Origin of the sequence: Erythrobacter sp. SG61-1L (genome assembly GCF_001305965.1) — a bacterium.
Lineage (GTDB): Bacteria > Pseudomonadota > Alphaproteobacteria > Sphingomonadales > Sphingomonadaceae > Andeanibacterium.
In genome coordinates, this window is record NZ_JXQC01000003.1 from 3,267,850 (window position 1) to 3,314,360 (window position 46,511).

Annotated in this window: 44 protein-coding genes, 1 tRNA gene and 1 pseudogene (2 of these 46 only partly in view); 23 read left to right on the forward strand and 23 right to left on the reverse strand. The window is 63.8% G+C overall.

Annotation, left to right across the window (positions count from 1 at the left end):
- Positions 1-125, reverse strand: the beginning of a protein-coding gene (locus SZ64_RS15995; RefSeq protein ID WP_054531740.1) for a nuclear transport factor 2 family protein. 370 nt of this gene lie to the left of the window's left edge; the window shows 125 of its 495 coding nt (coding positions 1-125); its start codon is at positions 123-125; its stop codon lies beyond the left edge, outside the window.
- 111 nt (positions 126-236) lie between these two features.
- Between SZ64_RS15995 and SZ64_RS16000 the strand changes: the two genes are divergently transcribed.
- The 4 genes from SZ64_RS16000 (at position 237) to SZ64_RS16015 (ending at position 5,313) form a co-directional block, all read left to right on the forward strand.
- Positions 237-1,151 (forward strand): SDR family oxidoreductase, encoded by a 915-nt coding sequence (locus SZ64_RS16000; protein WP_054531741.1) that lies wholly within the window; start codon positions 237-239, stop codon positions 1,149-1,151.
- Between the two features lies 1 nt (position 1,152).
- Positions 1,153-3,360 (forward strand): PQQ-dependent dehydrogenase, methanol/ethanol family, encoded by a 2,208-nt coding sequence (locus SZ64_RS16005; RefSeq protein WP_082384640.1) that lies wholly within the window; start codon positions 1,153-1,155, stop codon positions 3,358-3,360.
- Positions 3,361-3,400: 40 nt separating this feature from the next.
- A complete protein-coding gene (locus SZ64_RS16010; protein ID WP_054531742.1) occupies positions 3,401-4,870 on the forward strand; it encodes an aldehyde dehydrogenase in 1,470 nt (489 codons plus the stop codon).
- A gap of 77 nt (positions 4,871-4,947) precedes the next feature.
- On the forward strand, positions 4,948-5,313 hold the full coding sequence (locus tag SZ64_RS16015) for a hypothetical protein (RefSeq protein WP_054531743.1): 366 nt from the start codon (positions 4,948-4,950) through the stop codon (positions 5,311-5,313).
- Between the two features lie 106 nt (positions 5,314-5,419).
- Here the strand turns inward: SZ64_RS16015 and SZ64_RS16020 are convergent, their stop codons facing one another.
- Entirely contained in the window at positions 5,420-5,875 is a 456-nt protein-coding gene (locus SZ64_RS16020) for a nuclear transport factor 2 family protein (protein WP_054531744.1), read from the reverse strand.
- A 205-nt stretch (positions 5,876-6,080) separates the two neighbouring features.
- Between SZ64_RS16020 and SZ64_RS16025 the strand changes: the two genes are divergently transcribed.
- Positions 6,081-8,132, forward strand: coding sequence for a TonB-dependent receptor (locus SZ64_RS16025; RefSeq protein ID WP_241773064.1), 2,052 nt, complete (start codon positions 6,081-6,083; stop codon positions 8,130-8,132).
- Positions 8,133-8,291: 159 nt separating this feature from the next.
- On the opposite strand, the gene SZ64_RS16030 is transcribed toward SZ64_RS16025, so the two are convergent.
- The 4 genes from SZ64_RS16030 to SZ64_RS16045 all read right to left on the reverse strand — a co-directional run bounded on the left by SZ64_RS16030 (position 8,292) and on the right by SZ64_RS16045 (position 13,645).
- Complete coding sequence (locus SZ64_RS16030; protein ID WP_054531745.1) at positions 8,292-9,965, reverse strand: thiamine pyrophosphate-requiring protein; 1,674 nt, start codon at positions 9,963-9,965, stop codon at positions 8,292-8,294.
- Between the two features lie 76 nt (positions 9,966-10,041).
- On the reverse strand, positions 10,042-10,566 hold the full coding sequence (locus tag SZ64_RS19045; protein ID WP_054531746.1) for a MarR family transcriptional regulator: 525 nt from the start codon (positions 10,564-10,566) through the stop codon (positions 10,042-10,044).
- 154 nt (positions 10,567-10,720) lie between these two features.
- Positions 10,721-12,316, reverse strand: coding sequence for an FAD-dependent oxidoreductase (locus tag SZ64_RS16040; RefSeq protein ID WP_241773065.1), 1,596 nt, complete (start codon positions 12,314-12,316; stop codon positions 10,721-10,723).
- 123 nt (positions 12,317-12,439) lie between these two features.
- A complete protein-coding gene (locus tag SZ64_RS16045; protein ID WP_054531748.1) occupies positions 12,440-13,645 on the reverse strand; it encodes an alpha/beta hydrolase-fold protein in 1,206 nt (401 codons plus the stop codon).
- A gap of 170 nt (positions 13,646-13,815) precedes the next feature.
- On the opposite strand from SZ64_RS16045, the gene SZ64_RS16050 reads away from it, so the two are divergent.
- Positions 13,816-16,056: a glycoside hydrolase family 3 C-terminal domain-containing protein gene (locus tag SZ64_RS16050; RefSeq protein WP_193391535.1), complete on the forward strand. Its 2,241-nt coding sequence runs from the start codon at positions 13,816-13,818 to the stop codon at positions 16,054-16,056.
- Here the strand turns inward: SZ64_RS16050 and SZ64_RS16055 are convergent.
- Both SZ64_RS16055 and SZ64_RS16060 read right to left on the reverse strand, forming a co-directional pair.
- Positions 16,053-17,429, reverse strand: coding sequence for a HAMP domain-containing sensor histidine kinase (locus SZ64_RS16055; protein ID WP_054531749.1), 1,377 nt, complete (start codon positions 17,427-17,429; stop codon positions 16,053-16,055). The two genes, SZ64_RS16050 and SZ64_RS16055, sit on opposite strands and share 4 nt — an antisense overlap.
- Entirely contained in the window at positions 17,426-18,082 is a 657-nt protein-coding gene (locus SZ64_RS16060; protein WP_054531750.1) for a response regulator transcription factor, read from the reverse strand. The genes SZ64_RS16055 and SZ64_RS16060 overlap by 4 nt, the downstream gene beginning before the upstream one ends.
- A 101-nt stretch (positions 18,083-18,183) precedes the next feature.
- Here SZ64_RS16060 and SZ64_RS16065 point away from each other — a divergent pair, with 101 nt between their 5' ends.
- From SZ64_RS16065 to SZ64_RS18355, 4 genes and pseudogenes are all read left to right on the forward strand, one after another.
- Positions 18,184-19,287, forward strand: coding sequence for an efflux RND transporter periplasmic adaptor subunit (locus SZ64_RS16065; RefSeq protein WP_054531751.1), 1,104 nt, complete (start codon positions 18,184-18,186; stop codon positions 19,285-19,287).
- A 7-nt stretch (positions 19,288-19,294) separates the two neighbouring features.
- Positions 19,295-22,414: a CusA/CzcA family heavy metal efflux RND transporter gene (locus SZ64_RS16070; protein ID WP_054531752.1), complete on the forward strand. Its 3,120-nt coding sequence runs from the start codon at positions 19,295-19,297 to the stop codon at positions 22,412-22,414.
- A 4-nt stretch (positions 22,415-22,418) separates the two neighbouring features.
- Positions 22,419-23,645 carry a TolC family protein gene (locus SZ64_RS16075; RefSeq protein ID WP_054531753.1) on the forward strand — a complete coding sequence of 409 codons (1,227 nt, stop codon included), beginning with the start codon at positions 22,419-22,421 and terminating at the stop codon, positions 23,643-23,645.
- A 268-nt stretch (positions 23,646-23,913) separates the two neighbouring features.
- A pseudogene (locus SZ64_RS18355) lies at positions 23,914-24,126 on the forward strand (GDP-mannose 4,6-dehydratase); the annotation flags it as partial.
- Here the strand turns inward: SZ64_RS18355 and SZ64_RS16085 are convergent.
- Positions 24,099-24,818, reverse strand: a complete 720-nt coding sequence (locus SZ64_RS16085; RefSeq protein WP_156313666.1) for a hypothetical protein — start codon at positions 24,816-24,818, stop codon at positions 24,099-24,101. The pseudogene SZ64_RS18355 and the gene SZ64_RS16085 overlap by 28 nt on opposite strands.
- 206 nt (positions 24,819-25,024) lie before the next feature.
- Positions 25,025-25,117 (reverse strand) — tRNA-Ser (locus tag SZ64_RS16090).
- 249 nt (positions 25,118-25,366) lie between these two features.
- On the opposite strand from SZ64_RS16090, the gene SZ64_RS16095 reads away from it, so the two are divergent.
- Positions 25,367-26,146 carry a DUF1134 domain-containing protein gene (locus SZ64_RS16095; RefSeq protein ID WP_054532317.1) on the forward strand — a complete coding sequence of 260 codons (780 nt, stop codon included), beginning with the start codon at positions 25,367-25,369 and terminating at the stop codon, positions 26,144-26,146.
- Between the two features lie 40 nt (positions 26,147-26,186).
- On the opposite strand, the gene SZ64_RS16100 is transcribed toward SZ64_RS16095, so the two are convergent.
- Positions 26,187-26,432, reverse strand: a complete 246-nt coding sequence (locus SZ64_RS16100) for a hypothetical protein (RefSeq protein ID WP_054531756.1) — start codon at positions 26,430-26,432, stop codon at positions 26,187-26,189.
- 120 nt (positions 26,433-26,552) lie between these two features.
- Between SZ64_RS16100 and SZ64_RS16105 the strand changes: the two genes are divergently transcribed.
- Positions 26,553-27,728 (forward strand): amino acid aminotransferase, encoded by a 1,176-nt coding sequence (locus tag SZ64_RS16105; protein ID WP_054531757.1) that lies wholly within the window; start codon positions 26,553-26,555, stop codon positions 27,726-27,728.
- 118 nt (positions 27,729-27,846) lie between these two features.
- Here the strand turns inward: SZ64_RS16105 and SZ64_RS16110 are convergent, their stop codons facing one another.
- The 6 genes from SZ64_RS16110 to SZ64_RS16135 are packed head-to-tail and all read right to left on the reverse strand — an operon-like array spanning position 27,847 to position 31,811.
- Positions 27,847-28,464, reverse strand: coding sequence for a riboflavin synthase (locus SZ64_RS16110; RefSeq protein ID WP_054531758.1), 618 nt, complete (start codon positions 28,462-28,464; stop codon positions 27,847-27,849).
- Positions 28,465-28,478: 14 nt separating this feature from the next.
- Positions 28,479-29,441, reverse strand: a complete 963-nt coding sequence (gene ribD / locus SZ64_RS16115) for a bifunctional diaminohydroxyphosphoribosylaminopyrimidine deaminase/5-amino-6-(5-phosphoribosylamino)uracil reductase RibD (RefSeq protein WP_241773066.1) — start codon at positions 29,439-29,441, stop codon at positions 28,479-28,481.
- Positions 29,428-29,934 (reverse strand): hypothetical protein, encoded by a 507-nt coding sequence (locus tag SZ64_RS18975; protein ID WP_054531759.1) that lies wholly within the window; start codon positions 29,932-29,934, stop codon positions 29,428-29,430. Before SZ64_RS18975 ends, ribD begins: the two co-directional genes overlap by 14 nt.
- A gap of 54 nt (positions 29,935-29,988) precedes the next feature.
- Positions 29,989-30,711, reverse strand: a complete 723-nt coding sequence (locus SZ64_RS16125; protein ID WP_054531760.1) for a SprT family zinc-dependent metalloprotease — start codon at positions 30,709-30,711, stop codon at positions 29,989-29,991.
- Positions 30,708-31,193 carry a YcgN family cysteine cluster protein gene (locus tag SZ64_RS16130; protein WP_054531761.1) on the reverse strand — a complete coding sequence of 162 codons (486 nt, stop codon included), beginning with the start codon at positions 31,191-31,193 and terminating at the stop codon, positions 30,708-30,710. The genes SZ64_RS16125 and SZ64_RS16130 overlap by 4 nt, the downstream gene beginning before the upstream one ends.
- 6 nt (positions 31,194-31,199) lie before the next feature.
- Positions 31,200-31,811, reverse strand: coding sequence for an SCO family protein (locus SZ64_RS16135; protein ID WP_241773067.1), 612 nt, complete (start codon positions 31,809-31,811; stop codon positions 31,200-31,202).
- A 100-nt stretch (positions 31,812-31,911) separates the two neighbouring features.
- Between SZ64_RS16135 and SZ64_RS16140 the strand changes: the two genes are divergently transcribed.
- The 6 genes from SZ64_RS16140 (at position 31,912) to ssb (ending at position 36,754) form a co-directional block, all read left to right on the forward strand.
- Positions 31,912-32,532, forward strand: a complete 621-nt coding sequence (locus SZ64_RS16140) for an ankyrin repeat domain-containing protein (RefSeq protein ID WP_054531763.1) — start codon at positions 31,912-31,914, stop codon at positions 32,530-32,532.
- Positions 32,516-33,190 carry a COQ9 family protein gene (locus tag SZ64_RS16145; protein ID WP_054531764.1) on the forward strand — a complete coding sequence of 225 codons (675 nt, stop codon included), beginning with the start codon at positions 32,516-32,518 and terminating at the stop codon, positions 33,188-33,190. Before SZ64_RS16140 ends, SZ64_RS16145 begins: the two co-directional genes overlap by 17 nt.
- Before the next feature lie 17 nt (positions 33,191-33,207).
- Positions 33,208-33,933, forward strand: coding sequence for a hypothetical protein (locus SZ64_RS16150; RefSeq protein WP_156313668.1), 726 nt, complete (start codon positions 33,208-33,210; stop codon positions 33,931-33,933).
- A 46-nt stretch (positions 33,934-33,979) separates the two neighbouring features.
- Positions 33,980-34,234 (forward strand): FeoA family protein, encoded by a 255-nt coding sequence (locus SZ64_RS16155; RefSeq protein WP_054531766.1) that lies wholly within the window; start codon positions 33,980-33,982, stop codon positions 34,232-34,234.
- Positions 34,231-36,084, forward strand: a complete 1,854-nt coding sequence (locus SZ64_RS16160; protein ID WP_054531767.1) for a ferrous iron transporter B — start codon at positions 34,231-34,233, stop codon at positions 36,082-36,084. Before SZ64_RS16155 ends, SZ64_RS16160 begins: the two co-directional genes overlap by 4 nt.
- Before the next feature lie 121 nt (positions 36,085-36,205).
- Complete coding sequence (gene ssb, locus SZ64_RS16165; protein WP_054531768.1) at positions 36,206-36,754, forward strand: single-stranded DNA-binding protein; 549 nt, start codon at positions 36,206-36,208, stop codon at positions 36,752-36,754.
- Positions 36,755-36,780: 26 nt separating this feature from the next.
- Here ssb and SZ64_RS16170 read toward each other — a convergent pair whose 3' ends face one another.
- Positions 36,781-37,305, reverse strand: coding sequence for a DUF177 domain-containing protein (locus SZ64_RS16170; RefSeq protein ID WP_054531769.1), 525 nt, complete (start codon positions 37,303-37,305; stop codon positions 36,781-36,783).
- 2 nt (positions 37,306-37,307) lie between these two features.
- On the reverse strand, positions 37,308-37,820 hold the full coding sequence (locus SZ64_RS16175) for a ubiquinol-cytochrome C chaperone family protein (RefSeq protein WP_054531770.1): 513 nt from the start codon (positions 37,818-37,820) through the stop codon (positions 37,308-37,310).
- Between the two features lie 185 nt (positions 37,821-38,005).
- Between SZ64_RS16175 and bamE the strand changes: the two genes are divergently transcribed.
- From bamE to hslU, 3 genes are read left to right on the forward strand one after another with little or no spacing between them, the layout of a single operon-like run.
- Positions 38,006-38,479, forward strand: coding sequence for an outer membrane protein assembly factor BamE (gene bamE, locus SZ64_RS16180; RefSeq protein WP_054532319.1), 474 nt, complete (start codon positions 38,006-38,008; stop codon positions 38,477-38,479).
- Between the two features lie 55 nt (positions 38,480-38,534).
- On the forward strand, positions 38,535-39,107 hold the full coding sequence (gene hslV / locus SZ64_RS16185) for an ATP-dependent protease subunit HslV (protein ID WP_054531771.1): 573 nt from the start codon (positions 38,535-38,537) through the stop codon (positions 39,105-39,107).
- Positions 39,108-39,115: 8 nt separating this feature from the next.
- Complete coding sequence (gene hslU / locus SZ64_RS16190; protein ID WP_054531772.1) at positions 39,116-40,417, forward strand: ATP-dependent protease ATPase subunit HslU; 1,302 nt, start codon at positions 39,116-39,118, stop codon at positions 40,415-40,417.
- Positions 40,418-40,481: 64 nt separating this feature from the next.
- On the opposite strand, the gene SZ64_RS16195 is transcribed toward hslU, so the two are convergent.
- The 4 genes from SZ64_RS16195 to SZ64_RS16210 form a co-directional block, all read right to left on the reverse strand.
- Positions 40,482-41,075, reverse strand: coding sequence for a cytochrome c (locus tag SZ64_RS16195; RefSeq protein WP_054531773.1), 594 nt, complete (start codon positions 41,073-41,075; stop codon positions 40,482-40,484).
- A gap of 181 nt (positions 41,076-41,256) precedes the next feature.
- On the reverse strand, positions 41,257-41,787 hold the full coding sequence (locus SZ64_RS16200; RefSeq protein ID WP_082384644.1) for a cytochrome c: 531 nt from the start codon (positions 41,785-41,787) through the stop codon (positions 41,257-41,259).
- 17 nt (positions 41,788-41,804) lie between these two features.
- Complete coding sequence (locus tag SZ64_RS16205; RefSeq protein WP_054531775.1) at positions 41,805-43,625, reverse strand: ABC transporter ATP-binding protein/permease; 1,821 nt, start codon at positions 43,623-43,625, stop codon at positions 41,805-41,807.
- A 95-nt stretch (positions 43,626-43,720) separates the two neighbouring features.
- Positions 43,721-44,671 carry an aspartyl protease family protein gene (locus SZ64_RS16210; protein WP_054531776.1) on the reverse strand — a complete coding sequence of 317 codons (951 nt, stop codon included), beginning with the start codon at positions 44,669-44,671 and terminating at the stop codon, positions 43,721-43,723.
- Positions 44,672-44,805: 134 nt separating this feature from the next.
- On the opposite strand from SZ64_RS16210, the gene SZ64_RS16215 reads away from it, so the two are divergent.
- Complete coding sequence (locus tag SZ64_RS16215) at positions 44,806-45,648, forward strand: glycosyltransferase family A protein (protein WP_054532320.1); 843 nt, start codon at positions 44,806-44,808, stop codon at positions 45,646-45,648.
- Between the two features lie 12 nt (positions 45,649-45,660).
- Positions 45,661-46,511 carry the 5' portion of a hypothetical protein gene (locus tag SZ64_RS16220; RefSeq protein WP_162225127.1) on the forward strand. The gene runs 94 nt beyond the window's last position, so 851 of the gene's 945 nt are visible here — the first part of the coding sequence; its start codon is at positions 45,661-45,663; its stop codon lies off the right edge, out of view.

The following is a 46,511-nucleotide window of genomic DNA, read 5'->3' on the forward strand; positions in this document are numbered from 1 at the left end:
TCGCTCATCAGGCAGTCTTCGGTGAAGCAGGCGACAAGCCCGTCTTCATCGCCGGTGTCGAGCGCCCAGCTGTAATCCGCGATGAGGTCCATCAGCGCCAGGCGATCTTCGGTTGCGAGTTTCATGTTCGGTCCTTCTCCCAAATGTTGCCTCAACCGTAACACTCGTTATTATTGCCTTCAAGCGGAGCGACGCCCACTGGCGTATGCGAACATCCGGCAAGAGCGAGAGGATCCATGGGCAAGATTATCGTAACCGGTGCATCCGGCCAGTTCGGCAATGCGGCAGCCAGGCAGTTGCTGGAAAAGGTCCCGGCGGAAGATTTGATTTTCCTTTCCCGCACCACGGACAAGCTGGCGGAATTTGCGGAACTGGGCGCGCATGTGCGCAGCGCGGATTTCGACGATCCGGCAACCTTGCGCGCGGCGATGCAGGGCGGCGAGCGGATGCTGCTGATCTCCACCACGCGGGTCGGCACTCGGGTGGAACAGCACACCAATGCAGTGGAAGCGGCGAAGGCTGAAGGGGTGAAGCACGTTGTCTACACCTCGATTCTCGGCTGCGGCCAGCCGGACAATCCCTCTGTGGAACAGTTCGACCATCTCGCGACCGAGCAGATGATCGAGAAATCGGGCCTTGCCTGGACGCATCTGCGTGACAGCCTCTATGCCGAAGCCGTTGCCACCGCGATGGCGATTCCCGCCCTGCAGGCTGGGCACAAGCCCGAGAATGCGGGCAACGGCCTTGTGCCCATCGTCAGCCGCGACGATTGCGTGGCGATCGCCGTGGGCGTGCTGACGCAGGAAGGCCATGCCAACAAGGCCTATGATGTTACCGGGCCGGAACTGTGGACCCTTCCCGATGCAATGGCGCTCGTTTCGCAAATGGCGGGCAAGCCGATCGAGATCGAAGCGGTCGACGATGAGGGCATGTATCGGTATTTTGATTCGCTGGGTGTGTCGCGCAAGGCATCCGACGTCGTGCCTGACGGCCCGATTCCATGGGCCAGCGAAGGCATGGTCACATTCGGCCAGTCTATACGGGAGGGCTTCATGAACGTCGTTTCGGATGACGTCGAACGCATCACCGGCCGCCCGCCGCGCACCCTGCGCTCCGTCCTTGAACAGTTCCAGCATTTGTGGCCCGCCTGACATGAACCTCCGTACCCTTCTCGCCGCCGGCGCCTTTGCGCTTCTCGCCGCCTGTTCGGGCGGCTTCGATCCGTCCGACATCGATACCTCCGTCTATGGCGCGGGCGACGATTGGGACAATCCGGGCGGCGACTGGGCGGAAAGCCACTTCTCGCGCCTGGGTGACATCACCAAGGAAAACGCCGGTCAGCTCGGCCTGGCCTGGGAATATGATCTGGGCACGGCGCGAGTGCAGGAAGCGACGCCCGTGGTGATTGACGGGGTGATGTACACTTCCGGCAATCTCGGCCGGGTCTATGCGCTCAATGCCGCGACCGGCGAGGAACTGTGGACCTTCGATCCGGGCGCGGACATGCAGGCCAACCGCTATGCCTGCTGCGATCAGGCCAATCGCGGCGTGGCCGTGGCCGATGGCAAGGTGTTCGTCGGCTCGCTCGACGGGCATCTCTTCGCGCTGGATGCCAAGACCGGCAAGGTCGCCTGGCGCAAGGATACGATTGCCGACCGTTCGCGCGGCTATACCATCACCGGCGCACCCGAAGTGGCGGGCGACATCGTGGTGATCGGCAATGCCGGCGCGGAATACGATACGCGCGGCTATGTCACTGCCTATGATGTGAAGACCGGCAAGGAAGCCTGGCGCTTCTACACCATTCCGCACGATCCGGCCGACGGCCCGCAGGAAAGCAAGGCGCTGGACGCCGCGCTGAAGACCTGGGACGCCAAGAGCCGTTGGGACATCGGCGGCGGCGGCACGGTGTGGGATGCCATCACCTATGACCCGGCCTATGATCAGGTAATCATCGGCGTGGGCAATGGCGGGCCCTATCCGCTCAAGACCCGGTCGCCCAGCGGCGGGGACAATCTCTATCTCGATTCGCTCGTCGCGCTGGATCGCAAGACCGGCGAGATGAAGTGGCATTATCAGGAAACCCCGCAGGACAGCTGGGATCTGACCGCCACGCAGCCGATGATGCTGGCCGAAATGGAAGTGGGCGGGGCAAAGCGCCCGGTGGTGCTGCATACGCCCAAGAACGGCTTTTTCTATGTGATCGACCGCGAGACGGGTAAGGCGCTGGCCGCCAATGCCCTCGTGCGGACCAGCTGGGCCGACAAGGTCGATCTGAAGACGGGCAAGGCCCATCTGACGCCTGAATTCAGCGATTACAGCACCGGGCCGAAGATCGTGTTCCCGGCCTCCACCGGTGCGCGCAACTGGCACCCGGCGGCTTTCGATCCCACGCGTAACCTCTATTTCGCCTCGGTGGTGGATATGGGGAATTTGATGTTCATTCCGCCGGGCCAGGAAAACCCGGTGCGCAAGAAGCAGAACCTCAATGCCTCCGCCGCGCTGATCTTCACCCCCGATCTACAGGCCGCGCTGCCCACTCTGCCGCCGCCGATCCGGCAGGCAGTGGAGAAGCTGCCGCAATGGCAATGGGTGAAGGACAAGCCCTATTCGTCCGAAATCCGCGCCATCGATCCGCTGACCGGCAAGACCAAGTGGAAGGCTGACCGTGAAGGCTGGCAGGACCGTTCGGGCGTGCTCGCCACGCAATCCGGCCTCGTGGTCTACGGCACGCTGTCGGGCAAGCTGGTGGTGCGCGATGCCGATAATGGCAAGCTGCTCGCATCTGTCGAAACGGGCAGCTCGATCCTTGCCGCGCCGATGACCTACCGGGTGGACGGCGTGCAATATATCGCGGTGCAGACCGGCTGGGGCGGCGGTGGCTGGGGCTTCGTGCCCGGCTATTCGGCGGCCTATACCAAGGGCAATGCCAACCGCCTGCTGGTGTTCAGGCTGGGCGGGGCCAAGGTGCCTATCCCGGCCGACCTGCCGCCGCTGGAACCGGCGGTGGCCCCGCCCGCGCAATTGCCCGGCGTGACGCCGGAAATGATCGCGCTGGGTTCGGCCCTGTTCACCGAAAACTGCTCGATCTGCCACTCGAACCAGCCGCGCGCGCCGCTGCCGGACCTGCGCCGGATGGCGCCGGGCACGCATGACGTGTTCGAGGACATCGTGCTCAAGGGCCTGTTGCAGCCCAATGGCATGCCGCGCTGGGACGATGTCCTTTCGGCCGATCAGGCCCGCGCGATCCATGCCTTCCTGATCGATGAACAGGGCAAGCTGCGGGATCGCGAGTTGAAGCTGCAGGCAGCGGGCAAGCCGCTGGATTCCCGCAGCCTCACGATCCTGTCCAATTTCTAGTATTATCCGTTTCAACGAATACCGTGACTGGAGAGAACCAATGACCCCCCAAGGTGTGAATGTCCGCCATCCCGACAAGCTGTTCATCGGTGGCGAATGGGTCGCCGCGACGTCCGGCCGGATGATCGAGATCGTCAATCCGAACAGCGAGGAAGTGGTCGCCCGCGTTGCCGAAGCCGGTAATGAGGACATGGACCGCGCCGTCGCCGCCGCGCGCGACGCGTTCGATAACGGCCCCTGGCCCAATACCTCGCCCGCAGAACGCGGTGCGATGCTCAATCGCATGCTCGACCTGCTCGAACCGCGCGTGCCCGAACTGGCCGCCGCATGGACGGCGCAGGTCGGCGGCCTCGCCAGCTTCGCCCCCGTCATGCATGGCGGGGCACTTGCCGGTCTGCGCGGCATCGCTGCGCTGGGCGAGAGCTTCGAATGGGTCAGCAAGGCCAAGGGCCAGGTGGTGGACACCGTGATCCTCTCGCGCGAGCCGGTTGGTGTCGTCGCAGGGATCGCGCCGTGGAACGCGCCCTTCGGCATCATGGCCAACAAGGTGTTCTATTCGCTGATCGCGGGCTGCACCATCGTGATGAAGCCTTCGCCGGAAACCCCGCTGGAAGCCTATATCATCGCCGAAGCCGCCGAAGCCGCAGGCCTGCCTGCAGGTGTGGTGAACCTCGTGCCGTCCGAGCGTGAGGCAGCGGACCATCTGGTGCACAATGCGGGCATCGACAAGGTCAGCTTCACCGGCTCCACTGCCGCTGGCAAGCGCATTGCCGAAGTGTGCGGCAGCCGCATCGCGCGCTGCTCGCTCGAACTGGGCGGCAAGTCGGCGGCCATCGTGCGCGACGATTTCCCCATCGATGCGGCGGCAGCCATTCTGGGCAACACCATCACCGTGATGAGCGGGCAGGTCTGCGCCATGCTGAGCCGCGCCATCGTGACCAAGGACCGGCATGACGAACTGGCGGAGGCCATCGCCAAGGTCATGCAGGGCGTGAAGATCGGCAATAGCGAAGACCCGGAAACCCAGCTCGGCCCGCTTGCCATGAAGCGTCAGCTTGAACGCGTCGAAATGTATATCGAGGAAGGCAAGAAGAGCGCCGATCTCGTCACCGGCGGCGGCCGTCCGGCCCATATGAACAAGGGCTATTTCATCGAGCCGACCCTGTTCGCCAATGTCGATAACAAGAGCCGCATCGCGCAGGAGGAAATCTTCGGCCCGGTGCTGTGCCTCATCCCGGCAGAGGACGAGGAAGATGCGATCCGCATCGCCAATGAGAGCAATTACGGTCTCAACGGTTCCGTCTTCACCACCGATCCGCAGGCGGCCTACGATATTTCGCGCCGTATCCGCACCGGCGTGATGGGCCAGAATGGCATGCGCATGGAGTTCGGGGCGCCCTTCGGCGGCTTCAAACAGTCCGGCATCGGGCGCGAAGGCGGCGAGGAAGGCCTGTGGCCCTATGTGGAAACCAAGACCATCCTGCTTGACGCGGCGCCCGCAACACTCTGAAAACGGAAAAGGACGGGCGGCGCCTGCCGATAGCGGCGCGTCGCCCCGATTTCCGTTTAAGGGGGACAGGAGAGACCATGTCGATTTTCGTTATCACGTTCGACGCGCGCAAGGCTGCGGACAAGCAGCATGACTATACCGCGTTCGCGAATGAGCTGAAGAAGCAGAAGTGCCTGCAGATCCAGCGCGGCACCTTCCTTGGCAGCTTCAACAACAGCGCCACACAGGTGCACAATCACTTCCGCAAGTTCGTGCACAAGGTGGACAGCCTGCTGGTGAACGAGATGGTGCAGAACTACGCCTATACGGGCGCGGCGAAGAACATCGCCAAGTGGCTGGAACTCAATCCGCCGGCCAAGCTGGAAGTGGCCAAGGACGATGCAGCACCCGCTGCAAAGCCTGCCGCGAAGGCTGCGAAGAAGGCTCCGGCCAAGGTTGATTGATCGCCTGCGCGCTGACCGGAATTGCCGGTCTGCGCGTGTCAGCGTTGAAAAGTTCGATGCCCCGCTGCCGGTCCGTCATGGACCCGGCAGCGGGGCATTCGCTTTTTCAGAGCTTCTTGTCGTTGGGGTCGATCTTGGGATCGCTCTTCAGCATCGGATCCCAGTGCTCGGCGATCTTGCCGTTCTCGATCCGGTAAAGGTCGAACCAGCTCGAATAATAGGTTTCGCCATTGGCGTCCTTTTCCGGGCGCACGAATGTGGTGGTGACGTAATCGCCCTCGGCCATCAGGTGGACCAGCGGCAGATCGAGCTTGTCCTTGATCTCGCGCACCGGGCGCGTGGCCTTCACGTAATCGACCAGTCCGGCCAGGCCCTGCCCGGCATTGGGATTGTGCTGGATATAGCCATCGGCAATGTATTCATGCGCGCGGTCGGCAAGGCCCGCCTGCAGCACGATGCGATACATGTCGTAAACCAGCCGCTTGTTGGCAGCGAGCTTGGGATCGCTGCTGGCCAGCAGGGCTTCGTGGTCTTGCGCCACAACGGGTGCGGGTGCCTTCATTTGTTGTGCTGTCTCCTCTGCGGCGAGCGTATTATGTGAAGCTGTCAGCATCAGAACAGCAGCCGCCTGCATGATGAAACCTCTACGCATCGCATTCTCCCTTGTTTCGTTCTTCCTGCCAGAGGTGGGGTGACGCGGCAAGATTGAGACGCTAAAGGGTGCGCCTGAATTGACTTTGTCCGAAACGGAAAACGAGAAGATGAACATGAGGATCTGCCTGCTCGCCGGTGTCGCAATCGCGGCCATTTCCACGCCCGCTTTCGCGCAGGACGACGCGAGCGACGAATTCGAAAACCCGCCTATCGTCGTGACCGGGCACGGGCTGGACGCCACACCTTCCACGATCGCCTATTCCACGGTGACGGTGGATCAGGAACAGCTTCAGTCCACGGCTTCCGGCCGGATCGAGGATGCACTGTCCAATGTTGCGGGCTTCCAGCAGTTCCGCCGGTCTGACAGCCGCTCGTCCAATCCCACGGCCCAGGGCGTGACCCTGCGCGCGCTGGGCGGCAATGCCAGCAGCCGCGCGCTGGTGCTGCTCGACGGCGTGCCGATGATCGACCCGTTCTTCGGCCATGTGCCGCTTTCGGCCCTGTCGCCCAACCAGCTGGAAATGATCCGCGTCACGCGCGGCGGCGGTTCCGGCCCCTTCGGCGCTGGCGCGCTGGCGGGCACGGTGGAGCTTGAAGGGATCGACGCGCGCGATCTCGGCCTGTTCCGGGGCGAGGCGCTGGTGAACGATCGCGGCGAAACGCAGCTGGAAGGCAGCCTTGCGCCCGAATGGGACAGCGGCTTTGCCGTGGTCAGCGGCCGCTGGGATCAGGGCGACGGTTTCTGGACCACGCCCAAGGATCAGCGCGTCGCCGCGTCTGTCCCGGCTGCCTATGAAAGCTGGTCCGCCAATGCGCGGGTGGTGCAGCAGCTTGGCGCCGACGTCAGCCTGCAGCTTCGTGGCCTTGCCTTCGAAGATAACCGCACCCTGCGCTTTGCCGGGGCGGATAATGCCACCAAGGGGCAGGATCTCTCGGTCCGCCTTGTCGGCCGGGGCGACTGGCAGTTCGATGTGCTGGCCTATGGCCAGTGGCGCAATTTCTCCAACATCGTGATTTCCTCCAGCACCTACAAGAAGACACTGGATCAGGCCGATACGCCTGCCAGCGGCTTCGGCGGCAAGGTGGAAGTGCGCCCGCCCGTGGGCGGTGGCCACACGCTGCGGCTGGGTGCCGACTTCCGCCAGTCGGACGGTGACCTGACCGAATATCGCTACCTCGCCAGCGGCGCGGGCAATGGCAGCCGCTATGCGGGCGGCACCAATTCGGACCTCGGCCTGTTCGTTGAAGACGATTACACGCTCGGCCCCGTGCTGCTGACCGGCGGTGTGCGTGCGGACCGCTGGAGCATTCGCGACGGTTATCACCGCAATCTCAATGCAGCAGGCGGCGTGATCGAGGATTCGACCTATGCCGACCGGTCGGGCTGGGATTTCTCATGGCGCGTGGGCGCGACGATGGATGTCTCTCGCGGGGTGCGCATGCGTGCGGCGGCCTATACCGGCCTGCGCCTGCCTACGCTGAACGAGTTGTACCGTCCCTTCGTGGTCTTCCCCGTCACCACCTTTGCTAACGCAGACATGAGGAATGAACGGCTAGAAGGCTATGAGGCGGGTCTGGACTTCACGGCTGCCAAGGGTGTCGATCTGGCGCTGACCGTCTTCACCAACCGGGTCGAGAATGCCATTGCCAACGTGACGCTGCACCCAGAGCTTTGCAAGGCGGCTCCGACCGTTTCCGGAAATTGTGACCGGCAGCGGCAGAATGTCGACGCAGTGAAGTCCACCGGCGTCGAACTCGCCGCCAGCTTCGGCAGCGGCCCGGTGAAGTTCCAGGGCACTCTGGCCTATACTGACGCCAAGGTGGAAGGCAGCGGCGTGTCAGCCGCGCTTGATGGCAACCGCCCGGCGCAGACGCCCGACTTTGCCGCCAGCGCGACCGTGAGCTGGGAACCGAAGAAGGACTGGCGCTTCGCTGCGACGGTCCGCCATGTGGCCGACCAGTTCGAAGGCGATGACGAGACCGATGTGCTGCCCGCCGCGACCACCGTGGACCTGTTCGCGCAGGTTCCCGTGATCGAAAAGCTCAGCATCGTGCTGCGCGCCGAAAACCTGTTCGACGAGAAGGTGATTACCCGCAATCAGGCCGGTTCGATGGATCTCGGCGCGCCGCTGACCCTGTGGGGCGGGCTGCGGTACGGGTTCTGAGGAAATGATCCTCCCTGTGAGGCGCAGCCTCATGGGGAGGGGGACCGCGACACCGCAGGTGTCGGGGTGGAGGGGTAGTTACGCTATTACCCCTCCGTCACGCGCCTGCGGCGCGCGCCACCTCCCCATCCTGCTGCGCAGGACAGGGAGGATCTTGCATTACCCCTTCGAAATCACCGTTTCCTTCTCGGTGATGAATTCCACCAGCGCAGGCTGGCCGGCATCGATTGCGGCCAGGGCCCGCTTGAGGGCCGGGACGATTTCGCTCGCCTGCGTTACGCGCTCCCCATGGCAGCCCAGCGAGCGGGCGAAAGCGGCGTAGTCGCCCGAAATATCGGTCGCGCGGTATTTCTCCGTCGCTTCGGGCATGATCGGAAGTTCGATCGCCATTGCTTCATTGTTGAGCAGGATGGACAGGATCGGGATACGATCACGCGCGGCGGTTTCCAGATCGGTGCCGGTGAAGCCGATGGCGGCATCGCCCCACACATTGATGCACAACCTGTCAGGGCATGCGAGCCTTGCGCCCATCGCCAGCCCCAGCCCGTAGCCGAGCTGGGTAGATTTGCCCCAGCCGATATAGGAATGCGGCGTGGTGCTCTTCCAGAAGGGCACCAGCTGGTCGCGCGGGCTGCCGGCGTCATGCGTGATGATGACCTTGTCGACATCCACCGTCTGCTGCAGATCCCACAGCACGCGATAGGGAGAGAGCGGGGATGTCTCCTGCGTACATTTGGGCATCCACTTGGCCAGCCACTCGGCCTCCACGGTCTTGATCTTCGCGGCAATGGGCGCGCTGTCGCGCCGGTGCGGCACGCGGGATTTCACGGCATCGATCAGGGCGCGCAGGGTCAGCTTCGCATCCCCGATCAGCGCCAGTTCGCTGGGCACGGATTTGTCGATGTCCAGCGGGTCGAGCGTAGCATGGATCACCCGCTTGCCGGCCGGAATGGCAAGGCCGAAGGAAGTGGCGGTGAAGGAACAGCCGATCCCGAACAGCAGGTCGCATTCGTCCAGCCATTTGCGCACGCAGCCATTGATCCCGTTGCCGCCCGAACCGAGGGCGAGGGGGTGTGTCTCGTCGAAGGCGCTCTTGCCCGGCAGGCTGGTCATCACCGGGATGGCGAGATGTTCGGCCAGCTCGCGCAGCTCGTCATAGGCTTCGGACCAGTGAATGCCCTGTCCGGCATAGATCGCCGGATTATCGGCCGAAACCAGCGCATCCGCGGCCGTTTCGATATCGGAATGGACCGGCTGGCTCAGCGCCACCTTGCCGGGCACGTAATCCATCGGCGCATCGAACTGCTGGTCGAGAATGTCATAGGGCAGTTCGATCACCACCGGCTGCGGGCGGCCATTGCGCAGCATGGCAAAGGCGCGGCGCATCACGGAGACCACGTCCTTGCCGCTGGTCAGCGGCTCGGCATGTTTGGCCACACTGGCCATGGAGCGGACCGAGTTGAAATTATACGGCACATAGGCCTGGCTCAGCGCATAGCCCTGCGGCATCACCAGCACCGGCACGCAATCGGCATAGGCCTGCGCTACGCCGCCAAAGGCGTTCTCCGCACCCGGGCCCTGCTGCATCACGAAGACGCCCATCTTCTCGCCCTTGGACATGCGGCTCATCGCGTCGGCCATGTGCAGGCCAGTGCGCTCCTGCCGCACGATCACGGTGCGAATGTCGATCCGGGCGGCAGCCTCAAGGATCTGGTTGCGCGGATAGCCGAAGACGATCTCCACCCCTTCGCGCTTCAGTACGGCCGCGATTGCGTCCGCTACTGTGCCGTTGGCGTGAACCTGCTGGCCTGCATTGCCCTTACCCGTTCTCATACCGTCTCCCGATTTATCGGAAGGCGGCTAAATCAAAAGCAGGTGGGGCGCAATCGAGCGAAACCGCGCAGTCCGCTCACTCCGGGTCGGCCAGGCCCCGGTCGAGCCGCTTCACCAGCTCCCCGCAATAGGCGGTTGCCTGATCCGTCTCTTCCGGGCTGAAGCCGTCGAGCAGGCGGAAGCGCCATTCATCAGCGATGGCGAAAACGTCTTTCAGCACAGCCTCGCCCTCGGGCGTAAGGCGCAGCAGCTTGGTGCGGCGGTCATTCGGGTCGGGCAGGCGTTCGACCAGCCCGTCCTTCTCCAGCGAATCGAGCATGCGAGTAAGTGTCGGCCCTTCGATCCGCAGGCGCTTGGCAATGTCGACCTGCGGGCTGAGCGGCGGGGAATTCAGGATCGCGGCCATCGCTTCCATGCGGGCAGCGCTCTGGTTGATCGGCCGCAGCTTCTCGTCCAGCAGCGAGCGCCAGCGGCGCGCGGCCAGCACAAGGGAGATGGTGAAGGAGATTTCGGGCGTGGCCGATCCCCGGCGATATGCTCCGAAAGAGCTATCATCGCCTTCCGGTTGTGCAGCTTCGCTGCCCGCCGATTTCGCCACCATCAATTTGCCCCGACCAGTCAATTACGATCCCGCCGGCGCCTGCGGCACCGGCCGTGTATTTCCCCCTATCGACTACACCATGCGGGTTTGTTGACGGAATGGCAATTTCCGAACGACCAGGAAGTGGAAAACTGGTTCCTGGTCGTTCCGCAGATCAGTCCAGCCCGCGCAGGATATGGTCTGCGGCCTTGTCGCCGATCATGATCGAAGTGGCGTTGGTATTGCCCTGCGGGATCGTGGGCATGACGGAAGCGTCCGCTACCCACAGCCCACGAATGCCGCGCACACGCAGATCTGCATCCAGCACGGCGTCGGGATCGCCATCGACGCCCATTTTGGCCGTGCCGACCGGGTGGAACATCGACATGGACGCCAACCGCACATACTCGCGCAGAGCCTCCTTGCTCTCGAAATCCGCACCGGGGCGGATTTCCTGCAGCACGTGGGAGGATATGGCCCGCTGGCGCATGATACGGCGGGCCAGCGCAATCCCTTCCACCAGTTGCTCCACATCGTCATCCCCGCCCAACAGCTGGTGTTCGATCACCGGCGGGGCTGAAGGATCGGGCGCCCGCAGGCTGACCCGCCCGCGATGGCTGGGGCGCATCAGGCCGATGAAGGTGGCAACCGAGGATTCGGGCTTGAGCAGCACGTTGCCCTGCGGCGTCACTTCGAAGGAGAAAGCCGAAAAGGCCAGTTGCAAATTGGGCACGGGAAGGCCGGGCCTGCCGCGCACATAGGCCTGAGCATGGCCGATGCCGGTGGTCAGGGCGCCGCGGCCGCCCAGTGCGAAACGCAGCAGTTGCAGCGGCGCGCGCAGGCCATGAGCGTCGTTGTTCAACGTGGGCATGTCCACCGCGTTGATAAGATGCAGGCCGACATGATCCTGCAGATTGCCGCCCACTCCGGGCAGGTCGCACAGCACGTCGATGCCCATTTCACGTAAATGGGCCGCCGGGCCGATGCCCGACAGCATCAGCAGGCGCGGGGTATTGAGGGCGCCAGCCGAAAGCACCACGCCTTCGCGCGCGCTCAGGCTGTGGCGCTGGCCGCCACGCTGATAGGTGACGCCATGTGCCTTGCCATCTGCCACCTGGATGGAAAGCACTTCGGCCTCTGTCACTACATCGGGCTTGAGGCCCGATCCCAACCCATCGAGATAGGCTGCCGCGCTGCAGCGCCAGCCGTTGCGCTGCGAAAGCTGGATATGGTCTACACCTTCGGCCAGTTCACCGTTGAGGTCGGGTGAACGATGCACGCCCGCTTCGCAGGCGGCGTCGATCCACTTGTCCGTCACGCCATAGTTGCTGCGGCATTCGGAAACCGCGATCGGGCCGCCAGTGCCGCGCCACTTGTCCGCGCCGCGTTCATTATCTTCCAGCCGCCTGAAATAGGGCAGGCAGGATTCATGATCCCACCCGGCGGCACCCAGTTGCGCCCAGCGATCGTAATCCCAGGCATGGCCGCGGATGAACATCATCCCGTTGATGGCGCTGCCGCCGCCAAGGCGCTTGCCTGCAGGCCAGGGACTTGGGCGGCCGCCCACGGACGGATCCGGCTCGCTGAAATAGCACCAGTCGAACTCCGGGTTCTGGACCAGCTTGCCCATCAGCGCGGGCACGCGCGCGCGGATGTCACGGGCATCCTTGCCCGCTTCCAGCAGGACAACACGTTTTCCGGCTTCGGCCAGTCGGCCCGCGACAGCGCAGCCCGCAGAACCGCCGCCGATCACGATCAGATCGGTCTCCACACTCAATGCTCCCCCTTTGAGTGCGGAGAACATGCCAGCGCCACTGTGCTTTCAGCAAGCGAAGAATTTGAAAACAGGTGGTTTTTCAGAACCTTTCCGATCTTGGGACAGTTTTTTCGGGTGCTAGCGGAACAGGCGCGGCGCGAAATCAGCCAGATACCTGCGCCAATTGATCCATGTGTGGCCGCCGCCGCTTTCATGATAGGTGTGTTCGATTCCGTATTTATCCAGCATCGCGCGGGTCGGCGCCACGCTTCCATAGAGGAAATCTTCCCTGCCCATGGCGTAATAGACAAGGTCCAGATCGCTGGCGGCCTTGCGCAGCGCGGCATCGTTCGCGCTTTCATAACGGGTGACGTCGTCCGGCCCGGCAAGGCCCAGCCCCATCGAGAAAATGCCGATGTAATCGAAGGTCTCCGGGTGAGTGAGGCCAAAGCGCAGCGTGTGCGATCCGCCCATGGAAAGGCCCGCCATGGCGCGATGATGCTGATCGGCCAGAGTGCGGAAACTGGCGTCCACATAGGGGATCAGGTCGCCCAGCAGATCGTCGCCGAAATCGGTGTTGGCCAGCATGTTTCCGCCCGGCTTGTCGGGCGTGTGACCGAAGGGCATGACCACGATCATCGGCGTCGCCTTTCCTTCGGCGATCAGATTGTCGAGGATGTAATTGGCGTGGCCTACGCTGGTCCAGCTATCCGCACTGTCGCCCGCGCCGTGCACCAGATAGAGCACTGGATAGGATTTGCCGTCCTTCATATAGCCCGGCGGCGTGTAGACATAGGCCTGCCGTTTCTGTCCCAACGCATTTGACCAGTAATCGATGCGGCTGACCGCGCCATGCGCGACTTCGGACCTGTAAGTCTGGAATGCGCCTTCCGCGCCTTTGGTCTCGAACGTAGAATTGGTCCCCACGCGTTCATGGCTGAAAGTGGTTCCCTGCGGATCGGGCACGCGCGCGCCGTCCACTTCAAAATTGAAACGGTAGGTATCGGGCGGAACCGGCACTGCGGTGGTGGCGCTCCACAGGCCGGTTTCGTCCTTCACCATCGCAAGTCCGCGCTGCGTGCCCGGTTGCATCCCCATCGGAATCGCCTGATCGATGTCGCTGCTGGTCACGCGTGCGTCATGGGCAGCGGGAGCGCATAGGCGGAAAATCACGCGCCCATCGGGCAGTTGTTCGACCGAACGATAGGTTGCCGGGCCGGCGAAGAAGCCCTGCGGTAGGCAGCTTTTGGGCGCATCTTGCGCGCCGGTCTGCGCAGATAGCGGAGCGGTCGCCGCAATGCCGGACAGGCACAACGCGGCCACGAAACTGGCGTGATATTTCATCCGATCCTCCCCCAGGAATCTCTCACCGCACAAGCCCGGCTCCGCGTGCGATTTGACAAGCGGCGCGCTTCGCAGCAGGGTATTGGGACAGCGTTGTCTCAATCGGGGTGAAAAGGCAAGTCCGCCTTGCGCTCCGTCCGCCGCCCGGCGGATCAGGGAAGGGTGCCGAAGTGAAGTCCAAGTCTGTCCGTAGGGCCGGTCTGCGTGCCATTTCCGCTGGAGCGCTGGTTGCGCTCGTCCCGCTTGCAGCCGCACTGCCTCTTCACGCCAAGGAGAAGCAATCCGTCGATCCGGCAGCCCGCGCTGCCGCGACCGAGGCACAGATGACGGATGACGAGCGGATCACTCTGACGCTGGGCCTGCTGACATCCCCGCGCGGCGATCAACCGGCGCCGGAAGGATCGCACCCCGGTGCGGGCTTCATTCCGGGCATTGCCCGCCTTGGCGTTCCTGCCCTGCATGAAACCGATGCCAGCCTTGGTGTGACGTGGATCAGCGGTGCGCGCGGCAATGGCGGTACCCAATTGCCCAGCGGCACCGCGCAGGGCGCCACCTGGAATGTCGGGCTGATCGAGCAGGGCGGCCGCATGATCGGTTCCGAGGCACGGGCCAAGGGCTTCAACGTCATGCTGGCGGGCGGGATCAACCTGATGCGCGATCCGCGCAATGGCAGGACTTTCGAATATCTGGGCGAAGATCCGCTTCACGCCGGCCTGCTTGGCGGCGCAGCGGTGCGCGGCATCCAGTCCAACCATGTCATTTCCACCGTGAAGCATTTTGCGATCAACCCGCAGGAAACGGGCCGCGCCTTCATGAACACCGTGATCGAGGAAAAGGCCCTGCGCGAAAGCGATCTGCTGGCCTTCGAGATCGCGCTGGAACAGGGCGACCCCGGCGCAATCATGTGCGCCTATAACGCGACCAACGGCGCCCAGAGCTGCGGCAATAAATGGCTGCTGACCGATGTGCTGCGCAAGGATTGGGACTATCGCGGCTTCGTGATGTCGGACTGGGGCGCGGTGGACGGGCTAGATTACGCCTTGGCCGGGCTGGATCAGCAATCGGGTTCACCTATCGACCCCCAACCTTTCTTCGGTGATCAGCTCAAGGCGGCGGCACAATCCGACCCGGCCTATCGCAAAAGGTTGGGTGAGATGACCCGGGCGATCCTTCATGCGATCTACGATAATGGCCTTGATGCCCATCCGTCCGGGTTCGGCACGGTGGATGCGGCGGCCAATTCGGAAGTGGCGCTGAAGGTCGCGCAGGAAGGGATCGTGCTGCTCACCAATCCGGCCGGGCTGCTTCCGCTGGGGCCGGATGTGCGATCCATCGCCGTGATTGGCGGCCATGCCGATGCGGGAACGCCGGTTGGTGGCGGTTCGTCCAAGGTGCTGGGGGATGACGGCCCGTCAGTTTCCGTGCCCGGTGTTCAGGATGGTAACGGGCCGTTTGCGGCCATGTTGAATCAGGACTTCAACCGTTCCGCCCCGCTTGCCGCAATCCGTGCGATTGCCCCGAAGGCGACAATAAAATTCCGCGATGGCACTTATCCTGCCGAAGCCGCGCTGGCCGCAGCGCAGGCCGATGTTACCATCATCTTCGCGACGCAGTACCAGACAGAGGGGTTCGACGTGCCCGAACTCTCCCTGCCCAACGGGCAGGACGCGCTGATCGCGGCGGTGGCGAAGGCCAATCCTAACACCATCGTCGTGCTGGAAACAGGCGGGCCGGTGGCCATGCCGTGGAAGGACGACGTGAAGGCCGTGGTGGAAGCCTGGTATCCTGGCGCGCGGGGCGGTGAGGCGATTGCCGACGTTCTGTTCGGCAAGGTCAATCCTTCGGGCCGCCTGCCGCTTACCTTTCCGGCTTCGGTCGCGCAGCTTCCCCGTCCGGCCCTGCCGGGATTGGGCGAGGTTGAACCCAATTTCGTGGGGGTCGGTGCGCCCGGCCAGAAGCTGGATGTGGATTACAATATCGAAGGCGCCGACATCGGCTATCGCTGGTTCGCGCGCGAAGGGCAGGCACCGCTCTTCGCCATGGGCCATGGCCTCAGCTATACCACCTTCGCGTCAGAGGGTTTCTCGGTCGCCTCGGGCAAGGACGGGCTGATCGCCCGTGCCACGATCCGCAACACCGGTGCGCGGTCCGGGGCGGAAGTGGCTCAGGTCTACCTTGCCGACGCCCATGGCACGAAGCTGCGCCGTCTGGCGGGCTTCACCAAGCTGGAACTGGCGCCGGGCGAGGCGCGCGAGGTTTCGATTCCGCTTGAACCGCGCGTGCTGGCCGACTGGACGGCCGATGGCTGGCAGGTGGCAGCCGGAACCTATCGCTTCGTACTGGCGAAGGATGCGCTCGCTGACGGGCCGGTGGCGGAAGTGAAGCTGCCCGAAAGGCGCATCGCACCCTAGGCGGCTTCTCCGAAATCCAGCTGGGCGATCAGCCCGCCGACCTCGGGCTTCAGTTCCAGCCGTGCGCCCATGCTCACGCAAATGTCCTTCGCTATGGCGAGGCCGAGGCCGGAGCCGGGCTTGTCCGGGTCGAACCGCATGCCGACTTCAAAGGCGCGGGCGATCTGGCTGGCAGTCATGCCCGGCCCGTCATCCTCTACAGAGATGCGGACATGGCCGCGCGTTTCCCTAAGGCCCACGGTGACAGTCGATGCTGCCCATTTGCCGGCATTGTCGATCAGGATGGAGACCAGCTCGGAAAAGTCTACCGGATCGGCCTGGAGCACGCAGTCGCCATCCAGTTCGTTACGCAGCACGAAATGGACATCGGGATGCAGCCGCTTCATTGCACTGAGGATCGGCACCAGGAGATCGGGCAGGGTGCTGGTGGAACCCGGAACTCGGGCGCCTGCTGAACGGGCGCGGGCCAGCTGATATTCGATCTGCTGTTCCATCATGCGCGCCTGATCGAGCAGAACGCGGGCCGATTCAGGGGCCTTGTCCCCTTCGGCCAGCCGTTCAGCCTCGTCCGTCACCACCGCCAGCGGCGTGCGCAGCGAATGGGCGAGGTTGGCAGCTTGCACGCGGGCGCGTGCGATCATCTCGGCATTCTGGCGGATATAGTCGTTGAGGTCGTCGGCCAGCGGAGCGATCTCGGATGGATAGGTGCCTTCCAGCTGAACCGCCTGACCTTCCCGCAGTCTGGCGACAGCTTCGCCAAGCCGGTTGAGGGGCCTCAGGCCATAGCGGATGATGGCAAAGCCGGTTGCCAGCAGCAGCAGGCCCAGCACGGCGAGCGCAAGGGTTAGCTCGCGGGTGAAGTTCCGCACGACCCGGTTCAGCTCTTCCTGATCGGTCGCGATGACGAAATGGGTTTCCCCGCCCATGCGATCCGACCGCGCCAGGCCATAGGCGATTACCGGCCCAGTCGGGCCTTCTTCCACACGATGGGCAATAGTGTGCGAATGGGCGACTTCGTCGTCCAGATTGCCCCGCGTCATGGAGGCGGAGCGTAGGACGGCCCCGCTTGCCGCATTGACCTGCCAGTAATAGCCTGAAAGCGGCACTTCGTAGCGGGGATCGGAAAGCGGCCGGATCAGGAACGGGCGGCCCTTGCTGTCAATGTCCGTCAGCCGCGCAAGTTCGCGCACATGGACATTCAGTTCGTCATGGAACTGCTGTTCCACATGGCTGGTGAACACCCGCGTGGCCGAAATCCAGATCGACCCGATGCCCAGCACCACCCACAGCATTACTGCCAGCAGGAAGCGCAGGCGCAGGCTGCCGGACTGGGCGCGGGCCGGGGGCAGGGTCGCAGGATGGGCGGAAGTCATTTCTCGAACCTGTAGCCCAGTCCGCGCAGAGTGGTAATGCGCTGCTTGCCGATCTTGCGACGCAGGCGGCCCACCATCACTTCGATCGTGTTGAGTTCGCGCGGGGCATCCAGCTCGTAGAGATTTTCCAGAATGTCTCCCTGAGACAGCACTTGGCCCGCACGGCGCATGAACAGGTGCAACAAGCGGAATTCCTGCCTGGCAAGGTCCAGCGTCTCGCCGTTCAATGTCACGGAGTGAGTGAGCGGGTCGAGCGCCAGATCGCCCAGCACGATGCCGCTTTCCCGCTTTCCCGCATGCCGGCGAAACAGGGCGTTGAGCCGGGCAAGCAGTTCCTCGAAGCGCACCGGCTTCACCACGAAGTCGTCTGCGCCGGCGTTCAGACCTTCCACCTTGTCCTGCCAGCTTCCTCGCGCGGTCAGGATCAGGATCGGGCAATCCACCTTCTTCGCGCGCCACTGGCGCAGCAGATCGATCCCGTCGCCATCGGGCAGGCCGAGGTCGAGAATGATCGCTCCCATCTTGTCGAGATCGGGCCAGTCCTCCGCCTCGGCGCTATCGCGCGCGAGGTCCATGGCAAAGCCCGCGCCGCGCAGGCGCTCGCTCAGCCTCCGGCCAAGTTCGGCATCGTCCTCCACCAGCAGCAGGCGCATTTGGGTTCACTCCTTCTTCAGCCCGCAATGGAAGTGAAAACTGACAAGAGCCTGCCAGTCTGACAAGTTGTTGTCAGCTTGGGCAGACATTCCCCTGCGCCATGGCCAGATGCATCCTTTTCCCGCTTGCTGCCTCCTGCGCGATTGCGCTGACGGCGGCCTGTTCCGACAAATCGGCTGAAGGGCCGCAGGAGGAAGCAGCACCTGCTGGCACGCTGGATGCCGCGCAGATGAAGCGGCTGGGTATCACCACCGCGTCAGCGCAAGCGGTCGACACCGTCCCCTTGGGGGTCGTCCCCGGCCAGATTACCCTGCCGCCAGAAGCGCGGGTAGCGGTGACCTCTAATTTCCCCGGCGCGGCAGTGCGTATCTATGTGATCGAAGGGCAGGAAGTCGCTCGCGGGCAGGCTCTCGCGCTGGTTCGCGCGGCAGAGCCGACGCAAATCCGCGGCGAACTCGCCCGCGCAGAGGCGGAACTCGATCTGGCGCAGGCGCGCGCAAAGCGGATGGCTCAGCTCGCAAAGGAAGGCGTGATCGCCGAAGCCCGCTCTGAAGAGGCGCAGGCTGCCTTGCGGCAGGCGCGCGCCTCCGTTTCGGAACAGCAGCGGCTCATTTCGCTGGCGGGTGCCGGACCTGACGGGACGATGACCCTGCGTGCCCCGATCTCAGGCCGCGTCGCGCATGTCGCGGTGGAGACTGGTGGGCCGGTCGATGGCATGACCGCGCCTTTCGTGATCGAAAACGCCGCCGCTTACAGCGTGGACCTGCAATTGCCCGAGCGGCTGGCAAGGTCCATCCGCCCCGGCATGCCGGTGGAAGTGGAACTGGGCACCGACGAGGACGGCAAGCCGCTGACGGTCGGCGGCAAGATCCTCTCGGTTGCTCCCTCGCTCGATCCGGAAACGCGGTCGATCATGGCGAAGGCCAGCATTGGCGCGGCACCGGGCCTTGTGGCAGGCAAGAACGTGATGGTGGTGATCGCGGGGCAGGGTGCCAAGCCGGGCGTTTCGGTTCCCGCCGCTGCTGTCACCCGGATCGGCGAAGACGATGTCGTCTTCGTGCGCAGCGGCAACCGCTTCGTCAGTCGCAAGGTCACGCTCACCGGACAGGCGGCGGGCAAGGCCTATATCTCCGAAGGGCTCAAGCCGGGTGAGGCTGTCGCGGCAAGCGGCATCGCCGAACTCAAGGCGATGACGGCGGAGTAAGGCACTCATGCTCCGCACGCTCGTTGAAAAGGCGCTTTCGCTCAGGCTCGCAGTGCTGGGCATTGCCGCGCTGCTGGCTGCCATTGGCGGTTGGTCTTTCGCCAATTTGCCTATCGATGCCTTCCCGGACATCAGCTCCACTCAGGTGAAGATCATCCTCAAGGCGCCCGGCATGACGCCCGAGGAAGTCGAAAGCCGGGTGATTGCGCCGATCGAGATGGAGATGCTGGGCATTCCCAACCAGTCGGTGCTGCGCTCGGTCGCGAAATACGCGATTGCCGACATCACTATCGATTTCTCCGACAAGACGGACATCTACTGGGCGCGCAGTCAGGTTTCGGAGCGGCTCAATGCCGTGATGGGCGATCTGCCGGCCACCGTGGAAGGCGGCATGGCGCCGATCTCCACTCCGCTGTCGGACATGTATATGTTCACGCTGGAAGGCCCGCAGAGCCTTGCTGAAAAGCGCCGCGTGCTGGACTGGATCGTGCGGCCTGCCTTGCGTACCGTGCCGGGCGTGGCGGACGTCAACGCGCTGGGTGGCTATGTCGAAACCTTCGAAGTCGCGCCGAATAATGGCGCCCTTGCTGCTGCGGGGCTGAGCACGGCAGATCTTGCTGCCGCGATCGAGGGCGGCAACCGCAACGATGGCGCCGGGCGCCTGGTCACGGGGGAAGAGGCACTGATAGTGCGCTCCACCGGCGCGATCCGCACGCTGGACGATCTCGCTTCGGTCGTGGTGAAGACCGCCAATGGCGCTGTGGTGCGCGTGGGCGATGTCGCCAATGTCCGCATAGGCAGCCGCACGCGCTATGGCGCGGTGACGGAAAACGGCAAGGGCGAGGCTGTCGAAGGGCTGGTGATCGGCCTGCGGGGCGCGGATGCCGCCAAGGTGGTGGACGGAGTGAAGACGCGGCTGGAGGAACTCAAGCCCAGCCTGCCCGAAGGGATGAAAGTCGTCCCCTTCTATGACCGTTCGGAACTGATTTCGCACGCCGTGGGCACGGTGGAGGAAGCATTGCTGGAAGCGACCGTGCTGGTCGTGATCCTGTTGCTGCTGTTCCTGGGCGATTTCCGCGCATCGGTGATCGTGGCGCTGGCCCTGCCGATGGCAGCCTTGCTGACCTTCATCTTCATGCGCGCCATTGGCCTCACGGCCAATCTCATGAGCCTTGGCGGGCTGGCCATTGCGGTGGGCATGCTGGTGGACGGGGCCGTGGTGGTCGTCGAGAATGTGGTCGAACGCCTCAGCGATCCGAAACATGCCCGCGCCGGCAAGCTGCACAATATCTTCATCGCCTCTGCCGAAGTGGCAAAGCCGGTGGCCTCGGGCATGGCGATCATCGCGCTGGTGTTCCTGCCGCTGCTGACGCTGGAAGGGCTGGAAGGCAAGCTGTTCTCCCCGGTGGCGCTTACCATCGTGCTGGCGCTGCTTTCGGCGCTGCTGCTGTCGCTCACACTGATCCCGGTGCTGGCCTACTACCTGCTGAAGGTGAAGGAAGGGCATCACGAACCCTGGGTGATGCGCAAGCTCTCACCCTTCTATGCCCGCACGCTGGGCGCGGCCTTCGCTCACAAGAAGCGGGTCTTCGCAATTGCAGGTGCATCGCTGCTGGTCACGGTCGGCGCCTATACGGTCACCGGCAAGACCTTCCTGCCGACGATGGATGAAGGCTCCGTCGTGCTGCAGCTTGCCAAGCTGCCCACGGTCTCGCTCGATCATTCAATCGCGGGCGATCTGAAGGTCGAAAAGGCCGTGATGGAAGCGGTGCCCGAGGTCGAACAGATGGTGATGCGCGTGGGTTCCGACGAAATCGGGCTGGACCCGATGGGCCTCAATGAAAGCGACGGCTTCATCAAGCTCAAGCCGCGTTCCGAATGGCGCGTGAAGGACAAGGAATGGCTGGTGGACGAGATCCGCAAGGTGCTCGCCCAGTTCCCCGGCATCGAGCCGAGCTACACCCAGCCGATCGAAATGCGCACGTCCGAAATGCTGACCGGCGCCCGCGGCGATCTGGCGCTCAAGCTGTTCGGCCCGGACCTTGGCGAGCTTTCGCGGCTGGCGGGCCAGATTCAGACCCGGCTGGAAACGATCGACGGCACCAGTGAGGCCATGACGGTGGCCAATGACCAGGTCGATTACCTGCAGGTCGATATCGACCGGGTTGCAGCAGGCCGCGCTGGAATGCCGATCAACGATCTCCAGGACATGATGCGCGCGCAGGTTGAAGGCATGCAGGCTGGGGTTGTGGCCGAAGGCAGCCGCCGCGTGCCGATTATGCTGCGTGCCGACGGCACACAAGGCCTGACACCCCAATCCTTTGCGGACCAGTTGTTCCGATCCCCCTCGGGGCAGCTGGTCCGCGCCAGTGACATCGCGCAGGTCCGCCGCGTGGAAGGCCCGGTGAAGCTGGAGCACGAAAACGGCTCGCGCTTCGCAATGGTGCAGGCCTTCGTTTCCGGGCGTGACCTTGTCGGCTATGTCGAGGAAGCCAAGGCCGACATCGCACAGAATGTTGACCTGCCACCGGGTTATCGCATCGTCTGGGGCGGTCAGTTCGAAAACCAGCAGCGCGCCAGCGCCCGACTGGCCGTGGTGCTGCCGATCTCGATCCTGATGATCTTCGCGATCCTCTATTTCACGCTTGGCTCGATCCGTGCCTCGCTGCTGATCCTGGTGAACATTCCCTTTGCAATGGTGGGCGGGATGATCGCGCTGGCCGCGTCGGGCGAATATCTCTCGGTTCCCGCATCGGTGGGCTTCATCGCGTTGCTGGGTATCGCAGTGCTCAATGGCCTCGTGATGGTCAGCTATTTCCGGCAATTGCGCGATGAGGGCATGTCGCTGGCGGAAGCCGTGCGGCGCGGGGCGGAACGGCGCCTGCGTCCGGTGCTGATGACGGCCACCATTGCTGCCTTCGGCCTTGTGCCGCTGCTCTTCGCCACAGGGCCGGGTTCGGAAATCCAGAAGCCGCTGGCCATCGTGGTGATCGGGGGGCTGGTTTCGGCCACGCTGCTCACGCTCGTCCTGCTGCCCATCCTTTACAACCGTTTCGGGGAAAGCCCGGCGGAGCGTGAGGCGGGCGATCTGGAAAATCCTGTGCAACCTGTCGGGGCGGAGGGCTGAGCCGATGCGCAAGACGATCCTTCTCCTGCTGCCCCTGATGGCTATCGCTGCACCGCTCGCGGCAGAGCCGGGCCTGCCCGACGCGGCGGCGGTGAACACCGCGCTCGACGATCATCCTTCGGTGGTGACGGCCCGCGCCCGGGTGGAGGCCGCCCGCGCCGACGCCCGCGCTCGCGCCAAGGGCGTGCATGAAGTGACGTTCACCGGTGCCTACAATCGCCGCACGATCGACCAGGAAGGCACGTTTGACGAATATGACGCGCAGCTTAGCCGCGCCTTCCGTTTGCCCGGCAAGGCAAAGCTTGACCGGGAGATCGGCCAGCACGGCGTCGAAGCGGCGGAGAACATGGCCGAGGATGCCAAGCATCAGGCCGCGCTGCTGCTTGCCGGCCATTGGTGGGACTGGCTGGAAGCCACCGCCGAAGCCGAGGTCGACCGGCAGGCCGTAGCCAATTACGAACAGGCGCTTGGCGCCGTGAAGCGCCGGGTGGAACTGAAGGATGCCGCCCCGCTCGAAGCCGATCAGGTGGAGGCCGCGCTTGGCACGGCGCGGCTGATGGCCGAAGAATCGACCGGCCGCGCCAATGTCGCCCGGGCACGGCTTGCGGCGCATTTCCCCGCACTGGCCGTGCCGCTGGAAGCGCCGCCGGTGCCCCAGCCCGCGATCCCCGAGGGCGGGCTGGAGCATTATCGCGAACTGGTGCTGACCAACAGCCACGAGATTGCCGCGGCCGATGCCCAGGCGCGCAAGATGGACAGCCTTGCCGAACGGACCCGGCGCGAGAAGGTGGCCGACCCATCCTTCGGTGTGCGGATGTTCTCGGAACGTGGCGGTGCTGAAAAGGGCGCAGGCCTGCTCTTCTCCATCCCGCTGGGCGGCGGCCATCGCGCGGCGCTGAGCGATCAGGCAGCGGCGGATGCCAGCGCGGCTCAGGCCGATGCGCAGCTCGCGCGTTTTTCCGTTCGGGAGATGGCGGATTCGGACGTGGCCGAGGCGAGTTTCCGTTTCGAAGCTTGGAAGCGCGCGCGTGAAGGCCTCAATGCCCAGATCGCGGCGCTGAGCAAAATGCGGAAGGGTTTCGAACTGGGCGAAATCGATCTGGCGGACCGGCTGCTGGCCGAGCGAATGGTGCACGATGCCTTCCGCGCCGAAGCTACTGCCCGCACCGAAGCCCAGCGCGCGATTACCAAGCTGCGGATCGACAGCCACCAATTGTGGCTGGGAGACTAGGCTGCCGGGCGAAGTGGCCTGACGTCGGCCGCGACGCCCGGTGTCCCTTCGATTTGAACCTGATCCGTCACCTCGCAGTTGCAGCAAAATTGTGACAAGGGCGCGATCCCGCGCCTGTCATCGGTCTGCCCTTCATTGCTGCTAGTGGTTCAACTCACTGGCAGTTTTGCGGCGGCTCACCGTTTTTGCGTTGCCGCAAACACCTTCGTAACTACTCAGGGCTACCCGATGTAATCCTCATCGCCAAACTGCACGACAGGGGGATAATTTGGCAGCGAAAGTTGCGCTCATCACGGGTGTCACCGGCCAAGACGGCGCCTATCTTGCGTCTCTGCTGCTGGAGAAGGGATACGAGGTTCACGGCGTCAAGCGGCGCTCGTCCTCGTTCAACACCGGCCGTATCGAGGAGATCTATCAGGATCCTCACGTGGAAGATGCACGCTTCCACCTCCATTATGGCGATCTTACGGATGCGACGAGCACGAAACGGCTGTCTATGCCCTTCTGCCGGTAATGGGCGTTGACCAGCCAGGGAATACAAGTGTCCACGCTGGAAGGGCCGGTGCCGTTCCACAGGCTGTCGCCCACGCACAGGATGGTCTTACGGGCCTCGAAATTCAGGCTGTCCGCCAGTGTCCAGGCAGTGGCGCCTGCGATGACGTAGTGGGTGCCGCTTACCGCAGGGTCCAGCCAGCGGGCGATGTAGGAGCCCAGATTGCCCTTGTCGGTGGAGCGGACGAAGGCGTTGACCGGGATGATTGCCGGGTAATTCGGGCCGCAGGCAAAGGCGATGTCCATCTGGTCCGAACCGGCGCCGAATCCCGGCCAGCCGATCCCGCCCAGCAGGAAGCGTCCCTGAATGGGCGTCGTGCTGAACAATTGCAACGATTGGACAAAGGTCGCGCGCCCAGGCGCTGGTTGCGCAAGCGGGCCGGGAAAGCCGGTGCCGACACCGGTCGGCGCGGTGAAACTGCTGAACGGGGTGCCGACCTGCGATCCGGTTTTGTCACCTTCGCGGTTCAGCCGCTCGATCAGCGAAATTTGCGCATCGCGCACCGGCAGCGGCGATAGCCGGGTGACGAAATCGGCATCCTCGCCCGGTGCGCCATAGGCAAGGGCGTGCGGTACGACATATCCGGCAGGAGTGGCGATCTGGTGGGAGGTTCCGTGCATGAAGAACTCCATTGGCGTTTTTGGAAAACATTAAGAACCAAATGGGTTCCAACATTGCAACAGGAATTTCCGCACATGTATCCGCACCATCCCGCGCAGCGCGCAGCCGGCACGGAAACGCCGAATCCCCGCGCGCCACAGGCGGCAGATCAGCGTCGATCAAAGGCTGGGAGGCCCGCCGTAAGCCGGCGGCGCTGCACAAAAGGTGGCGGAGACGGAGGGATTCGAACCCTCGATACAGGATTTACCCGTATGACGGTTTAGCAAACCGTTGGTTTCAGCCACTCACCCACGTCTCCGGATCGCAGCGGCAATGGGCGGGCGCTATAACGAGGCCTTTGGAAGGCGGCAAGTGGGTGATCCAGAAATCTTTCGATCCTTTTTCATCGCCCGCCAAAGACTCGCCCTGCCGCAAATCGGACTCACCCTGCCGCGCGTTCATTGCCGCTTCAGGCCCGGGGGATTCTTTTTGCTGATTGGCCAATCCGGCCAGTACCCGAGAGGAAGCCATGACCGTACTCACCGCCATTGGCCATAAGGCCGCGCACATGCGGGCCGTGCTCGGCGCGCTGGCTTGCGCCGCGTTGCTGGCAGCGCAGCCGGCCGCCGCGCAGATCGAGACGGTCGATCCATCGGCCACGATCGACGGCGATCTGGCCAGCCCCCAGCCGACCTACCAGCCGACATATTCCCCGCCGCCGGCGGAAGATCCCCCGGTGGTCGATCCCTATCCCACGCCGGAAGAGCGGGACCGCGTGCTGGACCTGCCCCCTGCCAGTGCGACGCCGGCCGCACCGGCGGACGCTTCCGATGCCGCCACGCAGGCTGCCACCACCAGCCAGGGCGAAACCTACAAGAAGGACGATCTGATCGGCGCGGCCGAAGGCGTGTTCGGCAAGGGCGCGGAAGGCCTCGCCCGCATGATCGAGGACATCCTGAAGAAGCAGGGCGAGCCCAATGCCTATATCGTCGGGCGCGAAGGCGGCGGCGCGTTCATCTTCGGCGCACGCTATGGCTCGGGCACGCTCTATCACAAGGTGGAAGGCCAGCAGCCGGTCTACTGGCGTGGCCCGTCGCTGGGCGTGGATGTGGGCGCGAATGCTGCCAACACCTTCGTGCTGGTCTACAATTTGTTCGACACGCAAGACCTGTTCGAAACCTATGGCGCAGGGGAAGGGCAGGCCTATCTGATCGGCGGCTTCCACGTTTCCTATCTGCGCAAGGGCGATGTGGTGCTGATCCCGGTGCGCATGGGCGCGGGCCTGCGGCTGGGGATCAATGTGGGCTACATGAAGTTCTCTAAGAAGCAGAAGTGGCTGCCCTTCTGATCTGACAGGCGGGCGATCTGAATCAGGATCGGGAGGGCGATCATTCGTTCTCCCGCCCCGATTCGTTTTTCCGATTGCGCTTCTGGTCGTCGATCTGATCGGCGCTGACTTTCGCCTTCGGATCCAGCACGCTGGAAAAGATCATTCCGATCATCAGCACGATCTCGCCGCCGCGGTTGCGCGGCCTTTCGGGCAGGGCTTTCCGGCGCGCGCGGGCCATCATCCAGCCGGACGCTGTCAGGGCAATCAGCGCGCCGCCAAGGGCCACCAGCACAGCTTCGAACATCGCCGCTCTCCCCTTTGCGGTTCCATCCTGTGGCTATCTGGGGACAGCCCGCGAAATTGCGAGCTTCCGGCGCGTTTTTCCCGCTTGCCCCGAAGGGGCAGGCGCGGCTAGGGGCGCGCCATGCTAGAGAACCTCACCCAGCAGCCGCCCGACGCGCTTCTTGCGCTGATCAAGCTCTATGACGCGGACACCCGTGCCGACAAGATCGACCTTGGCGTGGGCGTCTATCGCACGGACGACGGCGCGACACCCGTGTTCGCCGCGATCAAGGCGGCAGAGCGCAAGCTGGTGGAAGAACAGGATTCCAAGGCCTACCTCGGGCCGGAAGGCGATATGGGCTTCGTCCATGCGCTGATGCCCTACATCTTCGGCTCGGACCCCACGATGGGCGGCCGCATCGAAGGCATGCAGACGCCGGGCGGTACCGGCGCCGTGCGTCTTGCACTGGCCCTGGCCAAGCGTTCGGGCGTGGGCACTGTGTGGATGGGCACGCCCAGCTGGCCGAACCATGCCCAGATCCTGAAGGATCTCGACATGCCGCTGCAGGGCTTCAACCATGCTGGCGCAGATGGCACGGCCGATATGGACGCGCTACGCGCCGCGCTGAAGCAGGCCGCCAAGGGCGATGCCGTGCTGCTGCACGGCTGCTGCCACAACCCTACCGGCATCGACTACACCGATGCCCAGTGGGACGAGATTGCCGCCCTGCTTGCCGAAACCGGCGTGCTGCCGATCCTCGATCTGGCCTATCAGGGCCTGGGCATGGGGATGGAAGCGGATGCCTATGGCGTGCGCAAGGTGCTGGCCTCGGTGCCCGAGGCCCTGATCGCCTACAGCTGCGACAAGAATTTCGGCCTCTATCGCGACCGCGTGGGTGCGGTTTACGCGATGGCTGCCGATGCCGGTCAGGTCGATGCGATCCTTTCCAATGGCCACACTCTGGCCCGTGCGGCATGGTCGATGCCGCCGGATCACGGCGCGGCTGCCGTTCGCCTGATCCTGCGCGATCCGGCCTTCACCCAGATGTGGCTGGACGAGCTGGACGATATGCGTGCTCGCATGCGTCAGGTGCGTGATCGCCTTGGCGCGGCAGGCAAGGTCGGCACGCTCGACCTTACGCCCTGCGGGACTCAGAACGGCCTGTTCTCCATGCTGGCGCTGACGCCGGAACAGATTCTCAAGCTGCGTGAAGACCACGGCGTCTACATGGCGGGTTCCGGGCGCATCAACATCGCTGGTCTGACCATGGGCAATATCGAAAAGTTCATCGCCGCTCTTGCAGCGGTTACGGCCTGATCCGGTTCCTTCCCTTCGGGGGAGGACGTGTCGGCGCGACGAATGATGAAGGGGGCGGCTTTGGGCGCGCCCCCTTTTCATTGTCCGGGGCCGGGCGGCGCGCCCGATGGCACGGAACTTATGCGCGCAGATCCTGCATCCGCTTGAGATAGCGGGCCACAGTATCGATCTCCAAATTCACGGCGTCGCCCGGCGTCAGTGCGCCGATGGTGGTTACCTCCGCCGTGTGCGGGATGATGTTCATTCCGAAATGGACTGTGCCATCGGGCTGGTCGTCCACTTCGTTCACCGTCAGGGACACGCCGTTGACTGCGATCGAGCCTTTGGGCGCGATATAGGGGGCCAGTTCGGCGGGGGCGGAAATGGTGAAACGCGCCGAATCGCCTTCGGGGACGATCCGCACCACGTGGCCTACTGCATCGACGTGGCCCGACACGATATGGCCGCCCAGTTCGTCGCCCAGCTTCAAGGATTGTTCCAGATTCAGGCGCGATCCTGTGTTCCAGATGCCGGGTGCGGTGCGAGATACGCTTTCGCCCGAAACGTCTACCGCGAACCATGCGTCACCGGCAGTGCCGCCCTTTTCCACTACCGTCATGCAGGCGCCCGAACAGGCAATGGAGGCGCCGATGGCGATTAGCGCCGGGTCATAGGCGCAGTCGATGGTGACGCGCAGGTCGCCCCGCTGTTCGCTCTCGCGGATAGTGCCGATGGCGGTGACGATGCCGGTGAACAATGCTGCCTCCTGTGTCAGGCGGGCTGATAGACTTCCATCCGGTCGCTGCCAAGCTGGCGCCGGTCCACAAGGGTCCAGCCATCGGGCACGCGGTCGGGGCCGGGATTGCGGAATGCCGGAATGCCGCTGCCGAAAGTGACAGGCGCGCGATAGAGCAGCAGCCTGTCCACCAGCCTCGCATCGAGGAATGCAGCCGCGACTTCCGATCCGCCTTCGATCATCAGATATTGCACATCGTTCAGCCCGGAAATGTCTGCGGGTGCAGCAAGGCGGTGCCAGCCATCGGGCGCTGCGCCGCGCGTCAGCACATAGCGGCGCGGGCTGCGCTGTTCGAGACCGGGCAGCCGCACGTCGAGGCGGGGGGCATCGGCGCGCAGGGTTCCGCCACCGACAAGGATCGCATCGCTCATCGCGCGTTCCATATGTGCGTGCGCCCGCGATTCCGGCCCGGTGATCCATTTGCTGGTGCCATCAAGCCGGGCGATGAAGCCGTCTGCCGTCAGGGCCAGCTTGAGCGTGACGAAGGGCCGCCCACCGGCCTTGCGCATGAGGTATCCGGCAAGACCGGCGCGGCAGGCCGGGTCGTGCGCCAGTATAGCCGCAATTCCGTCAGCCCTGAGCCGCGCAATCCCGTCACCCGCTGTGCGGGGATCGGGATCTTCGACGCCCACCGCCACGCGGGCCACTCCGGCAGCGATTGTCAGATCGGTGCAGCAGGGGCCGCGCGCACTTTCATGGGCGCAGGGTTCCAGCGTGACATAGAGCGTGGCTCCGCGCGCTGCATCGCCTGCCTGAGCAAGGGCAACGGCCTCCGCATGGGGGCGTCCGCCGGGCTGGGTCCAGCCTTCGCCCACAACGATGCCGTCCTTCACCACGATGGCGCCGACGGCGGGGTTGGGGCGGCTCAGCGGCCTGCCGCGCAGGGCCAGAGCGGCTGCGGCCGACAGCCAGCGCGAATCCTCTTTACTGAGTGGCAACGGGCTGTGCCCCGGCTCCGGGAACTTCAGCCTGTGCCTGGGCGGCGGCTTCCTGCTGGGCCTGAATGGCCTGCATTTGCGCCTTCTTGGCTTCTGCCTTGGCAGCGGCGGCTTCCTCTGCCTGCTCCTGCTTGATCTCGCGTTCCATCTTGTCGACATCGACGCCGGTCATGCGGCCAAGCTGGCGATAGAGGTTCTTGCGATATTCTTCCTGCTCGGCCAGCTTCACCCGGATCGCGTCCTGCTTCTTCTGGTTCGCAAGGTTGGAAGCCTCGATCTGCGCATCGCTGCGCCCGGCTTCGAAGGTGCTGATGAAGGTCACTTCCGGCGGGCGTGGAATGATCCGCTCGCTCTTGGGAATCATGATCGCCATCAGTCCTATCGTCGCGGCGATGGAAATTGCTAGCACACGCCAGCGATAGGGATTGCCGCGCCAGACATGCGCGAAATCCTTCGCTGCGCCCACAGGGGAAACTTTGCGCCAAAAAGCCATGGTGCGGATGTAGGCGCTGGATCGCCGCTTCGCCAGCTTTCTTCTCGGGCCGGGTCAGCCAAAGCTGGCGTAAAGGCGCCTTCCATGGGCTTTCAGCCACCGGTTGGCCGATTTCACGTCCCCTTCGAACAATTCCGCCAGCCGGGCATGGAATGCGGGCGAATGGTCGAAATGGCTGAGATGGGCAACTTCATGCGCTACGACCGACCGGCGGACATGGTCCGGCGCCTGGATCAAGCGCCAGTTGATCCGGATCGTTCCGTCGCTCGCGCAGCTCCCCCAGCGGCGCTGCGCGCGTGAGAGACGCAGGGGCGGGGCGGGCTTTCCGGCAGCGGCGCAATAATGGGCAAGGTCCGCTTCCAGATGGTGCAGTGCCTCGGCCTCCAGCCAGCGCCTGATGCGTGCAGCGACACCATCCTGCGGGCCGCCGACCAGCAGCATGCCATCGTCCAGCACCGGGCGCCGCCGTGCCGGTTCATGCCAGCGAATCGCTACTTCCTCGCCGCGATAAAGCACCAGGCCGCCAGCCTCGGGCGGGGAAGCAGAAGGCAGGCGTGCCATCTGTGCCTCCAGCCAGTCGCGTCGGCTCGCGGCGAAATCCAGCCCGTCGAGCGTGCGGCCCCAGCGCGGCAGGGTCAGGCGCACTTCGCTGCCATCGGGCGCAAGGCGCAGGGTCATCCGCCGGGCGGTGGGGTGGCGTCGGATGGTCACCGGCACCTGCCGCCCGCACAATTCCATGCGCGGATCGGCAGGGGCGCGGCGCAGCCAGTCGATCATGCGCTGCCTTCCGGCCACTCGTCCCCGGAATTCGCCCATTCCACGATGTGATGTTCAAGCGGCCCGGCCTCGGTTTCGCTGATGGCACGGCCTACTGCCGAAACGCCGGCGGCATGCACCGCGTTGCGATCGCCCGAGATCAGGTAATGCCAGCCCGGCAGGGGCCGCCCGTCCGCCCGACGGCGATAGGCGCAGCTATCGGGCAGCCAGCGGATTTCCTTCACCAGCTTGAGCGTCAGCCGAAGGCAATCGGGAACATAGGCCTTGCGATTGCGATAATCCTTGCACTGGCCGGTGCGCGTATCGAGCAGGCGGCAGGCGACATTGGTATCCACCACTTCGCCCGTGTCGGCATCTTCCAGCTTGTGCAGGCAGCAGCGCCCGCACCCGTCGCACAGGGCTTCCCACTCGGCGCGATTGAGATCTGCCAGCGGCAACTCCCAGAAGCGGAAGCGCAATTTCTGGTTACCCAGCTTGTCCATTTCGCCCTAGCTGACCCAGCGGGCGAGATCGGCGGCGACGGCTGCGGGGCCTTTGTCCACCGGCAGCAGCGCGATGGGTTCGCCCTTCGGCCCCATCAGATAGGTAACGCCGCTGTGATCGACCAGATAGCCGCCGCCGGAGGAGGTCTCACCCTTCTTATAGTAGACCTTGAAGGCGTCAGCCGCGGCCTTCACCTGTTCGGGTGTGCCAGTCAGGCCGATGAGATCGTCCGAAAAGGCGTGAGTGAATTCGCCCACCTTGGCGGGCGTGTCGCGTTCGGGGTCGACCGAAATGAAGATCGGCTGCACCTGTGCCGCCAGTTCCGGCTCATCGGCCTTGAATTTGGCATAGCCTTGCATGATCCGCGCAACATCGGTGGGGCAGACATCGGGACAATAGGTATAGCCGAAATAGACGATGCGGTATTTCCCGTCGAAGTCGGACCACTTCACCGGCTTGCCAGCGGCGTCCACCAGATCGAACGGCCCGCCGATCGCCGCGCCGGCCAGTGGCGCGTCGGCGGGAACTCCGCCGGAGGATTTCTGACCGCAGCCCGTTAGGGACAATGTCAGGGCGATTGCAGCTATCGGGGCGAATGCGTGTTTGGCTTTCCACATGGCGCGCCGGTTCATGCTCTGCTAACCCGCCTCTCGCAAGGGGTGAGTCATCATAAGGGGGCTCAACCGCACGGGCCCGAAAGAGGCAGGAGATTGCACAGTGGCGCGGCTTGGGCGCATTTCGGCATTGGTCCTTCCGGCAATCGCGGGGGCGCTCGCCCTGGCATCGCCTGCACAGGCGCAATATTCGCCGGGCTATCAGTTCCTGAAGGCAGTGAAGGATGGCAATGGCGACGATGCGGTAAAGCTGCTGCAGGATCACAGCACCACTCTGGTCAATTCGCAGGACATCACCACGGGCGAATCCGCGCTGCACATCGTGGTGGCACAGCGCAATCTCACCTGGATCAAGTTCCTCTGCCAGCAGGGCGCCAATCCGAATGTCGCCGACAAGAAGGGCGTTACGCCGCTCGTTCTGGCCAGCCAGCTTGGCTATCTCGACGGGGTCAGCGAACTGATCAAGCGTGGGGCCAAGGTGGACGTCGCCAATTCGACTGGCGAAACGCCCTTGATCGCCGCAGTTCACCGGCGTGATATTCCCACAATCCGCGTGCTGCTCAAGGGCGGCGCCGATCCGGATCGGGCGGACAGTTCCGGCCGTTCGGCGCGCGACTATGCCATGTATGACGGGGCGAACAGTACCCTCGTCCAGGAAATCGAGAAGAACGAAAAGCCCAAGGGCGAGCGGGAAGGAGCAGCGCGTTATGGCCCTGCGTTCTGAAGCGATCCTGCCGCAGGACCCGACGCTTGACGAAATCCGCCTATGGCTAGCCCCGCTGATTGCCGATGCTGTGGCATTCGATGGCTGGACCGAGGCTGCGGTGGATGCCGCAGCCGAGAGCGCGGGGATCGATCAGGCCGTTGCGCGACTTGCTTTCCCCGGTGGGGCGATGGGTCTGATCGCGGCATGGGTCGAGCATATCGACGCAGAAATGATCCGCGCTTTCCCGCCCGAGACGCTGGCGGGAATGAAAGTGCGTGAACGGATTCGCGAATTGGTGTGGTTCCGCCTTTCGGCCGCCATCGGCAGGGAAGAGGCAATGCGTCGTGCGCTTGCCATTCAGTCCATGCCGCAGAATGCACCCGCTGCGCTCCGTCAGGGCTGGCGCAGTGCGGACCTGATGTGGCGGCTCGCGGGCGATAATGCCGCCGATTACAATCATTATACCAAGCGCGCGATCCTCGAAGGGATTTACGGTGCGACGCTCGCCGTCTTCGTGGGCGACGAGAGCGAAGGCAAGGCAGAGACGCGCGCCTTCCTCGATCGCCGCATCGAAGGAATCATGAAGTTCGAAAAGGCCAAGGCGAACCTGCTGCGTGATCGCGAGCACTTTTCGATGACCCGCTTCCTCGGGCGGCTGAGATATCCGGCACGGTGATATTGGCGGGGGCGGAAATGAAACCGTTTCGCTCCACTGCCGTGTTGGCGGTTCTTCTGCCGACGGTCTTTCTCGCACCCTCCGTCAACGCTGAGCCTTCCGGTGACGAGTCGTTCGTTGCGGATGCCGAACAGACATGCGGCCTTGAGCCGGGGGCGCTGGTCGCCACGGAGGGCCGGATCGTTTGGGTGATGTCGAAGCTGGCGGACGAGCCTGACAAGGCAAAGTGCGTTGGCATGCGGGTGAGCGGGAATTTTCGCGAGGGGCGCCTCGTGATTGTGGACGAAGAGGCGGCCATTCCGGCGGCAATCGAGGCCTCCAAGCGGGCAGAGCGAGAGCGCAAGTTCTCCGCCGGACGGCAGGACAAGGTGGTGCGCCTGTTGGCTGCGGCGAAACTCCGCGATAGCGTGGCGCTGGAACGCGAAGAGGTGATTGGCAAACCCTATACTGTCGAGGGCGATCGCTGGAAGAAACTGCCCGAGAGCACAGCGCCATTTTCGATGGACAGTCTTTCGAATTTCGACAGTTGCACGGCAGCCAAACCGCGCTCCTCCAATTTGGGTTGGGTTACCGTGCAGTGGGATTGCCCGGATGATGCAGGGCTGCCTTGGAAGAGTGTCTCGACCGGTTTCCTGTTCGATGAATTGTCCATCGTGAAGATTCAGACTGGGGCCGGCGCTCCGTCCAGCGTTTCGAGGCCGCCGCTAGCCCCTGGCGAGGCAAGCAAATCGTCACATTTCTAATTGCGAACCAGTTGCAATTAGCGTCCAAGTCTGGCAGCGGGCTGGCATGAACCTCGATGCCTTGCCGACCGGCCGCCGTGCTCGCATTACCGCAGTAGATTGGGGGATTCTCGCCCCTGAAGAGGCGACTCGCCTGCGCGCTCTGGGGATCGACAAGGGGGCCGAGGTCGAGATTGCCCATCGCGGTGTTTTTGCCGGCAGAGACCCGATCGCGCTTGCCGTCGGCCGTATGACGGTGGCCCTGCGCCGCAGCCACGCCCGCGCCATGGAAGTCGAGGAACTGGCGGAGGCCGCACGATGAGCGGCAAACGCACGGCAGCCCTCGTCGGCAACCCCAATGCGGGCAAGAGTGCGCTGTTCAACGCACTGACCGGCGCCCGCCAGAAGATCGCCAATTATCCTGGCGTTACAGTGGAACGGAAGGCCGGACGCCTTATCCTTCCGACGGGGGAACCGGTTGAGCTGATCGACTTGCCCGGCAGCTATGGTTTCGATGCCACCAGCCCGGACGAGGAAGTGACGCGCAAGGTCATTTTCGGCGAATTCGTCGGCGAGGCACAGCCCGACGTGCTGATCGTCGTGCTCGATGCCTCCAATATCGAACAGCATCTGGTCTTCGCGCAGGAGGTGCTCGAACTGGGGCGCCCCACCGTGGTGGCACTCAATATGGTCGACCTTGCCGAACGCGACGGGCTGGTGATCGATCCCAATGCGCTGGAGCAGGCGCTCGGTGTGCCGGTAATTCCCACCGTCGCAGTGCGCCGCCGTGGCCTTCCCGAACTGGCGCAGGCCATCGCCTCGGCAGAGGCGCGGGCGGAACGCGATCCCAAGGACCATCCGCGTCCGCACATCACTCAGCCCGAGCGGCGCCTGATGGCGAACAACATCGCCAAGGGCGCGATCATCTCCGAAACGCGCCAGCATCGCCTCCATGCCCGCATGGACCGGCTGCTGTTGCATCCCTGGCTCGGCCCGCCGATCCTCTTCGCGCTTCTGTTCGTCATCTTTCAGGCGGTGTTCGCCTGGGCCACGCCCTTTGCCGATGCGCTGGAAGGCGTGGTGGCCTGGCTTTCTGATCTGACGACACGGATCGTTCCGGCCGGTTTCGCGCAGGATTTGCTGGTGCAGGGCGTGCTGGCCGGCGTCGGTTCCGTGGTGGTCTTCCTGCCGCAGATCGTGATCCTGTTCTTCTTCATCCTCGTAATGGAGGCGACGGGTTATATGGCCCGAGCGGCCTTCATTATGGACCGGTTGATGGCGTCTGTGGGCCTTTCAGGCCGCAGCTTCATTCCGCTGCTGTCCAGCTTCGCCTGCGCGATTCCGGGCATCATGGCCACGCGCAGCATTTCCGATCCCAAGGACCGGCTGACCACAATCCTGATCGCTCCGCTGATGACCTGTTCGGCGCGCCTGCCGGTCTATGCGGTGATCATCGGCGCTTTCATCCCGGCACGCTCGGTCGGCCCCGGCATCGGGTTGCAAGGGCTGGTGCTGTTTGCGCTTTATGTCGCCGGGATCGTCGGCGCCATGGCGGCTGCGCTGATCCTGCGCCGTTCGGTCACCAAGGGCGCTGCGTCCGGTTTCATCATGGAATTGCCGAAATATCAGCTGCCGCGCCTGTCTGACCTGCTGATCGGCCTGTGGCAGCGCGCATGGGTGTTCCTGCGCCGCGCGGGTACGATCATCTTTACGGTCACCGTGGTGCTGTGGGTGTTGCTCAGCTTCCCCAAGGCCGGTCCGGGCGAAAGCCAGATCAATGCCTCTATCGCGGGCAAGATTGCCAGCGGGCTGGAAGTGGTGGTGAAGCCCATCGGCTTCAATCACGAAATGGCTCTGGCGCTGATCCCGGCCATGGCAGCGCGTGAAGTGGCGGTTTCCTCGCTGGCGACCACATACGCGATTGACGCTTCGGACGAGGATGCGGCGGCATCCGCGCTCGAGGATCAGCTTGCCTCGCGCTGGACCCTGCCGATGGCGCTGGCCTTTCTTGCCTGGTTCGTCTTTGCGCCGCAATGCCTCTCCACAATCGCAGTGGCGCGCCGGGAGACCAACGGCTGGAAGTGGCCAGCGGTCATGCTCGGCTATCTCTTCGCCATGGCCTATATCTTCGCGGGGCTGACCTTCTGGACCGCCACGGTGCTGGGTCTATAGCCTCAGCCGTGTAAAATCGCGGCCGCAAGGTTGGCTTGGGGCAGGCTGGAGCTTACATCTTTGGGGAATCAGACAGCGGAGCGCGCAGGCGCGCGGTTTGTAGCCCGAAAAGAGGAAATTCATGGCAGGCAGCGTCAACAAGGTCATTCTGGTCGGCAATCTGGGCGCGGACCCGGAAGTCCGCAGTTTCCAGAATGGCGGGAAGGTGTGCAACCTGCGCATCGCCACGTCGGAAAGCTGGAAGGACCGCAATACCGGCCAGCGTCAGGAGCGTACCGAATGGCACAGCGTGGCGATCTTCTCCGAAGGTCTGGCCGGCGTTGCCGAACGCTTCCTGCGCAAGGGAAGCAAGGTTTATATCGAAGGCCAGCTGCGCACCCGCAAGTGGCAGGACCAGTCGGGTAACGATCGCTACACGACCGAAGTGGTGCTGCAGGGCCCCGGTGCGGTGATGACCATGCTCGACGGACCGCAGGGCGGCGGTGCGAGCGGCGGTGGCGGTGGCCAGCGCGGCGGCTGGAACGAAGGCGGCGCCGGCGGTGGAGGCTCCTATGGCGGCGGCGGCAGTAGCAGCGGTGGCGGTTCGTCCTCGGGCGGCTGGGGCGGCGGTGCGCCTGCCGGTGGCGGCAGCAGCTTCGGCGACGATCTGGACGACGATATCCCGTTCTGACCAGAACGGTTTGCCGTCAAAATCCCTTAATCGTTCTTCCCTTTGAGAGCGGCCAGCGCGGCGAATGGCCCGCTGGCCTCTTCATCCAGCAACCCGGCTTCCTTCCTCACCGCATCGGCATTCGGGCCGGTGGCATAGGGATCGATCGCCAGCGCCAGGCTCTGCGCGACGGCTTCGCCGAGATCGAATGTGGTTCCTTCAAAGGGAATCTCGTCCAGTTCATCGGCCTCAAGTTCCACTTCCTCGTCGGGGGAGTGAGTCTCGCCTGTTTCGGGCACGAAGCGGAATGACAGCTTTTCGCGAATCGCCACCGGCAAATCGTCGCCCGTCACCGCGCAGATTTGGACAATGTCGGCCGTAAGCGTGCCCGTGGCGTCCACGGCGGTGCCGTCTTTCACCAGATCGATATCGGCTTCCAGCCTGCCGAGCGAGACCAGACCGAAGCGCGTGCAGAGTGCCGCGCGCTCCGCCTCGTCGGCTTTGAGATGCCGCACTCGCGCGTCCACGGCGCGAATGTCGATCATGCGGGAAAATTCCGGTGTACCAGCCATGGTCAGATCTCCGCGGCCAGAATGCGTTCAACGGGAATAGCACAAAGCCGGTCATAAAACCCGCGCAGTCCCTCGGCCGCAGCGGTGGGTGCGGCGCCCTCGCAAAGGCTGAGATTGCGGCGGACCGCCTCTTCCATCGCGGAATTGCCGGGCTGTGCCAGTGCATCGCGATATGCGCCCAGCCTGCCGCCCAGCGCGGCCATGAGCTTGCCCATATGCTTGCCGACCACAACATCGCCTACGCCGCTCTCGCGCAGCTGGCCTTCCATGTCGTCCACGAACAGCTCAGTCAGATAGACGCAGGGGTGTGCCATGTTCTCATCCCGCTCCAGCCGCAGCAGCACCATGGCCAGTACGGCGCTGATCATGTCGAAGCGGCCTTCAACCGTATCGGCCACGCCGCGCTCGGCATACCATTCCTTGCCCCGCGCCAGTTCCACCACGCGGTGCCAGAGGGCCTGCACACCCTGACGAGGGTCTTGCCGGCGGGAGAAGAGGCGGGAAAGCAGCGTCACGGCGATGTATGATCCTTTTCGTTCAGCCGCGATTAAATCCGCGCGGCCGATGGCTCGGGCCCCATGCGCCATTGCGCGAGGGGGCGCTTGTCCTTAAGGCTCGCGCCGATACTGCGTGGAAATGCGCAAGGCAAATGATTGCGGGACAGTCGGGACAAGGCCGGCTCGGTTCGGAGACAGTACAGATGATAGCCAAGGTTCGGATCGGTGCGGTTGTGGCGCTCGCGGCCTTGTCTGCCGGGTGCAGCTCGATCACCGATCATCGCGGCTACATAGCCGATGAGTCGCTGGTTCAGTCGGTTCAGCCGGGTATCGACAACAAGGAGTCGGTTGAAGGAACTCTCGGGCGGCCGACCTTCACCAGCGAATTCGGCGATCCGGTGTGGTATTACGTGTCCAGTACCACTGCTCAGAAGCCGTTCCGGAAGCCGCGCATTCGCCAGCACTCGGTGTTGGCTGTGACGTTCGATGCCAATGGCAATGTCCTGTCGTCCCAGCGCTGGGGCATGGACAAGGTCGCCTATGTCAATCCTGAAAGCGACAAGACGCCTGTGCTCGGCAAGGAACGTGGCTTCCTTGAAGACCTGTTCGGCAATATCGGCCAGGTCGGCAGCTTTGGCTCCAACGCGCCTGGTGGCCCCGGCCCCAACGGAAGCTGATTCGCACTGCCTTGCCCTGCTTGAACGCGGCGGGCCTAACGCCCATATTCGCGTCATGAGTGAACGCGACAATCGCCACGGCACAGTCCAGTGGCACGGCACTACCATCATCGGCGTGAAGAAGGACGGCAAGACCGTCATCGCTGGCGATGGCCAGGTTTCCATGGGTAATACGGTGATGAAGCCCAATGCGCGCAAGGTGCGGCGCATCGGGGCAGGCGGTTCCGTGATCGCCGGCTTTGCGGGTGCCACGGCGGATGCCTTCACCCTGTTCGAACGGCTGGAAAAGAAGCTGGAGCAATATAGCGGCCAATTGCTGCGCGCTGCGGTGGAACTGGCCAAGGACTGGCGAACGGACAAATATCTGCGCAATCTGGAAGCCCTGATGATCGTGGCCGATAAGGACACTCTGCTGGTGCTCACGGGTAATGGCGATGTGCTGGAACCCGAAGGTGGGCCCGACTCACAGATTGCGGCCATCGGTTCTGGCGGAAACTACGCCCTTGCTGCTGCTCGCGCGATCGATGCCTATGAACAGGATGCCGAAGCGATTGCCCGCCGTGCCATGGCCGTGGCCGCCGACATCTGCGTTTTCACCAATGACCGCGTGACGGTCGAGACCATCTGAACCCCATTATGACCGACACTTTGACCCCCAAGGCGATCGTCGCCGCACTGGACGAACACATCATCGGCCAGGCCGAAGCCAAGCGCGCAGTGGCCGTGGCCCTGCGCAATCGCTGGCGCCGCCAGCGGCTGGGCGCGGAACTGCGCGACGAGGTGACGCCCAAGAACATCCTGATGATCGGCCCCACGGGCTGCGGGAAGACCGAGATCAGTCGCCGTCTGGCCAAGCTGGCCGATGCGCCCTTCGTGAAGGTGGAAGCGACCAAGTTCACCGAAGTGGGCTATGTCGGCCGCGACGTGGAACAGATCGCCCGCGATCTCGCCGAAGAAGCCGTCCGGCTGGAGAAGGACCGCCGCCGCGAGGCCGTTCGGGAAGCCGCCAGCAAGGCCGCGATGGACCGCCTGCTGAAGGCGCTGGTGGGAGAGAACGCCTCCGAAGCCACTCGGGAAAGTTTCCGCCAGCGCATCGTCCAGAACGCGATGAATGATGTGGAAGTAGAGATCGAGGTGGAGGATTCCCCTTCCATGCCGATGGACCTGCCCGGCATGGGCGGCAATGTCGGCATGATCGACCTATCCCAGATGATGAGCAAGGCGTTCGGCCGACAGAACCTCAAGCGCCGAAAGCTCAAGGTTCCCGATGCGTGGGACAAGCTGGTCGACGAGGAAGCCGAAAAACGCATGGATCAGGACGATGTCGCCCGGGTCGCGCTGGCCGATGCTGAAACCAACGGGATCGTCTTCCTCGACGAGATCGACAAGATCGCCGTGTCTGACGTGCGCGGCGGCTCGGTCAGCCGGGAAGGCGTGCAGCGCGATCTGCTGCCGTTGATCGAAGGCACCACGGTCGCCACCAAATACGGGCCGATGAAGACGGACCATGTGCTGTTCATCGCATCGGGCGCGTTCCACCTGGCCAAGCCGTCCGACATGCTGCCCGAACTGCAGGGGCGCCTGCCGATCCGGGTCGAGTTGCGCAGCCTGACCGAGGAAGATTTCGTGAGCATCCTTTCAGAGACGCGCGCGAATCTGGTCGAACAGTACAAGGCGCTGATCGGCACGGAAGAAGTGACACTGGACTTCACGCAAGACGCCGTGCGCGAAGTGGCGAAGATCGCCGCGCAGGTGAACGAAAGCGTCGAGAATATCGGCGCCCGCCGTCTGCAGACCGTGATGGAAAAGCTGATTGAGGAACTGAGCTTCGAGGCGGAAGACCGCCGGGGCGAAACCGTAACGATCGACGCGGCCTATGTGCAGGACAAACTGGCCACGCTCGCGGGCAATAGCGATCTGAGCAAATATATCCTGTAAAGGAATGACCTGCCCGCTCTCGCCCCGGTTCGACCGGAAGGCGAGCGGGTTCAGGGCCTAGCAATTACTTCGCTGCGGGCGTGGGCGTTTGCCCTTCGGCCATCAACTGCTTCACCAGATCCTTCTGCTGGGGATACCAGAATTCCAGGTGGCAGTTTTCACAGACGCCATCGATCTGGCCAACCATCTCGCCTGCGCGCTGCGCATCGTGCGCCTTGGCGGCGGCGGCAATGTCACCCATGTGGCTGGCAAGAGCACCGGCCATGCCACGGAAGCCATCGGGATCTGCATCGATATTCTTTTGGACCTGTTCGGAGGTGGTGCCGCCTTCCACATTCTCGTCCGAGATGGTCACGCCGGGACGGTTGACCACTAGGGTCTTGAGCGCGCCGAGTTCGGTTGCCGCAGCCTGAAGCCGGGTGGCGGCATCGGCCAGCTTGGCCCATTTGGCATCGTCCATCAGCTTGGGATCGATCACCGCATCATTCGCCATCGCGGCATTGCCGATTGCCCAGACTTCGTCGGCGATCACGTCGACATGCTTGGTCATGGCTTCATGCACGGTCATGGGGACACTGTCGGCCGCGGGTTCCTTGCTGCAACCGGTAAGCGCCGCTGCCGTCGCGGCGAGGGCGAGAATCATGCGATGCGATGTCATTGGGTGGCTCCTCTCTCGGAGCACGCTAATTAGCGCGCTACGCAGTGCTGCAAAAGAACTTCGCAAGCCGAACTGGGGCTGAACGCCAGGAAAATTGTCGCAGAATTTTCAGCCCGCCATTCAGGATGGCGGGCCGGACAATCGGACTGGATGGTCAGGGCCGGCATCCGGCCTGCGGGCATCAGCCCTGCGGATACCAATATTTGGCGTGGCAGGCTTCGCAGACCTGATCGATTTCTCCCACCAGCAGGCCGGCATTTTCCGCATCGCGCGCCTTGGCCGCGTCGGAAATTGCCTGGGCATGCCTGGCAAGGCCGCTGGCGAGATCGCGGAAGCTCTGCGGATCGGCATCGATATAGGATTGCACGTCCTCCATCGAATAGGCGCCGGGCTCTTCCACTTTCTCTTGCCCCGGAGCGGCGGCCTTGATCGTTCCGGCGGCGGCCATCTTCTCCGCTTCGAGTTTGAGGGCGGCGGCGGCGTTTTCCAGCTTCGCCCACTTCGCATCGTCCATCTGGGCCGGGTCGATCCCGCCAGAGTCGCTCATCGCGTTATTGCCGATGTCCCACAGATCGTTGGTCGCGGCATTCACTTCCTGCTGCATCGCGCTACGGACATAGAGCACATCGCCTTCATTGGCCTGTGCAACGCCCCATGCCAGCATGGAACCGGCCAGCACCGCCGGCACCGCGAACATCGCATATTTCCGCATCGTCTTCTCCCGCGCCGCTATTGTGCGGCGGTATCCAGTTCATCGCCCTCGATAAGCTGGCGCGCCCACATTTCAGCGTACAGGCCGTCGAGTCGCAGCAGTTCGAGGTGTGTACCTTGCTCTGCCAGACGTCCATCTTGCATGACATAGATCAAGTCGCTGTCCGCAATGGTAGAAAGTCTGTGCGCGATGGAGATGGTAGTGCGGTCCCGCGCGATCCGGCGCAGGGTTGCCAGGATCTCCTGCTCCGTGCGGGTGTCGAGCGCGCTGGTCGCTTCGTCCAGAAGCAGGATCGGCGGGTTCTTCACCAAAGTGCGGGCAATGGCGACGCGCTGCTTCTCGCCGCCGGACAGCTTCAGCCCGCGTTCGCCCACCTGGGTTTCGAAGCCGTCAGGCAGGTTTTCGACGAAGGGCAGGATCGCGGCGCCCCGCGCGGCGGCGATCACATCGTCCATATGCGCGCCGTCGCGGCCATAGGCGATGTTGTAGCCGATCGTGTCGTTGAACAGCACGCTGTCTTGCGGGACGATGCCGATCGCGGCGCGCAGCGATTCCTGCGTGACCGAGCGGATGTCTTGCCCGCCGATCAGGATGCGCCCTTCCCAAGGGTCGTAGAAGCGGAACAGAAGGCGGCCGATGGTGGACTTACCGGCACCTGAAGGGCCCACAATGGCGACCTGCTTGCCCGCAGGAACTTCCAGGCTCAGGCCATGCAGGATCGTGCGTTCCTTGTCATAGCCGAACACGACATTGTCGAAGACGACCGTCGGGTTGCCGGAAATGAGCGCGGGCGCGCCCGGCGCGTCGCTGACTTCGACATGGGTGTCGATCAGGTCGAACATGGAGGCCATGTCGATCAGGCCCTGACGGATCGTGCGATAGACCATGCCGAGGAAGTCGAGCGGCCGGAACAGCTGGATCAGATAGGTGTTCACGAACACCAGATCGCCCACGCTCAGATGGCCCTTGCTCCAGCCCCACACAGTATAGGCCATGGCGCCCGCCATGAGCAGGTTGGTGATGAAGGCCTGGGCGATGTTGAGCAGGGCGAGCGAGTTTTCGCTCTTGGTCGCGGCCTGCATGTAGCTTTCGGCGGCATGGGAATAGCGCTGCTGTTCGCGCTGCTCGGCGCCGAAATATTTCACCGTCTCGTAATTCAGCAGCGAATCCACCGCGCGGGAGAGGGCCTGCCCGTCCAGCTCGTTCATCCGCGCGCGCAGGGTGGCGCGCCATTCGGTGATCGTGGTGGTCACGAAGATATAGGCCACCACCGCAAGGAAAGTGGCGACCACCAGCGAGATGCCGAAATTGAGGTAGAAGATCACCCCGATGGCCATCAGCTCGATGAAGGTGGGGGCAATGTTGAACAGCAGGAAATAGAGCATCGTGTTGATGCTCTTCGTGCCGCGTTCGATGATCTTGGTGACCTCGCCCGTGCGGCGGGCAAGGTGGAAGCGCAGGGAAAGCTGGTGCAACCGGCGGAACACGTCCTCCGCCAGATGCTGCACCGCGCTCTGGCCGATCCGCTCGAACACGATGTTGCGGATATTGTCGAAGGCCGTGGTGGTGAAACGCGCCGCCGTATAGGCCAGCACCAGCGAAAGCGCCGCCCACATCGCCTCGGTCGCGGGGGTGGCCATGGTGTTCACGGCCCCACGCAGGAAATAAGGCATGGACAGCACCGTGACCTTCGAAAGAAGGATCAGCAGCACCGCGCCGGCCAGGCGCCAGCGAACCCCGGCCCGCTCGCGCGTCCAGAGATAGGGAAGGAAACGGCGCACGGTGCGCCAGTCGGCATGTTTGCCTTTGAGATTTGTCGATTGCGATTGCGGTGGCATGGGCCAGCAAGTGGGCCTTCGCCCGGCAAAGGGCAATGGCTGGCGGGCAAGCTTTTCCTATCGGGCGGCAAAGGCCGGTGTGACGAACCGCTCTGTCAGTTGAGGCCCATCCCTCCGGTGGGGCCGTTGAACCAGCCTGCGCCCGGTGGCAAATCGAACAGTACCTTGCGCTGCTTGAAATCGATCGCCACCCGCTTGAACAGCTTCAACTCGCTCATGCCCAGCACCATGGCGGGGCGATCATCCAGCCCCAGCACTTTGAAGGTGGGTGAATCCACAAAGGCGACCGGCAGGTTGCTTACCTTGACCCGGCCGATCGTGACCGACTTGGCGAGCCGCATGTCGCTCGTCTCCATCGCGCCGTTGATGTCCGTCATCTGCGCCTCACCCAGATTGCGTCCGCGCAGCCTTTCCTGAAGTGCCAGATTGCCGACGCTGCCCTGCGCGCCCGTGCCGACGATAACGGCCACCTTCACTCCATCGAGTTCCGCATCGGTGATGACGAGCTGGCCGAGCACCCGGCGGGCGCGCACGATGATGTCATAGCCCTTGTCTCCGCCCAGCGTCTCGGCATCGGCGACGGAAAAGGTATTGGCACGGAAATCCAGCATCACGCGCTGGTCCTGCAGCGAATCCAGCCCGAGAATGCCGTCGGCACTGCCGATATTGCCCCGGTCCACCAGCGGAACCGTCTCTATATAGAAGAGACGTTTTCCCAGCCCCAGTTCCATTACTGGCGCCACCTCGATCGGCGCACGGCTCGATATGCCAACCAGCGTCGCCGTTTTGCGGTCTGCCACGCCGAGCCGGTCTGCCAGTTCGCGGGAGAGGACAGTCGCCTGTGCGCCGGTGTCGATCATGAAGCGATAAGGCCCCTGGCCTTCCACTGTCACCGGCACGGTCAGCCGGTCATATTCCTCCGCGCCCGTCTTGAAGACTTCTATGTCTCCAGGCGGCTGGGCAGAGCCGGTAACGGCGTCCTGTGCTGAAAGATTGGTGGTCATGGCCGCGACCAATGCGGCCGATGCTGCTGCGATCCAGCGCATTGCCTGCACTCCCAATTCGCGGGACTCATTCCGGCCCCGCTGAACAGAATATATAACATGCTTCGCATCCCGGTGCGAATCGCGCCGGCAAGCCAATATTCATCGTTCCGGTCTAGGGCGGCGGCATGGACAGCATGCCGATCATCGTTGCGGTCATGGCGCATAATGAAGAACGCCGAATCGCGCGTTGCCTTGCCAGCCTGCCACTGGGCGATCCCGGCATTGGGGTGCATGTCGTCGTGAACGGTTCGAGCGACGGGACGGCGCAGATCGCACGGGGCCTCGCGGGCGTGACGGTCCACGAATATCAGCAGGGCGGCAAGTCGCGTAGCTGGAACCGGTTCGTGTTCGATACGCCGGGCATCGCGGCGCGGTGCTATGTCTTCGTCGATGGCGACGCGGAAGTGCTTCCCGGATCGGTCGAGGCACTTGCGGCAACACTCAAAGAGAACCCGGCCGCGAACGCCGCTGCCGGAATGCCTCGCAACGGCCGCAATGCAGAGGCCTATCGCCAACAGATGTTGGCCGATCACGGATTGTTCGGGGATCTCTATGCTCTGTCCGGCAGCTTCGTGGAACGGATGCGCGCCAGTGACATCCGCCTGCCGGAAGATCTGGTGGGTGACGATGGCCTGCTCTGTGCCATGGCCAAGACGGACCTTGCCAATGAGGACGATTGGCGGAACGAACGGGTCGTGCCCTGTGTCGATGCTGGCTTCCTGTGCGAGGAAGCCAGCCTGCTGCGGCCCGGCACTCTGGTGGTGCAATACAGACGGATGATCAATTACTCCCTGCGCCATTTCCAGAACCGGATCATCAGCGCAATCATGCGCAAGGAAGGCCCGGCGGGCCTGCCCCGGCGCCTTGCCGCGCTCTATTCCGGCTGGCTCCCGCGCCTTGCCCCCCGGCGCGATCCTGTCTGGTGGTGGTTCGACCGCAAGGCCTTGGCGCGCATGGCGCGCGCGGCTGTTTCTTAAGTTCAGGATGTTGTGCTAGCGGCCGCGATGATGATCGAGTTGCGCGACAAGCTCCTCCGCAAGGCGCGGGAATGGCTCCACCTGCGCCAGGCGCGTGCTGTGCTGGCCACGCGGCCGCTTGTCCCGGCGGATGACGGGGTGATCCTGTTTTCGATGATCGGCACGAAGGTGCTGCTCCCCTATCTTGTGGCGATCAAGTCGCTCCACCAGCATCTGCAGCGTGGGCGGGTCGTCATTCTCGATGATGGGACGCTGACCGATGGAGACAAGGCCGTCCTCGCGCGCCATCTGGGCAATCCGGAAATCCATGCGATTGCGGCAGTCGATGTCGGCCCCTGTCCGCGCGGTTGTGTGTGGGAACGGCTGCTTCTGCTGCTGGACCTGCGCAAGGATGCCTATGTGATCCAGGTCGATTCCGACACGGTGACACTGGGGCCGGTTCCGGAAGTCGCCGCCGCGGTCGAAGCGGGTCGTAACTTCACGCTCAAGGGTGAAGACAGCGCGCGGTGGCTGCCGGTGGAGGATTTCGTGAAGACCACTCCGGGCCTCGATCCCTTCGCGCCCACTACCCATGTGCAGGGTGCGACTGAGGAAATCCTTCCTCGCATCCATGCCGGTTTGCCGCAGCCTGCCCATTATGTGCGGGGCTGCGCCGGTTTTGTCGGCTTCGCCCCCGGCGGGCTGGGGCGCAGGGTGGCAGAGGATTTCAGCCGCGAGGTAGAGGCGATTCTCGGCCATGAAAGCTGGAAGCGTTGGGGCAGCGAACAGGTCATGTCTAACGTGATCGTCGCCAATGAAGCGGAGCCGGTGCTGCTCCCCTATGGGCGCTACCTCAATTTCTGGAACGATCCGCTGCCCGCCGA

Coding starts and splice junctions, on each gene's coding strand:
- SZ64_RS16210 (WP_054531776.1), bottom strand. CDS start 44,671: ATGCGCTGGATCGCAGCAGCATCGGCCGCATTGGTCGCGGCCATGACC.
- SZ64_RS16200 (WP_082384644.1), bottom strand. CDS start 41,787: ATGCGGAAATATGCGATGTTCGCGGTGCCGGCGGTGCTGGCCGGTTCC.
- hslU (WP_054531772.1), top strand. CDS start 39,116: ATGACCGACACTTTGACCCCCAAGGCGATCGTCGCCGCACTGGACGAA.
- SZ64_RS16085 (WP_156313666.1), bottom strand. CDS start 24,818: ATGCACGGAACCTCCCACCAGATCGCCACTCCTGCCGGATATGTCGTA.
- SZ64_RS16060 (WP_054531750.1), bottom strand. CDS start 18,082: ATGCGCCTGCTGCTGGTGGAGGACGATGCCGAACTTGGCCGGAGGCTG.
- SZ64_RS16005 (WP_082384640.1), top strand. CDS start 1,153: ATGAACCTCCGTACCCTTCTCGCCGCCGGCGCCTTTGCGCTTCTCGCC.
- SZ64_RS16130 (WP_054531761.1), bottom strand. CDS start 31,193: ATGGACAAGCTGGGTAACCAGAAATTGCGCTTCCGCTTCTGGGAGTTG.
- SZ64_RS16030 (WP_054531745.1), bottom strand. CDS start 9,965: ATGAGAACGGGTAAGGGCAATGCAGGCCAGCAGGTTCACGCCAACGGC.
- SZ64_RS16160 (WP_054531767.1), top strand. CDS start 34,231: ATGAGCGGCAAACGCACGGCAGCCCTCGTCGGCAACCCCAATGCGGGC.
- SZ64_RS16105 (WP_054531757.1), top strand. CDS start 26,553: ATGCTAGAGAACCTCACCCAGCAGCCGCCCGACGCGCTTCTTGCGCTG.
- hslV (WP_054531771.1), top strand. CDS start 38,535: ATGAGTGAACGCGACAATCGCCACGGCACAGTCCAGTGGCACGGCACT.
- SZ64_RS16000 (WP_054531741.1), top strand. CDS start 237: ATGGGCAAGATTATCGTAACCGGTGCATCCGGCCAGTTCGGCAATGCG.
- SZ64_RS16010 (WP_054531742.1), top strand. CDS start 3,401: ATGACCCCCCAAGGTGTGAATGTCCGCCATCCCGACAAGCTGTTCATC.
- SZ64_RS19045 (WP_054531746.1), bottom strand. CDS start 10,566: ATGGTGGCGAAATCGGCGGGCAGCGAAGCTGCACAACCGGAAGGCGAT.
- SZ64_RS16145 (WP_054531764.1), top strand. CDS start 32,516: ATGGCCCTGCGTTCTGAAGCGATCCTGCCGCAGGACCCGACGCTTGAC.
- SZ64_RS16125 (WP_054531760.1), bottom strand. CDS start 30,711: ATGATCGACTGGCTGCGCCGCGCCCCTGCCGATCCGCGCATGGAATTG.
- SZ64_RS16095 (WP_054532317.1), top strand. CDS start 25,367: ATGCGGGCCGTGCTCGGCGCGCTGGCTTGCGCCGCGTTGCTGGCAGCG.
- SZ64_RS16075 (WP_054531753.1), top strand. CDS start 22,419: ATGCGCAAGACGATCCTTCTCCTGCTGCCCCTGATGGCTATCGCTGCA.
- SZ64_RS16055 (WP_054531749.1), bottom strand. CDS start 17,429: ATGACTTCCGCCCATCCTGCGACCCTGCCCCCGGCCCGCGCCCAGTCC.
- SZ64_RS16025 (WP_241773064.1), top strand. CDS start 6,081: ATGAGGATCTGCCTGCTCGCCGGTGTCGCAATCGCGGCCATTTCCACG.
- SZ64_RS16170 (WP_054531769.1), bottom strand. CDS start 37,305: ATGGCTGGTACACCGGAATTTTCCCGCATGATCGACATTCGCGCCGTG.
- SZ64_RS18975 (WP_054531759.1), bottom strand. CDS start 29,934: ATGGCTTTTTGGCGCAAAGTTTCCCCTGTGGGCGCAGCGAAGGATTTC.
- SZ64_RS16205 (WP_054531775.1), bottom strand. CDS start 43,625: ATGCCACCGCAATCGCAATCGACAAATCTCAAAGGCAAACATGCCGAC.
- SZ64_RS16150 (WP_156313668.1), top strand. CDS start 33,208: ATGAAACCGTTTCGCTCCACTGCCGTGTTGGCGGTTCTTCTGCCGACG.
- ssb (WP_054531768.1), top strand. CDS start 36,206: ATGGCAGGCAGCGTCAACAAGGTCATTCTGGTCGGCAATCTGGGCGCG.
- SZ64_RS16070 (WP_054531752.1), top strand. CDS start 19,295: ATGCTCCGCACGCTCGTTGAAAAGGCGCTTTCGCTCAGGCTCGCAGTG.
- SZ64_RS16100 (WP_054531756.1), bottom strand. CDS start 26,432: ATGTTCGAAGCTGTGCTGGTGGCCCTTGGCGGCGCGCTGATTGCCCTG.
- SZ64_RS16195 (WP_054531773.1), bottom strand. CDS start 41,075: ATGACATCGCATCGCATGATTCTCGCCCTCGCCGCGACGGCAGCGGCG.
- SZ64_RS16215 (WP_054532320.1), top strand. CDS start 44,806: ATGCCGATCATCGTTGCGGTCATGGCGCATAATGAAGAACGCCGAATC.
- SZ64_RS16045 (WP_054531748.1), bottom strand. CDS start 13,645: ATGAAATATCACGCCAGTTTCGTGGCCGCGTTGTGCCTGTCCGGCATT.
- bamE (WP_054532319.1), top strand. CDS start 38,006: ATGATAGCCAAGGTTCGGATCGGTGCGGTTGTGGCGCTCGCGGCCTTG.
- SZ64_RS16155 (WP_054531766.1), top strand. CDS start 33,980: ATGAACCTCGATGCCTTGCCGACCGGCCGCCGTGCTCGCATTACCGCA.
- SZ64_RS16065 (WP_054531751.1), top strand. CDS start 18,184: ATGGCCAGATGCATCCTTTTCCCGCTTGCTGCCTCCTGCGCGATTGCG.
- SZ64_RS16135 (WP_241773067.1), bottom strand. CDS start 31,811: ATGTGGAAAGCCAAACACGCATTCGCCCCGATAGCTGCAATCGCCCTG.
- SZ64_RS16015 (WP_054531743.1), top strand. CDS start 4,948: ATGTCGATTTTCGTTATCACGTTCGACGCGCGCAAGGCTGCGGACAAG.
- SZ64_RS16020 (WP_054531744.1), bottom strand. CDS start 5,875: ATGAAGGCACCCGCACCCGTTGTGGCGCAAGACCACGAAGCCCTGCTG.